Raw genomic sequence first — 57,671 nt, 5'->3', positions numbered from 1 at the left:
TAGCCCCGGAGACAAAATCGTTTCGCTCTCCAAAGGGATGAATGAAAGACTGCAATTGACGCTTACGCTGTCGCGGAACGCGAAGCTGTATTTGCTCGACGAGCCGATCGGAGGCGTCGATCCCGTCGCGCGCGAGAAAATTTTGGATGCGATCGTACAATATTATCATGAGGAAAGCTCCCTTATCATATCGACGCATCTCGTCCGCGACATCGAACGGATTTTCGACGAGGTCGTCTTCATCAAAGACGGGACTGTGGTCTTGCATGAGCAAGTCGATGACATTCGGATGAAACACGGGAAAGGCGTAGATGAAATGTTCAAAGAGGTGTACGCGGAATGATCAGGCTGCTCAAATACGATTGGAAACGCAACTCGAATACGTTGATCGCGGCTACGGTCATCCTCGTGCTGGCGCAGGCGGTCGTGACGATGATCGGGGAGCTTCAACATTGGAAGCCGTTAACGGCTTATATTTTATCCACTGTGATCTATGGGTTCGCGGGTTTCTTATCCTTTCTGATGGTGTGCCAGACGTATAACGCCAACCTGAAGGCGTACAGCCGCAGACTGCTGCCGCTCCCTTCCCTGTACGCCGTTGCTTCGCCAATCCTGTTGCTTCTTGCCTGCTCGGCATTCATATTTCTCCTGTTCCTTCTGCACGAGTACGTGTACGTCACGTGGTTCGGATTGGACGAAACGATCATGTCGGCGCTAAGGGAGCAGATTACGGCGCCAGCTGCCTTCGCTGTTAGTATCGGAGTTGCATGGATCACGATCGTATCCGCCGTATATGTGTTCTTCTGTATTACGTTTGCAAAGACGTTCGAGGGCAAGGCGGGTACTTGGCTCGGGATTGCTGCGTTTATCGTGCTGATGTTCGTTATTACTTGGCTGGATTCGTTAATCGTTCCGAGTTCGCTGAGTGGAGATATTCCGCTCGGAATAACCGGCGTCAGCATGACGGATGGGTCGGACGATAATCTGGCGTTAAGAATGACGGGATTCCAAGGAATCGGACTCGTCTCGTTCCTGATGGAGGTTGGCGTCGTCGTCGCGCAGTTGTATGGCATTCGGTATATGATCAATCGGAAGATCAAGCTGTGACGATCGAATCAATTAAAACCTGCTAAGGCCGCTAAGAAGTTTGCCATGCAAACGGATTAGGCGGCTTTTTTTCCGTCGTTGGCGAAGCGGATTCAAGAATGTTTTTCGTCGCATGATTATATATATTATACATAGACGATATGCACACGCATCGAATTTATTCTCCGCCCAACGTACCGATCGGTTACGGGAACAGGGGCCGAATGTTCCATTTATTATACGTTAGGAAGTACGATGTTGCGATTATTCGACAAACGGGGAGCCATTGCGAAATGGAGGGAGTCGTTATATTATATATAATAAATATCAAACAAAAGCATGGTGATTTGTGATGAATTCTACTTTCCGAACCCCGTTATACCAGAAAATTCAAGACTATGTCCGCGAGCTGATCGAGACGGACGGACTGAAGCCGGGCGACCGGATACCGACCGAGAAGGAATTGATGTCGCGATTTAACGTCAGCAAGATTACGGTCGTCAACGCCATGACGGGGCTTGCCAACGAGAACGTCATCACGCGCGTGCCCGGGAAGGGCAGCTTCGTCACCGGCAGCGAGCCGAATGAAGCCCCCGATCCGCAGCCGAAGGCGGTTCCGGCCCAGCCCGCGGCCGAGGAACGGCAGAACGCGGCTCCTTCCGTACGCACCGGAATCATCGGAATCGTCATGCCGTCCATCGACGATTATTTTGCGATTCGCATCATCGAAGGCATGCAGCAGGCGCTCGTCGCGAACGGTTACCGCAGCATGATTTTACTGTCCATGAGCCAGATCGAACGGGAGAAGGAAGCGATCAAGACGCTGATCGACATCGGCGCGGAGGGGCTGCTCGTGTTTCCCGTGGACGAGGAGAAGTATAACGAGGAGCTTCTGAGTATGAAGTTCTCGGGATTCCCGTTCGTACTCATCGACCGGTATTTGCCCGGCGTAGACACGCATTACATCGCCGCCGACGGAAAGCTCGGCATTAGTCTCGCCGTCGACCACCTATGGGAGCTGGGTCATCGCGAAATCGCCATTTGTTCCGATTCGCCGCTGCAGACCGTAACCGTGCAGGAGCGGATCGAAGGTTACATGAACAGCCTGATGAACAAAGGCGCGCTGATCAATCCGGCGCATATGATTACCGGCTTCCATGTGAAAAGCCTGAAGGATGCGGAGAGCCATCCGTTGTTCCGCTATATCCGCAATCGGATGGCGACGGCGTATATTACGCTAAACGGTAGGCTGGCCGTACAAATCTACCAGATGGCGCGCCAAGCGGGACTGCGCGTTCCCGAGGATCTGTCGATCATTAGCTTCGACGATCCGACTTCGATCGTGGAGGAATTCAGCATTTTCACGCATGTGAAGCAGTTCGAATACGAGATGGGTTACCGCGCCGCGGATTTGCTGCTGAACGTGATAAGCAAAGGGCACTCAGGTGACTATAACAAGACGAAGCTAAAGCCGGAGCTCGTCATCGGCCAGACGACAAGCGCGGTGCCCCTGCGGTAAACTGCCATCTTCACCATGAACGGACCAAAAAGATCTTCTCCATCAACGGGAGAAGATCTTTTTTTTATTTATATATTGAATATATTCAATGTATATACTATACTCATATTAACAAGAGTACCAAATGGAACCTATTCGTTTCGCGGTTCCGATCGCAGCTCGCAAAGGAGATGATGGTTTGCCCTACGAATCGTTGAAACCGGACCATGGAAGAAGATGGCTGGAGAAAATAAGCGAAAACATCTATGAAAAGGCAGCCGACCTGAGCGTGACCGCCTGGGTAACGCCGGAGCCTGTTCCGTACGAGGAGAGGACGAACGGACGCAAGCTTGAGCGACTGTCGGAGGGAGATCGCTGGGGACAGTTATGGGACTGCGCCTGGTTCCACTTTTCCGGCAAAGTGCCGGATAGCGCCAAGGGAAACAAGGTTGTGCTGTTGATCGACGTGAACGGCGAGTTATGTCTAGTCGACGAGGAAGGCACTCCCGTTCAGGGCCTGACCAACATTAATTCCGAATTCGATTATTCGCTTGGCAAGCCGGGCAAACGCGTCGTGCACATAACGGAAGTTTCGGAAGGAACCGAACTTATCGATCTGTGGGGCGATGCAGGCTGCAACGATCTGTTCGGCAGGTTCCGGAGCGGTACGTTGAAGGAAGCGACCATCGCCGTCTGCCGCGAGGAGATCAGGCAGCTGTATTACGACGCCGAGGTGCTGCTCGAAACCGCCGAGCAGCTGCCGGAAAGCTCGGCGCGCAGGGCGCAAATTTTGCAAGCGCTTTACGAGGCGTCGTTCCTGCTGAGGGAATTCACGGAAGAGGAAGCGGCGAAAGCGCGCGCCTTGCTCGAGGTTCAGTTGGCGAAGAAGGGGGGCGCACCCGCGCTTACGGTCAGCGCCGTCGGCCACGCGCATATCGACCTGGCCTGGTTATGGCCGATCAGGGAGACGATCCGCAAGGGAGCCCGGACATTTTCTACCGCGCTCCGAATGATGGAACGATATCCGGATTACGTGTTCGGCGCAAGCCAGCCGCAATTGTACGACTGGATGAAGACCCACTACCCGAAGCTGTACGAGAAAATCAAGAAAAGGGTGAAGGAAGGGCGCTGGGAGCCTCAAGGCGCAATGTGGGTCGAATCCGACACGAACGTGCCCGGAGGCGAATCGCTGGTACGACAGCTGCTGTACGGGAAACGGTATTTCCTTCAGGAATTCGGGCAGGAGATGAAGTCGCTTTGGATGCCCGACGTATTCGGTTATACGGCGAGCCTGCCGCAGCTGCTCAGAAAATCCGGCGTCGATTACATGATGACCCAGAAGCTTTCTTGGAGCGAGTATAACCAACATCCGCACCATACGTTCCACTGGGAAGGCATCGACGGATCCAAGGTATTGACGCATATGCCTCCTGAAGATACGTACAACAGCCCGGCCGCGCCGCGGTCCATCGCGAAGGCGGAACATAACTACCTGGACAAAAACGTGTCCGACAGATGCCTGATGTTGTTCGGAATCGGGGATGGCGGCGGCGGCCCGGGCGAAGAACATTTGGAGCGGCTTGCCAGAGAAACAAATTTGCTTGGCTTAAGCCCGGTCGAGCAAGAGTCGTCGCACCGCTTCTTCGAACGTTTGAACGAAGGGTCGGACAAGTACCGAACCTGGCAGGGCGAACTTTATTTGGAGAAACATCAAGGGACGCTTACGAGCCAAGCCCGCAACAAACGGTATAACCGGTTCATGGAGAAAGCGCTGCGGGAGCTGGAATTCGCTTCGTCGCTTGCGGGCATCATCGCGGGAGCTCCATACCCGGCGGAGGAGCTCGAGACGATTTGGAAAGAGACGCTGCTATATCAGTTCCATGACATCTTGCCGGGTTCGTCGATCAAACGGGTCTATGACGAATCGCTGGAACGTTATGCGATCATGCTGGCTCGCGTCGAAGACCTCATCGCCGGCGCTTACGGCGAGATTGCAGCAAGGTTGCCTGATGCGGACGGTAGCGGCAAGCGGCAAGCCGTCTTCAATTCGCTTCCGTGGGAACGCGAAGAGTGGATGAAGCTGAACGGATCATGGCGGAAGGTGCGTGTGCCGGCCATGGGTTACGTGGCCATTGCCGCCGATCGGCCCGAAGAAGAAGCGGAGAAACAATCGGCGGCCGCGCTGGCACAGCATGAGGACGCCGCGAATCGATTGATACCGATGCTCGGGGCCGCGGAGCGGATCGTCGAGAACGAGCTGCTCCGGGTGGCGTTCGGCGAGAACGGCGCGATCCGTTCGATCGTCGATAAGGCAGCCGGTCGCGAAGTCGTGGCTAGCGGCGAAGCTAATGCGCTGGCGGTCTACGAGGACGATGGCGACGCCTGGGATTTCCGCCATGATTACCGGGATGGCGGGGGCGCGCCGCCGACGCTGCTGGCGATGGAGCCTTTCGCGGACGGGCCTACGGCGGGGATGCTGCTTCGTTACGAGTTCGGGCAATCCGTAATTACCCAGAAGGTCATCCTGACCATGGGCAGCAGACGAATCGACTTCGAGACTGAAGCCGACTGGCGGGAATCCGGCCGCATGCTGCGGACATCGTTCCCGGTCGCCGTTCGCTCCGACGCGGCAAGCTGCGAGATCCAATTCGGTTACGTGAAACGGCCGACGCACCGGAATACGAGCTGGGATTTCGCCAAAGACGAGATCTGCGCGCATCATTGGATCGATCTCTCCGAGCCGGATTACGGCGTCGCACTGCTGAACGACAGCAAGTACGGCCATCGCGTGTGCGAGAACGTCCTGGATCTCAATTTATTGCGCGGAGCGACCTATCCCGATCCGGAGGCGGATATCGCGACGCACCGGTTTACGTATTCGCTTTATCCGCATGAAGGGGATCACGTACAGGCGCAAGTGTACAAACGCGGCTATGAGCTGAATGTGCCGCTGCGGACGGTCGCCGCCGAACCGGCCGAGCATGGCGGTTCGCTGCCTGCGTCGGCAAGCTTCCTCCGCGCGGACCATCCGAACGTCATGATCGAGGCGGTCAAGCGTGCCGAGGACGGCGAAGAGCTGATCGTAAGGCTGTACGAGACGTCGGGTACACGTGCGAGGACAACGCTGAACATCGGGGTTCCGGTTACCGACGCTTGGCTGACCGATCTGCTGGAGCAGCCGTCCGAGAAGCTCGCGCTGACGGACGGAGCGTTATCGCTCACGCTGCTGCCGTTCGAGGTAGTGACACTTAAGTTGGCGCTTCGGTCCTGATCCGGACCGAAGCCGCCATTGCCATTCACTTTTCAGGAGGTGCATCCATGTTCGATTCAGTTTTGTGGAGGCGGATTTGGCGCCATAAGCTGTTTTACCTGTTTATGCTTCCCGGTATCATTTGGTTTTTTCTGTTCTCCTACGTGCCGCTTTTCGGCATCCAGGTGGCCTTCCGCGACTTTATGTACACGGGAGGCTTCACCGGAAGCCCTTGGGCGGGGTTGAAGTATTTTAATCAATTTTTCGATTATTACCAATCGTTCGAGCTCATTCGCAATACGATCATCATTAGCCTGATGAAGCTGCTCATTGGCTTCGCGATGCCGATCGCCTTGGCGATCCTGCTCAACGAGGTTAGGAACGTTATGTTTAAGAAAGTCGTGCAAACGCTTTCGTATTTACCCTACTTCGTTTCCTGGATCGTCGTCGTCACGCTGATGCAACGGCTGCTCACGCCTTACGGCGGCCCGGTCAACGATCTGCTCGGAAGCATGGGCGTCGAGCCGATCCAATTCCTGAACAATACGACCTGGTTCTACCAAATGATCGTAGGCTCCGACATCTGGAAGAACATCGGCTGGAACTCGATTATTTATATGGCCGCGATCGCGGGCATCGACCAGCAGCTATACGAGGCCGCCAAGATCGACGGCGCGGGCCGGTTCCGCCAGATCTGGCATGTTACCCTTCCCGGCATCCGCAACATCGCGGTTATCCTGTTTATCCTGTCGGCGGGCAGCTTAATGAGCGCAGGCTACGAGCAGCTGCTTCTCTTGAACGGACCGGCCACGGCCGCCATCGGCAGCGTGCTCGACGTCCACGTCATCGGCGCGGGCCTCAGTGAAGGAAGACTCAGCTACGCGGCAGCCGTCGGGCTGTTCCAAAGCGTCATCGCGTTTATTCTAATCCTGACGGTTAACCGCATCGCCCGCAAAGTAAGCGATGTATCCCTGTTTTAATTAGAGTTCAAAAAGCCCGGTTTTCAGCACCGAGAAGGTTGGATGAAGCTAGGAAATGAGGAGCGGAGCGTAGTGGAAGCTACGTGAGCACCGGAAGTTCCGGCTGAATTCAAGATTCGATGTCGAGTTTGCTTCCTGGAATACTTCGTGATCAAAATCGGGGTTTTTGAACTACCTCTTTAAGGAGTGATCCGACTTGACGAAGAGCCGTTTGTCCGTATTTCCCGTCCTGAACTACGTTTTCTTGGCTTTGTTCGGTTTCGCGATGATTTATCCTTTCATCTATATACTCGTCTACTCCCTTAACGACGGCAAGGATTCCATGCTGGGCGCGCTGTATTTCCTGCCGCGCAAGTTCACGCTCGATAATTACGCGGAAGTATTCGAGAACGGCCGCATCTGGAATGCCTACAAAATAACCCTATTCCGCACGCTTCTGGGCACGTTCCTCCACGTGACGCTCTGCACGCTCATGGCGTACGCGTTATCGAAGAAATCGCTGCCGGGTCGTTCGTTCGTCACGTTCTACATCTTCCTGCCGACGATCTTCAGCGCGGGTTTTATCCCGTACTTCATCACGCTGCAAAAACTCCATCTCATTAATACGTTCTGGGTGTACGTCATCCCGATGCTCTTCAACTTCATGCATATCGTCATCATCCGTACCTTCCTGCAAGGCATACCTGAAGAGCTGGAGGAATCGGCGCGCATCGACGGTTACGGCGACTTTATGATTTTCCTGCGCATCATTCTGCCGCTGTCCGGTCCGGTGCTCGCCACCATCTCGCTGTTTATAGGCGTCGCGCACTGGAACGACTGGTTTACGGGCGCTTATTACGTATCCGACAAGGATTTGATACCGGTGCAGACGTTGCTCCAACAGCTGCTGACGGAAGCCGAGGCGCTGTCGTCGTCCATGCAGCGGGCCGCGCAGCAAGGCGGGCAAACGGTGGATATGGGTGCCGCCTCCGCCACACCTGAATCGATGCGCATGGCGCTGCTCGTCATCACTGTATTTCCGATTCTGTGCGTCTATCCGTTCCTGCAGCGTTATTTCGTCAAAGGCGTCATGATCGGCTCGGTCAAAGGGTAATCGTTCGCGAAAGCGGACTTTATCATACCAATTACGATTCATGGGAGGGTTCTTATGAGGAACAAACGAGTACAGAAAGCCTCACTGTTGCTGATCGTCGCGATGTTGGTAGGTTTGCTTGCGGCTTGCAGCAACAGCAACAACGGTGGGAACGGCGGGAATACGCCCGCGACCGACAAGCCGTCCGCCACGGAGGGCAATACGGACGATGGAAGCCAAATGGAGGAAGTTACCCTCAAAGTGCTTCACAACTGGAACGGCTCCACTGGCGCGGACGTGGACATGACGCCCGTGTCGAAGATCATCAAAGAAAAAACGGGCATTACCGTCGAATGGGAATACACGAAAGGCAGCGAGGTCGAGAAGGTCAATCAAATTTTCGCGACGCAGGATTTGCCGGATATTTATACCGGTCCGGCTTGGGGCGGCGAGCTCGACGCCATTATCAAGGCGGCCAAAGAGGATCAGCTCGTCGATCTGACGGATAAGCTTGGCCAATATCCGAACCTGGCTAAAGCGGTCGCGAAGGAGAACGTTCCGCCGGCTCTGTACGAGAAGGCGTTCGACGCTTACGGTGGCAAACAGTTCCTGATGTACCAGAATCATCCCGCGACGCCGGAAGACGCAAACGACTGGCTGTACGGCTTCTACGTCCGCAAGGACATCGCCGAGAAGGTCGGCGTCGATCCGCAATCGGTCAAAACGAAAGACGATTTGTACAATTTCCTCGCCAAAATTAAAGACGCGAAGCTCGAAGAGAACGGCCTGCCCGTCATTCCGCTCGGCGGCTTCCATAACGGCTGGGCCGTCGGCATCGGCAATACGATGTTCTACGGTTCCGACTATATCGACGACGGCTCCGGCAAGCTGGTCAACAGCTTTTTCACAAAACAATACGAGGATTACACGCTTTATTACCGCAAGCTGATCGCGGAAGGTCTGCTCGATCCGGAAGCGTTCACGCAGACCGACCCGATCGCGAACGAGAAGATCAAGCAAGGACGCATCGCCGTGCTCGCCGCTCACTATCCGGCGATTCTCGACGCTTCGAAGGACTACGTGAAATCGCATCCGGGCAGCGATTACATTCCGGTAGGCCCGCTGGAGCGCGCCGGAGCGGCGCCGGATCGTCCTGTTGATCTGGGTATCCAAGGCAATAACGTCACCGTCATTCCGAAAAAATCGAAGAACGTCGACGCCGCTCTGCGCCTGCTCGACTATCTGGCATCCGATGAAGGGTTCCTGCTCGTCCGTTACGGCGTGCAAGGTGTACATTGGGATATGGAAGGCGGCAAACCGGTCGCGAAGCAGGAATGGTTCGACAAGTTCTCTGCCGATACGACGGGCAAGATGAAGAAAAACGAAGGCATCAGTATCGGCTTCGAGTCGTTGTCGGGTCAGGACCGCATCAACTCCGTCGGCGGAGGCGATATTTGGGCGGATCAAACCAGGCTCGATGCCATGGCGAAAGCGCGCGAAATTCTTCGTCCGAACGGCGTCAGCGTCGTCTCGGCGTTTAATCCAGGGGACGTGATCATGAAGGCGCCGCAATGGGAAGGGATGAAGCCGGCGATGGATAAGAGGGGCGATGTATGGAAGCAGGCGGTCTTCGCCAAGTCGGACGAAGCGGCGCTCAAAATCATCAACGACCTGCGCGGCCAATTGAATAAAACGGGTTATGAGGAAGCGATCGCGTACATGAACGAGAACCTGCAGGGCAAAGAAGTCGTTACTTTGCAAATGCCTAACTAACTGCGGCGAGGGGCGCGACTGCCCCTGATTGGCGCGAGTGAGTGTGAAGGAGGCTAAGCGTACAAATGGGTACGAAGCGCAAAGGTCCGGAATGGACCGGGTTTCAGGAATCGCGTCCGTATGGGCCGACGTACGATCTTCGGACGGATTTCGTCATGATTTACGGACTGTCGAACGACTTGGGCAAACGAATAGAAGGTTGGAAACAAGCCGGCTATACGATCCATTTGATGACGGGCGTATCCTGGGGCGAATACCAGGACTACTTGTACGGCGAGTTCGACGGGCGGAAGCATTGGGACGAGGCGCAAATGGACCGTTTCGGCAATCATCTGCTCCATGGCAAGGATGTTCCTTACATGGATCCGACAATCGCGTACTCGGAATATCTGGCCAAACACATCAAGCTCGCCATCGATTACGGCGTGGAAGCGATCCATCTGGAAGAGCCGGAATACTGGGCGGCATCGGGTTATTCCGAGGCGTTCAAGCGGGAGTGGCTGACGTATTACGGGGAGGCCTGGACGGCTCCCCACTCCTCGCCGGACGCGCAATACCGCGCATCGAAGCTGAAAGCCCATCTGTATTACCGCGCGCTCGACAGGTTATGCAGCCAGATGAAGGAATACGCGCTCGTGACGTACGGCAGGGAGATTCGTTTCTACGTCCCGACTCACAGCCTGATCAATTACACCCAGTGGCGCATTATCAGCCCGGAGGCGCTGCTCGTCTCGATGCCGGCCTGCGACGGCTTCATCGCGCAAATATGGACGGGAACGGCCAGAACGCCGAACGTCTACCGCGGCGTCCGCCGAGAGCGCACGTTCGAGACGGCCTTCCTCGAATACGGCATCATGCAGGAGCTGACGCGCGGAACGGGCAGGGACATGTGGTTCCTGCACGATCCGATCGAAGACAATCCGCGATACAGCTGGAGCGACTACCGGTATAATTACCGATCGACTGTGGTCGCTTCGCTGCTTCATCCAGGCGTGTCTCAGTACGAGGTATGCCCATGGCCGTGGCGGGTGTTCGAAGGCAGCTACCCGAAGGAGGACGGCACGGGCAAAGAGAAGATTCCGGGAGACTATGCTACGGTGCTGCTAACGGTTATGCAAGTGCTGCGGGATATGCATAACCACGAAGAGGAGAAAAACGACGCCGGGTATACGACGGGGATCGGCCTGCTGTTATCCAATTCGTCCATGTATCAGCGGGGAGACGTCATCCCGGAGGAGACGGAGGCGGAACGATCGGCCGGCTTCAAATACGACGGCACGACAACGTCGGATCTGCTGGCGCCCGAGCAGCGCGAGCTGCTGGATTGGTCGGCGTTCTACGGACTTGCGCTGCCCCTTGTGAAACACGGCATTCCGCTGCGTCCTGTCCAGCTCGACAACGCGCTGGCTTTCCCCGGCTACCTGGACGACTATAGGGTACTGCTGCTCAGCTACGAGTTCATGAAGCCTGAGCATGCCGGGCTCCATCAGGTTATTGCCGGATGGGTCCGGGACGGCGGAGTGCTGATCTACGTCGGCGACGGATCCGATCCGTTCCACGGGGTGCGCGAGTGGTGGAACCGCGCTGGGGGCCGCCGCACGTACGATAGGCCCGATCAGCATCTGTTCGAGGCGCTTGGACTTTCCGCGGATCAGGCGGAAGGCGAGTTCGAGGTTGGCAAAGGAGCGGTCATCATCCATCGCGTTCATCCGGCGGCTTTATCGAGAACCGCCGAAGGCGCACAGATTGTCCTCGGCAGAGTGAAGAGGGCGCTTGAGCTGAGGGCCGAAGGGGACGATTACACCGAGAGCGGGCTTCTCCGCATCAAACGGGGTCCTTACGTCATCGCGCAAGCGCTGGACGAAACGGAAGACGCGTTCGCGGGAGGATCCGTGCTGAACGGGATGTATATCGACTTGTTCGAGGCCGATCTTCCGGTGCTGAAGGACGTCGCTCTTAAGCCCGGGGACAACTGTTTGTTGTATGATTTGAACGATGGGACCGCGTCGGACGGGGAAGGGAGGCAGGGCGCCCGCGTCCTCGTCAGTTCCTCTCGCGTATCGGATGAGCGCGCAGACGCCGAAGCGATATCCTTCCGGTCTGAAAGCCCGTCCGCAATGACGGTCAGCACGCGGATCCGCGTGCCGTCGGCGCCGAAGGACGCAACCGCGGACGGCGCCAAAGCGGAGCTTACGTACGACGCCTCATCCGGAACGGCGCTAGTCCGTTATCCCGGCAAGCCGGAGGGATCGACGATCAAGGTGTCGTGGGCATGACCGCGTAATAAACGGTCGGCAGCCCGGATGATTGTCGGCTGCAATATCGGCCGGCTATAAGACCTGTCACCTGCAGACCGGTCGGCTTCAAGCCGCCATTGGCGTCCAGTTTAAGGATGCCGATGGCGGTTTTTTGTACGCGGAACGTACCAATAGCTCGCGCAGACGGCGATCCTCCCTTTGTAGGTCCGCGAAACGTACCTGCAGCTCGCGCAGACGGCGATCCGCCCGATGTAGGTACGCGAAACGTACCTACAGCTCGCGCAGACGGCGATCCGCCCGCAGTAGGTACGCGAAACATACCTACAGCTCGCGGAGACGGCGATTTGCCTGCAGTAGGTACGCGAAACGTACCTACAGCTCGCGGAGACGGCGATCCGACCACTGTAGGTACGCGAAACGTACCTACAGCTCGCGGAGATGGCGATTCGCCTGCAGTAGGTACGCGAAACATACCTAAAGCTCGCGTAGACGGCGATGTGCCCGCTGTAGGTCCGCGAAACGTATCTACAACCCTCGGAGTATGTATCGGATGCATTTTTTTCTCGAAACAATCCTGCCCATCTCCCCACGACTCCGAAGGTAGTCTATAATACATGTATCTTTAAATGGGAGAGTGCGGGCATGGCGAACGAGAACAATTGGCGAGGCGCGTCGGAAGTATGGCGAGGGAACGAGCAATCGAATTATTACGCGCTCACCTTCGATGATGGGCCATACCGGCTGAAGGCGGCCCTTTGGATGGACGCGCTGGAAGCGGGCGGAGCGGTTGGGACGTTCTTCCACACCGGCGAGTGGATGGACAAACATCCCGATCAAGCGAGGGAGATCATCGAGCGGGGCCATGTGCTTGCACCGCACACGTACCACCATCGGCGCATGGCGCAAGTGGGTAAAGAAGTTTTCGTGTCCGAGTTGCAGGCGACCGAGCTTGCCTATCAAGAGGCGACCGGACTTCCTTGTCCGACATTCATGAGGTTCCCTTATTGCTCGTATAACGATGACGGTCTTCGCTGGCTTGCGGAATGGGGGTATACCGACCTAGAAGGCGAGGATTCCGGCGATTGGGCTGGTATTCCCGCGGCGGAAATCGCGTCGCGCATCGTTCCCGTCCTGCAGAACGGAACGATCGTCGTCCATCATTGCAACGATATCGCAACCGGCACGCCGGAAGCGCTCGGCACGATCATTGAACACGCCAGGTCGTTAGGATTGGTTCCAGTCACCGTTCCCGATCTATTGGAGAATCTAGGCATCCCGTTCCAGTATAGGAGATGGAAGCTGGTTATCGAAGTTCCGGCATCATGGGAGCATGCCGTTGCCGATTGGACCGAAGTCGAGGACGGCGAAGCGCTGCGTGAGTTGGCAAAACAAGTCGCTAGCTGGTCGCCTCGGAGCCGGATCGGCGGACCGGAAAGCGCGGATGAATGGCATGATGAGCTGGCCCGTCATTCGAACGGGACGTGGTCTGCTGCCGAGGGCAAGCCGGCATGGCTTGGCGCCAGAAGCTTCGAAGGCACGTACTGGGGTTTCGCCCAAGCGTACGCGAGCGGGGAGTCGCTTGTCATCCGGGAGCACGACGCCAAGGAGAGACAAGCCGATACGCTTGTGTACTTGCTGAGATGGGCCGCGGAGGTCGCTACGGGCGCGGGATTGAAGTATATTGAAGCAACGCGGGATATTCGAAGAATGGACGAAATGTGCAAGCAGCTGGGTTGGCCAGCGAAGCTCGTTCGGGAGTAGCTCATAGCGCGACTAGGCACGGCATGCTGGTAGGCGAGTAGGAAAGTAGGAAAGTAGGCAGGAAGGGACGGTCATCCAGAATGGCAGACAAGGACAAGGATGAGTTGGTTCGGTTCGGCGTGTCGTTCCCTGCCCCGCTAATCGGACAATTCGATCGTTTTATCGAAGAACAAGGATACCAGAACCGTTCGGAGGCGATTCGGGACTTGGCGAGGAAAGCCTTGCTGGAGCCGGCCAGACTGAGTGGCGACGAGTTCGTGGCTGGTACGATCGTAGTCGTGTACGACCATCACGTCAGGGAGCTGCCGGTCGTTCTTATGGACATCCAGCATGATTACCATCACGATATCGTCTCCAACATGCATGTTCATCTTAATCATGACCAGTGCCTCGAGGTGATCGTTGTACGCGGCCGAATGGAGCAATTGCGACAGCTGCACGAGCGGATCCAAATTCAGAAAGGCGTCTCGTATGCGGAGCTGTCAGTCACATTCGCCGACAAACACGGGGACGAAGGGGCTGCCGATCATCGCGACCACCATCATCACAGCCATCAACATGATAGCCGATAGTACCGCAAGCTATAGAGGAAGATGACGGAAGAAGATGCCGTCATCTTCTTCTTTTTTCTATGGCTGAACAATCAAATTTTACGGTATTCGGATAGCGGCCCAGATTCATCCAATTCTAACGTTGTAAAAAATAGATGTAAACATTCCTGCCGCGTGCTACAATATGAATGAATCGTAACACGAAATGGAGAGGGTTTACATGATGAAGGGGATAATCATGCCTAAGAAACCGATGTGCTCGATGTTGGCCATGCTGCTGCTGTCCGTCGCGCTGGCCGGCTGCGCCGCCCCGGCGACCGAAGGGAACGGGCAGGAGCTGCGTTCGGACAAACTGATCGTGGCCATCGGCAGCGAGCCGGAGGAAGGTTTCGATCCGACGTTAGGCTGGGGACGCTACGGATCGCCTTTGTTCCAAAGCACGCTGCTGAAGCGCGACGACAACTTAAATGTAGTGAACGATCTGGCCGAGAGCTACGAGGTTAGCGAAGACGGACTCGAGTGGACGGTCAACATCCGAGGCGATGTGACGTTCACCGACGGGCAGCCACTTACGGCGGAGGATGTTAAATACACGTTCGAAACGGCGGCGAGCAGCGGGGCGGCTATCGATCTGACGAACGTGAAGGGGATCCTGGCTTCGGGCAACACCATCGTCTTCAAGCTGGGCCGGCCGCAATCAACATTCCTGAACGAGCTCGCGACGCTCGGCATTGTACCCAAGCATGCCCACGGATCGGACTATGCGAGCAAGCCGATCGGATCCGGTCCGTTCAACCTCGTTCAATGGGATCGCGGCCAGCAGCTCATCGTGGAGAGCAACCCCGATTATTACGGGGACAAGCCATCGTTCCGGCAGATTACGTTCCTGTTCCTAAGCGAGGACGCAGCGCTTGCCGCGGCGAAGGCGGGAACGGTTGATATGGCCTATATTCCTTCCGCTTTCAGCAATCAGCAGGTCGAAGGCATGCGGTTGGAATCGCTGAGAACGGTCGATAATCGAGGCATCGTCTTCCCGTATGTCGAGCCGGGCGCATTGACGGTAGAGGGATATCCCATCGGCAACGCGGTAACGTCCGATGCGGCAATCCGCAAGGCGATCAATATGGCCATCGACCGCAAGGGGCTGGTAGATGGCATCCTGCACGGCTACGGAACGCCAGCTTATACAGCTGCGGACGGACTGCCTTGGTGGAACGAAGAAACGACGATCGCGGACGGCGATATCGACGGCGCGAAGGCGTTGCTCGCGGAAGCGGGCTGGGCGGACGCCGACGGCGACGGCATCGTCGAGAAGAACGGCGTCAAGGCGGAGTTCCCGCTCATCTATCCATCGGGCGATACGACCAGGCAGTCGCTCGCGCTTGCCGCGTCGGAGATGGCGAAGGAGATCGGCATCAAGATGACGGCGGAAGGCAAGAGCTGGGAAGACATCGATCGGGAGATGCACGCGAGCGCGGTTCTTTTCGGTTGGGGAAGTCACGACCCATCGGAGATCTACGTCCTTCACGCCTCGAAGTACGCAGGCGTCGACTATTACAATACCGGCTACTATCAGAATGACACAGTAGATAACTATATGGATCAAGCGCTCGCGGCCCGCACCGAGGAAGAAGCGATGGCGTTCTGGAAGAAGTCGCAATGGGACGGCAAGACGGGAGCGAGCGCTCTGGGCGATGCCCCATGGGCCTGGCTCGTCAATATCAATCATTTGTATTTGGTCGACGAAGCGCTAGATATCGGAACGCCGCGCATACAGCCGCATGGGCATGGATGGCCGGTGACCGACAATATCGCCAGCTGGAAGTGGAAGGAGCAATAACGGTGGGCAAAGGGCATGATTCCGCCGCACTCCGGGTATTCGAAGAGCCGGCGTCGTCCGAGAGCGGAGCATGGCGGAGCTTGATCGGCTTCGCGGCAAAAAAAACGTTAAGGCTTGCGCTGCTGCTTGCTTCCGTCACTTTCCTCACGTTCCTGCTCGTGCACCTCTCGCCGATCGATCCCGTGCAAGCCTACATCGGCGCCGACCTGCTACGGGTAGGGCCGGAGCAGCGCGCGGAGATCGCGGCGTACTGGGGGCTAGATCAGCCTTTCGCGGAGCGATTCCTGCGCTGGGCGGGCAGCTTGCTGCAGGGGGACATGGGCACCTCGATGATTTACCGGGAACCCGTAGCATCGATCATTGCCGGACGATTCGCGAGTTCGGCCGCGCTCATGGCGGCAGCTTGGCTGCTCTCGGGCGCAATCGGCTTCGCAGCCGGCGCGTTTGCGGCGATTCAACGAGACCGGCTGATCGACAGGATGATTCAAACGGTTTGTTATACGATCGCATCCACGCCGGCATTTTGGATCGCTCTGCTCGCGATGACGGTATTCGCGGTATGGCTCGGTTGGTTTCCGGTTGGGCTTGGCGTTCCGGCCGGTCTGCTGGCCGGGGATGTTACGCTCCTCGACCGGCTGCATCACATGGCGCTGCCCGCGCTTACGCTTAGCGTCGCAGGCATTGCGCCGATCGCGCTTCATACGAGAGCGAAGCTGATCGAAGTGTACGACAGCGACTATGTCTTGTTCGCTCGGGCCAGAGGGGAGCGAGGCATTCGCTTGTTTTTGCGCCATGGGCTGCGCAATGCGGCAATGCCCGCGCTTGTGCTGCAATTCGCGTCATTCGGCGAATTGTTCGGAGGAGCGGTGCTGGCGGAGCAGGTTTTCGCATATCCCGGGCTCGGCCAAGCGACGGTCGAAGCGGGCTTGCGCGGCGATGTTCCTTTGTTGATGGGTCTTGTCATCTGCAGCACGCTGTTCGTGTTCGCCGGCAACCTGATCGCGGACATCATTCACCGCGGGATTGATCCTCGGCTCCGATTCGTCCAGGAGGTGAAGGCATGAGGGGGACATCGATATTCTCGTTGCCATCGCTCAAAAAACGGTTGGTTTTGAACGGAAGAACGCGGCTCATGATATCCGCGGTCGCGGCAGGCCTATTACTGCTTGGCATCGTGCTCGGCGCAACGTTCCTAAGCGGCCAAGGCTTGAGAGTCAGTCTGGAGTCTCGCGACTTGCCGCCGTCTTCCGATCATCTCTTCGGGACGGACTGGCTTGGCCGCGATATGTTCGCGCGAACGATACAGGGGCTCGCCCTAAGCGTCGGAATAGGGCTTGCGGGCGCCGCTTGCAGCGCCATGATCGCGATGGCGATGGGGCTTGCGGCCGCCTTCCTCGGAAGGACGGCGGATCGGATCATCACTTGGCTGATCGACGTGGCGCTTAGCGTTCCCCATTTGGTCATGTTGATCTTGATTGCTTTCGTCAGCGGCGGGGGAATCAAGGGCATCCTAATCGGCATCATGCTCACGCATTGGCCAAGCCTCGCGCGGGTCATCCGCGCCGAGGCGCTGGGAGTTATATCAGCCGATTATGTCGCGGTGAGCCGCGGCTTCGGCAAGTCGCGTTACTGGGTTATGACGCGGCATCTTGTTCCGCATTTGCTGCCTCAGCTGTTCATCGGGTTCCTGCTGCTATTCCCTCATGCCGTTCTGCACGAGGCGGCCATTACGTTTCTGGGGCTCGGATTTTCGCCGCATCAGCCGGCGATCGGCATTATTTTGTCGGAGTCGATGCGGTATCTGTCCTCCGGGATGTGGTGGCTTGCGGTATTCCCGGGTCTTGGGCTGCTCGTGACGGTGCGGGCGTTCGATAGGCTCGGCCATGCGCTGCAGCGGCTTATCGATCCGAAACATTCGCGGTTATAACGGGAGGGAGCAGGGCGAGATGAACGTATTGGAGATAAAAGGGCTGTCGGTCTCGTTCCTTGACTACGGGCGAGGCAGCGGCCAGCAGGCGGCGAACGCGATCAAGCAGCTGGATCTGTCCGTCGGGCGGGGCGAGATCGTTGCCATAGTCGGGGCTAGCGGTTCCGGTAAAAGCCTGCTGGCGCATGCCGTTATGGGCATTCTGCCGCGCAATGCGGCAAGCGCGGGGACGATACGCTTGAATGGCAAGACGCTGGATGGGAAAGAACTCCTGCGGACGCGGGGCAAGACGCTGACGCTGCTGCCGCAATCGGTGGGCTATTTGAATCCGCTGCTTACGGTAGGCCGGCAGCTAAGAGGGCCATCCGATGATCCGGCAGCGCTGGACGCGAGGCGTGGATTGCTAGAGCGGCTCGGTCTGGGACTTGGCGTGGAACGGTTATTTCCGTTCCAGTTGTCCGGGGGCATGGCGCGCAAGGTGCTGCTCGCGATGTCGACCCGGAAGGAAGCAAACTTGATCATTGCCGACGAGCCGACCCCGGGAATGGGATCGGATGATGTGGCGCAGACGATCCGGTACTTCCGGGAGCTGTCTTCAGCCGGCTCGGCCGTGCTAATCATCACGCATGATCTCGAGGCCGCCGCAAGCATCGCGAGCAGAGTCGTCGTGATGAAGGAAGGCGAGGTCTTGGAGATCGCTCCGGCGAGCAGCTTTCGCGGAGACGGCGCCTTGCTGCGACATCCTTACAGCCGGTCGTTGTGGCAGGCACTGCCACGGAACGGCTTCCGGCGACCGATAATGGAGGGGAATGAGGCCGATGGAATCGGGTAAATGGCAAGGCAAAAACCTCGGCTGGCGATATGGGAAGGGTGCGTGGTTGTTCCGACATTATTCGATCGAAGTTAGCCCCGGTGAGATCGTTGGCTTGATGGGGCCGAGCGGCACGGGCAAGTCGACGCTCGGCAAGCTGCTTGCCGGCTATATGACGCCAACTGAAGGAGAAGTGACGGCCTCCGGCGTTCACCTTCGAGGCGATGGATACCGCCCCGTCCAGCTGATCCATCAGCATCCCGAGCTTGCGGTGAATCCGCGCTGGACGCTCGGCAAGACGATAGCCGAAGGCTGGCAGCCGGATGCCGGGCTGCTAGTCGCGTTCGGTATCGAGGAAGCTTGGCTCCGGCGGTATCCGAACGAGCTGTCCGGCGGGCAGCTGCAGCGTTGCTGCATCGTCAGATCGCTGGGTGCGGGGACGAAGTTTATCGTAGCCGACGAAATGTCGGCAATGCTGGATGCGATCACACAGGCGGAAATATGGCATGCGCTATTGACCGTCGCGAAGTCCCGCGACATCGGGATCATTGCAATCAGCCACGACAAGCCGCTGTTGGACGCAATCTGCGATCGTATCGTCAGGCTCGAAAGCGTCTCGCATTCTGAGAGATAGAAGCAACGTACAAGCTCCGCATTTGTCACGACCTGCATAGGATGGAATACCACAGGTGATGAAGATGCGGAAGGGGTGCGGAGAGATGAACAGGCGCACGATCAGAATTATTTCGCTTGTATTGTATGTGTTATTCGTTGTCGTGCTGACACTCAGCTCCATCCATCATTGGAGGGGCTGACGGAACGCCGGGCACAAGCGAAAGGGTTATCTCCGCATTCAAGAAACGGGACTGGGGAGATAACCCTTATTTGCGTTTGCGATATTCCTTGGGAACGATGCCCTTGCTCTCGCGGAACACGCGCGAGAACGTGTTGTAGGAGCCGTAGCCGACCTCGAGCGCGATTTCGGATACGCTCATTTCGGTCGAGACGAGCAGGCTGCAAGCGTGCCGAATGCGCAGGTCATGGAGGAAATGCAAGAAGTTCTGCCCGGTCGTCTCTTTGATCACTTCGCTGATGCGGGAGACACTCAGGCTGAACCTCTCCGCAAGCTCCGACAAGGTTAAGTCGTCTTGATAATGCTGATGGATATAATGGATGATCGGCCAGACGGACGAATGTTTGCCTAAGCTGGACCGGTGCGGCTGTACCGTCTCTCTGCCGTTTCGGGCGGTTTGCTCCTGCGTGCGGCGATGCCGGTCGAATCGGACGAGAATTTCTTTTAGCCGGAGCTGGAGCATCGTGTGGCGCCAAGGCTCGCCGCCTCGGTATTCGCCGTACATGTCATGCAAGAGCTGGAGCATCCGCTCATGTTCTTCGCCGGCGAGCTGAATGAAGGAAGGCGCGCCACCCGCGTCGATGAGTCCCAGCATCCTTTCCTGCAAGGAAGCTTCCATCAAAAGATCCATGCCGAACATGCAGTTATAGAGGACGAGCTTGCTTCCGGGATCGGTATAGATCTGATGAACCTGATAGGGAAGCACGAACGTGAACGTACCCGGTTTCATCGGATGCAGCGCTTCGTTGATCGTTTCGGAACCGGTGCCTTCCACGACGTACGAGAATTCCAGAAAATCGTGGCGATGCGCGCGGAAGCCTGATTGAAGCGTATTGAGGCTAATATGGAGCGGGCTCGCGGTATCCATGTTCGGGTACGTTTTGAGGTAATCGGGAAAGTAGGTCATGGCAATATCTCAGCCTCCGAAAAAATGAGATGTTTATCGAAAAAGAGGGACGAATTTCGTCTCTCGCTATTTTATCATAAAGGGCAAACGGGTAGGTAAGCGATCTCATTGCGAGAGTATATGATTTGCATTAACTAGGAGGATGGATCATGACCACAGGCAAAATCAGAATCGGCATCATCGGCGCCGGCAACATCGGGGGCGTGCACGCGAAGGAATTCTCCGCGCTGTCTGAGCAATGCGAAATTACGGCGATCACGGACGCGTATTTGCCGCTGGCGAAGGAGAAGGCCGCGACATACGGCATCGCGAACGTCGTCGAGACGCCGGAGGCGCTCATCGACCGGGAGGATGTGGACGCGGTCATTATCGGCGTGCCGAACCAGCATCACGCGCCGCTTGCCATACGGGCGATCGAGGCAGGCAAGCATGTGCTGCTGGAGAAGCCGATGGGTATCAATAGTGATGCGGCCCGCCGCATTTACGATGCAAGCCGCAAGTCGGACAGCATCGTCATGATCGGCCATCAGATGCGATTCGAATCCGTGCCGATGCAGATCAAGGAACAGGTTGAGCGCGGCGAGCTCGGCCGGATCTATACGGCGAAGACGGGTTGGTTCAGACGCAAGGGCATACCGGGCTGGGGTACGTGGTTCACGCGGATGGATCAATCCGGCGGCGGTCCGCTTATCGATATCGGCGTGCACATGCTGGATCTCGCGCTTTACTTGATGGGCAATCCGAAGCCGGTGTCGGTCTACGGCGCGACGTACGCGGAGTTCGGGCCGAAGCGCAAGGGTATCGGCACTTGGGGCAAACCGAATTGGGACGGCGTCTATGACGTCGAAGACTTGGCTACTGCGCTGATCAAAATGGAGGATGGCAGCACCTTGTCGCTCGAAGTGAGCTGGGCGGTCCATATGGATACGGACAACGCGCCGTTCGTCCACCTCATGGGCTCCGAAGGCGGCGCCAGCTACAAGGGCGCATCCGGCAAGCTGCTGACGGAGAAGTTCGACCGCGCGATCGAAACGTCGCTCTCGAAGCCGGAGTCGGATGAGGGTGAACGCAATCGCCTAAGCCGCCACTTCCTTGCTTGTATCCGCGAAGGCAAACAGCCGATCACGTCGGCGCTCACGGGTTACACCAACAATCTTATTCTGGACGCGATATACGAATCTTCCAGAACCGGCAATGAAGTGAAGCTGAACTGGGATCTGTAACCGATCGAATATTCGTAAAAAAATTTCACAGACGGAGGAATCGCCATGTTGAGAGGTTTAACCGGCGCCGGTCTCGGCGCATTGGAGAATCAGCGCCAGCTTATCGAGCTGGCGGGTCGTTACGGCTTTCAAGCCGTGGATACGGATGCGTTATCGCTCGTGAAGGAGTACGGCGTCGAAGGCGCCAAGGATTTGCTCGCCGTTAACGGCGTCGTGATCGGCTCCATCGGTCTGCCGGTCGAGTGGAGAGGCACGGATGAGAATTTCCTGCAAGGCTTGGAAGGGCTTGCCGCGTCCGCGGCCGCGGCGAAAGCGCTCGGCTGCACGCGCTGCTGCACCTACATTCTGCCGTCCACCGACGAGAAATCCGCGCCGTTCATGGCCGCGGCGACGCGCAGGCTGCGCCTATGCGCGCAAGTGCTTGGCGCTTACGGCATTTCGCTCGGGCTGGAGTTCGTCGGTCCGCACCACTTGCGCACGCGCTGGGCGAATCCGTTCATCTGGACGCTGCAGGAAACGCTGGATTGGATCGACGCGATCGGCGAGCCGAACGTAGGCCTGCTGTTCGACGCGTACCACTGGTATACGAACGGCCTCGCGGTCTCCGACATCGAAAGGCTTCGTCCGGAACAGATCGTGCACGTGCACATTAACGACGCGAAGGATGTCCCGGTCGAGGAAGCGCTCGACAACGGCCGCGTCTATCCGGGCGAAGGCGTCATCGACCTGAAAGGATTTCTGCAAGGACTCCGGAACATCGGCTACCGTGGACCGGTTTCGCAGGAAATTTTGGCGGCCGAAGCGCCTGCCGGCACGCCCGAAGAACTGGCGGCCAGGTCCAAAGCGGCGTTCGACCTCGTGTTCTCGGCAGCTGGGCTTTAAACGCGTAACCAATCGGATAACAAATCAAAACGGTCTCCCCGGCATCGTAGCCGGGGAGGTTTTTTATCGTGCTGGAGAATCGCGCAAGGTAATATTGACCCCGTAAAGGATAAGACTGCCTCATTGGAACTCTATTGCAACACTCGTATGATAAGAGGGAAATGATTGTTATCGCTCTTTGAATCCTGTTATTTTTTTGAGCTCGTGAAAACGCTAACATCGAATCGATTGTGGACGGATGAGCTTTTACAAGACTAGACATATGGAAGAGTAGAGGTGATGCGGGGAGCATAAAAGCGGGAAAGTGTTGTCAGGCCGCATATGAGGGGTTCATCACTATGTTTTAAAGAGTTATGGGATCTCTTCAAAACCTAATTACATTATTTATGGAGGAAATTTAAGAATGATAAAAAGACGGTTATTAGCATCTTTACTTGTGACAGCGATGCTACTTACTTTGTTTTCTCCGCTTATGACAGTCAGCGCGGCATGGGGAGATGACGTAAATCTTTTGACCGTAAATGCAGGTGCAGATGGAAATACGGCGACAGCGACAAATGCGCCGGACGGACAGACAGCGTGGAAGTTGAACACTGGAACCTCAAAGAACGGGGGTCCTTGGGATAACCTCTTCACGCCGAGTGTGTCGCCTCAAAGGGATTTATCCGCTTACAGGGACGGCTACTTCGCCTTCGAGATGTACATTCCAAATGAGAGTTTTAAAAATATGCAAGGAAATAACTGGCTCGTCATCGTAAGCAACAGTAATCCCGCTGGCGACAAGTTTAACAGCGATTCTCGTCTCCAACTTAATGTAAGCGGGGTCATAAATGCAGCGGTGGGCACATGGGCGACGGTCTATACGAATTTATCGTCGACAAGTACCGTAGCCGGGAATTTCAATGACGCCTGGCTAGACCAAGTTACCAGACTGGCCATGCATCTGCAATGGGGTACGAGTGTCCCTAGCACCGACGTTTTCATCAAAAACCCGCGTTTCCAGAAAAGTACGTTAGGCGTTCCGATTTCACCGTCAACGGTTCCTGCGCTTGACGTAGCATCAAAAACAGTAACCGCGAATGCACCTGCTAGCGGGCAAGCTGTGGAATTCGCAATAAGCGAGGATGGGATCGCTCCCGCATCCGGTTGGGTAGATGGCATTCATAACGATAATGTTTATACGCATCAATTTGCCGCATTACCTTCAGCAGACACCTACTACGTATTCGCGCGCGCGAAAGCAGACAGCAGTTACAACTTCGTCGGCGCATCTTCAAGAATAACTGTCACGTCTATTGGCGAACAAACATTGGTAGACGAGGCGGCGGCGTCTCTGACATGGGATACGATTAAAGGCAGCAATCTTTCGAATAACGATGTGAAATCACAGCTTAGTCTTCCGACGGCAATTGGAACAACGAACGTAGCATGGTCTTCGGACAATGCGGCAATAAGCGCCACCGGAAGCGTAAATCGTTTATTGAATAGAGAAGTAGACAAAACCGTCATACTCACGGCGACAATAACGAAGGGTACTGCAAGTGCTACGCAAACTTTTACGGTGACGGTGAAAGCCGTGCCGGCGGCGGTCAACGCCCGTGCTGCGACGTATTTCCCTAATATAGAAGAGGGAACGATCAACACGGTTGCGCCGGATGGGAATCAAGCGGTTAAATTGGGTGCTGGAAAAATAGGTGCCGGCGCCGAACGGATTTGGAATGCCGCTAGCGGCAGTCAGGATTTATTAGGTTACGCGAATCAATATTTTGTTTTTGATATGTATGTGACTCATGCGGACCTTCTAAATTTAAATGGCAATAACTGGATAGCCGTGGCGGCTGGCGGCAACAATCTTGACACCAACTCGCGACTTAACCTGAATGCTAACGAAATCAGAAATGGCCATGTCAATGAATGGATGACGGTATATGCGCAATTATCGACAGCCAATTCTCCGAATGGTTTCAATCCCGTTCATTTGGACACGGTACAGGATATGAGATTACAAATGCAATGGGCTTCGGTGCCCCAAGGCGATATCTATATCAAGAACCCGCGTTTCCAGAATACCGTGGATTCGCCGAAACCTATTCCCGCAGCTGTTGAAACAACCGACAACGTTACGCTATCGTCAGCGGCGCCGGCGAACGGTCAGGCTGTGCAGTTCGCGATCAACACGACCGGCAGCGCTCCCGCAGCCGGCGATTGGACGACGGGTACGCTGGGTACAGGCGTGTATGCTGCGACATTTACAAAACCGGCCGGCAACACCTATTATACATTCGCACGAACGGCTCAAAATACGCAGTATCCTTTCGCAGGAACGCATACAAGAGTTAAAGTAGAGCATATTGACGACAGTCAAGCCATAGCGGACGCGGCAGCTCATCTGACATGGGACACGATCAGGAATGCGAATGCGAATCAATCCGGCGTAAGAACGGCGTTGACTCTTCCGACAACAGGCGCGAACGATACGGCTATCGAATGGTCGGCTGTACCTGCAGGTATCATAGATACCGCAACTGGCAATGCAACTCGTGACCATAGTGAAGACAAAGCCGTTACCCTTACGGCGACAATAACCAAAGGTAATGCAACACCTGTTACTAAAACTTTTAATTTGACAGTAGCCAGTACGGCTAACGAGCTTGCCGAAGTGTTCATTGACTTCAACGATGCGAACACGTTTGCTCCATCCGGCGACAATGGAAAGCTTCTGGGCAATGGCATAGACATCAGCCTGAACGGAGACAACAGCCCGGTAGCGCGCGTTACGCAAAGCGGCGTGGACGCCGTGCAGGTTGGCGACTTTATGTACGTCATTGTAGACGACCCTCTACTCGAGCAAGTGAACAAGGTCGAATTAGAAGTGAAATACTGGAGACCGAGCGCAACCGGCGGCATTTCGTTGCACTATAACACCATCTATCCCGGTAATTTCTCTGGGTATGAGGCGTATAGACAAGCGAACATTCCGGCGGCGGGAAGCGGCAACTCTTGGGTAACTTCAAAGGTTGTGCTTAACGGAGTTAATTTCGCGATAGGCGCGCAAAATCAAGGCGCGCACTTCCGTTTGGCTACAGCCGGATCAATCATTCAGAGCATACGAATAACCGAAATTCCTCCAACGGATGCAGAAGCGATACAGCTTGCTTCGGACGCTTTGACTTGGGACGCGATCAAGGGCACGAATACAAGACAAGATCTGGTTGAAACCGATTTGACTCTTGCTGAGGCTGGTTCGGCGAGTACGAACATTGTGTGGACATCTACCAATAACACGGTTATAAACAGCGACACCGGCGCAGTAGCTCGTCAACAAGCCAATGAAGCCGTAACCCTCACGGCGACAATAAGCAAAGGTACGGCTACATCGGTCGTTAAAACATTCCATATCGTCGTTCGCGGTACAGGTACCGGAACCGACGAGGATGCGGTAAATTATATGTTGAACAAACTGACATGGGATTTAATCAAAGGCGTGAATGCTTCTGAGGCTGACGGCGGTATGGATAATGTGACGACGAACCTGGTTCTTCCATCGATGGGTGAGAACATGACGGATATTACATGGACGACATCCGCCGCTACCCTCATAACCGCTGCAGGCGTTATACCGACAAACCGTCCGGACGGCGGCGGTGAAGTAACGCTTACGGCCACGGTAAAAAGAGGTCCGGTTGCCGCTCCTGTAACCGAGACTAAAACGTTTGTGCTGACAGTTCCGGACAGATATGATTACACAAACCACATGAGAACGGCAATCGCTCAGGAACACGACGCAAAAGATTGGGCGATATCCGACTTTAACGTACTCGCTTTCGGTGCGAAAACAGAAGAGATGGCAGAAGACGAAGGCTTAGTAAATTTCGATAACAGAGAGGCCTTCCAAGCGGCGATTGACGCGGCTTATCATGACGGCGGCGGCGTAGTCTATATTCCGGCGGGAACCTATGCGTTCCGTACGGAAACGACCGGCACAATCAACGTTCGAAGCACGACGGGCAGTACAACCTACGAATATAAACAAGTGTTGAATTTGCGGGCAGGCGTACAGCTCCGCGGCGAATGGGATAACCCGGATGCGGAGGATTACGACGACAAAATCGACGGAACCATACTCGCAGTATATGCCGGAAAAGGTACCGACAATTATGACACGTATGTCGACTCCGACGAGCGTGAAAATCAGACAGGCGGGAAAAAGGTAGCTAACGTGTCCGATCGATTTATCGATATGGAACAAGGCACGGGTGTATCTAACCTTTCGGTATGGTATCCCGAGCAGGATCTTACGGCCGAGACCGTTGTTGAAGTGAGGGGCGCGGATGGTCAGAAGACAGGACAATTTGAGACGATTAATGGAATTCCGTATCCGTGGACGTTCTATCAACGAACCGGAAACAGCGCAACGCTTGATAGCGTTACTCTTGTTAACGCTTGGGGAGGATTCATCTCCCTGCCGAGCGAAATGCATTATGTTGTGAACAGCAATATGACGGCTCTCTACAAGGGCATCGTGGTTCACACATGTACAGACATCGGACGGATCGAGGACGTCAACATGGACCCGAAATACTGGGCGAATTCAGGACTTGACGGCGCGCCGACTCTTTCGGAAGCGAGAGCGTACACAAGAGCGAACGCTACCGGATTTATGATGCATCGTTCCGACTGGGAGTATGTTTCGGGTTTATACGTTTCCGGATATAAGACGGGGATGTGGATCGGAAGAGAACCCGGCGGCGACGAAGCTCCGAATGCGCAGTTCTACGGAATAAAGATAGAAGACAGTCAAACGGGTGTATATATTGACAACGTCAACGGTTTCGGTCTGCTGATCTCGAATTCGGAATTCGGCGGCGACACTGCCGTATATTTCAACGAACGTTTCAATACTTCTGTTCAATTCAATGGAGTTGCATTCAAAGGTCCGATTGTAAGCAACGCCAGAGGCGGAGTGATCTCCTTCGAGGATAGCACGTTCGACGAGTATGACGATTTCGCGCTGAACTTCCTGGGTAGGGGCAACGCATTAGTCAGTCAGAGCAACTTCAAACAGGCAAACAAACATGCCAATCTCGGAGCCAACTTCGGGACGTTCAAATCGGTAAATTCCGGTTATAACCTTAACATCGAGAGCGCTGATCTTGCCGCGCATATCGATAACCTTAACCTTGACGTTGATGGTGGCGGTAATAACACCACGGTGCAGATCGTTAATGACGTTGAATATTTGTTTGAACCTATTCCGAAAGACGTAAAAACAGATATTGACGTACATCCGAGACCGACATCAAACGCAGTGCTTAGACTTGACTTCCCGCGCTCGTTAACAAGCAACGCGCCGACCGTGGATATATCCGCCAAATTGCAGGAAGCTCTTGACTATATGAAACAGAATCACGGCGGCGGCACGATCTATTTACCTGGTGGAAGATATAAACTGGATAATCCTGTAATCATTCCCGAAGGTGTTGAACTCAGAGGAACATGGGACGTACAGCACCATACGCAAGGCGGCGGCACGGCGATATTCACGACTTACACCGGCGGCGCTCAGGGAGAAAACGGAGCTTCTCTTATTCAGCTTAAGGCAAACGCGGGGCTCAGAGGACTTACCATTACGCAAGCGAATCTAACCAGCGTCAACCTTAACAATCCCGACCAGACGCTAAAAACTCCGTTCTTGGTACAAGGACAAGGTGCAGGCGTATATGCAATCAACTTAACGATCCCGATCGGGGATAAAGGCATAGACCTTGCTTCCTATCCAACCGACGGTCACTATGTCGATTATTTAGGCGGCACGCTCCTGAGAGCAGGCATCTGGGTCGGAGGAGGCGCGGAAGGCGGATTTATCAGAAATATGCAATTCAATCCGCATTACGCTTTGAGACTTCCGGGAGGTCAAGGATATTCGGCACCTTCAGGCGATTTGTATGGATTCGTACAAAGATACAGCAGTGCGCTCAAATTCTCCGATGTGGAAGACCAGACGATTTTCAACAATTTCGTGTTCGGTTCGGTATACGGCATACACTTCCTGAAAAGAGACTTGGGGAACGGCGAATTCGCATACCCCGGAAAAATGACGATGATCGGTCACGGTTCGGACGGAACCACGTACGCTCTCTATGTGGAAGATGCGGACGAACACACCGAAATCATCGCGATCAACTCGGAATTGGTTAATACGAACATCGCGACGGAGCCGAATAGAGCGTATGTCAAAATGGGCGAAGTTGCTAATACCGAAAAAATCCATCCCGACGCTGAACTTGTCCTGTACAACAGCGCGTTCTGGGGAAGCCCGACCACAGCAGGAGCGGTAGTATATAACGGTAACGTTCGTTTCCAGCAAGCAAACTTCACTCAGCTGCCCGGCAACAATCCTGGTATAGATGTCTACGGCGGTAAAGCGCATGTATACTCCTCTTACTTCCAGCCGTCAAAGGACGGTCAGAATAATAATGTGTATGCCATGTTGCGCGAGGGCGGCACATCGATCGAACTTAGCAACAATTATTTCGCAGCCGGTATGAGAAACAGCACCCCAGTGGGCAACCCGTACGGAATTTACGGTGCGGATTTACTGGCGGAACCGTTTGTATTCAATCTAACCGAAAACGGAGATCAGCGACAAATCAATTTTAAGTATAATGTTGGAGGAAGAGTCTCTGCACCCGGGACATTAACAATTGCTTCCCCGGCGGCTTATGCCGAAGATTTCACTCCCGTTAAATTTGACGCGCTTGCGGCAGGCGAATCCGTCTCCGTAGATTTACCGTATTATGTTGCAGGTCTGATCACATTCGAGCTTCATCTCGAAGACGGAAATGCATACGCCTATACGGCAAAATTTGATGCGGCTTACGCTGAAAAGGTAAGCTCTGCCGGCTCGGAAAATCCGGCAAAGAGTGCCGCAACTCCGGCATATGTAATGGATACGGAAGATTATGTAACTGCGGGAACGTGGGATAGTCCGCAAGACCTCGGCGTAAAATCGCGTTTCGCATGGGACGACAACAATCTATATGCTTACATTGTCGTGACAGACGACGTGCACTTCAATAGCCAAACCGGGGGAAATATATGGAGAGAGGACAATTTGCAGTTAGGCATCGATTTGCGCAATCCTGTAGCCGACAGCACGACGCGGAATGAATTGGGATTCACGCTCACCAATGATTACGAAGTTATCGTATGGGCTTGGGCTCGTCCTACAGGCGCCAATGCGCCGACTGCACCGATCGCGGATATAGAGGCCATGATTACGAGAGATGAAGATACAAAAACGACGATTTACGATTTGAAGATTCCGTTTAATACCGTTCTTCATAATCCGGCATCGGCGCTTGCGAACGGAAGAATCGGAATATCAACAATGCTCAATGAAAATGACGGCTCGCATGAATCTGACGGCGCTAGAGCCACATTTGAAGTTGTAGGCGGACACTTAAAGAGTTCAAATCTATTTACAGACTTATATCTGTTAAGCGCAGGCGAATACAATGAAAGGCTTGAAGCATCGGCAAGCGCTGCCGTTGATCATGCTCTCGCGTCTGAATCGGCTGCCGATATCGCTATGGCTCGCAACTTTGTCGCTATTATGGCAGACGGTGCAGTCAAGACGGATCTTCAGAACCGAATTGATGCGATCGCCGCGCCGGGAAATCCGAGCAATCCAGGGACCGTTTGGGTACCGCCAACTACAGTTATTAATGTAGATAGCAGCGGAAACGTAACGGTTAGCTCGACGCCAAAGATAAATGACTCATCCAATATTGCACAAACCACCTTGTCCCAAAACGAGATTGAACATGCATTCGGACGCGCAACCGGCGAGTCTAAACGGATTAATATGAAACTATCCAGCATTGATAATGCGAAAGGTTACGCATTAGGACTTCCGACCTCCTGGTTCAAGGGAGAATCCGACAGATCGGTCGCTATCGAAACGTCGTTAGGCACGGTTGTCATGTCGAACGACATGTTGAACGCAGCTCAATTGAAGGGAGCTGGAAATACTGTAACCATCGTTGTTCGCCAAGCGGATAAGAGCGGATGGAGTGGGCAGCTAATCGATGAAATCGGCGATCGTCCGGTATTGGATCTGCTGGTCATGTTTGACAACAAAGTAGTAGCGTGGAGCAATAGCGAAGCGCCAGTTACAATCATGGTGCCGTATACACCGACGGCATCGGAGAAACAAAATGCCGATCAGCTTGTTGTCTGGTACGTAGACGCTGAAGGCAACGTAACGCCTGTTCCTAACGGCAGATACGACAGCGCAACTGGTCAAATTGTGTTCCAAACTTCGCACTTCAGTCATTATGCAGTCGCATATGCGGCGCCTAAGTTCAGCGACTTGGGACGTGTAGCTTGGGCAGCCAATGCAATCGAAGCGTTGGCGGCTAGAGGCGTAGTTGAAGGTACGTCGGCAACGACCTTCGATCCAGGGACTGCAATCAGCAGAGGGGAATTCCTCGCCCAATTGATCAGACTCCTTGAGCTTGACGCTGAATTTACTGAGAACTTTGCCGATGTGAAAGCAAGCTCGCCTTATTACAAAGAGCTTGGAATCGGCCGCGCGCTTGGCATTGTTAAAGGCGTTGGTGGAAACAAGTTCTTGCCTGATGCGGAAATCAGCAGAGAAGATGTTGCCGCAATCATTAAGCGTGCGCTTGATCAATGGCAGAACAAGCTGCCGGAAGTATCGTCCAAGTCAATCGACGATTTCAAGGACGGCGCGAAGGCAGCGTCCTATGCAAGAGAAGGCTTGGCCTATCTGCTTAGCGTCGGTTTACTCCAAGGAAATAGTAACAACACCTTAAATCCGAAGGGCAACCTGACTCGCGCAGAAGCAGCGGTTATCTTGTATCGAATCTATACGCAATCACACTAAGAAATTTAGAGAAGAAGCCAGGGAGCGCTCCCTGGCTTCTTCTTTACTTCTGATTCTAAGATTCTGAGATGAGGTGCAACGGTTACTAGACGCTCGAATAGCTGCATAGTTGCATTTCGATCAGGTTTGCAGGAAATGATGTTAATAATTTACAACTTTTATAAACGTCGTTTTGTGGGATAAGGTGGGGCGATTGAACAAATAATGAACGGGAAGGAAGGATAGGGATCGGTGTCTGGCGACGATGAAGCCGGCGTCCGTCCTTGAAGGAGGAAACAGCATTGGCGTCCAACGGATCAAAAACTCCAAAACCAAGTTCTGGCTCGAACAAAAATGCAAACGCTAGCCGCTATCAGAAAATGTCCATGTCGCCAAAAGAGTACCAAACCTACGCCAAGGGGAAAGAACCGCCGCGTTCCGTGTTTGGCAATTGCGTGAAGGCTTTCCTCGTCGGCGGCTTCATCTGCGTCGTCGGACAAGTGATCATGGAGCTGTTCATGCATCTGATGGACATGTCGCCCGAGCAGGCAGGCAACCCGACCGTTGCCGTGCTTATTTTGATTTCCGTTATTTTGACAAGCTTGGGCGTATACGACAAGCTGGCCCAGTTCGCGGGAGCGGGCTCGGCGGTCCCGGTGACGGGATTCGCCAATTCGATGTGCTCGGCGGCGCTCGAGCATCGAAGCGAAGGACTCGTTCTCGGCGTCGGCGGTAACATGTTCAAGCTGGCGGGAGCCGTCATCGTGTACGGTACCGTCGCTGCTTTCTTCGTCGGCATCGCGCATCTCATCCTGGGTACCGGAGGCCAGTAACATGCTAAAAGGCAAACAGACCTGGTGGTTCGAGAACAAACCGGTCATCATCGGGGCGGCGACGGTCGTAGGTCCCGACGAAGGAGACGGTCCGCTTGCCGCCGACTTCGACCTGGTCCATCCGGAGCTCGACATGCAGCAAAAGAGCTGGGAGAAAGCCGAGCGGCTGCTGCTCGAGCAAGCCTCCGAATTCGCGATCCAGAAGGCGGGGCTCGAGCGGGGCGACGTGCAGTTCTACATCGGCGGAGATTTGATGAACCAAATCATAAGCAACAGCTTCGCCGCAAGAACGATTGGAGCGCCGTACATCGGCGTGTTCGGCGCTTGCTCGACGTCCATGGAGACGCTGGCGCTGGCGTCACAGCTCGTGGACAGCGGCGCCGCGACCCATGTGCTCGCGGGCACCTGCAGCCATAACTGCACGGCGGAGAAGCAATTCCGCTACCCGACCGAATACGGCTCACAGAAGCCTCCGACCGCGCAATATACGGTCACGGGGGCAGGGGCCGCGCTAGTGGCGGCAAGCGGGACCGGGCCGGTCGTCGAATGCGCGACGATCGGCAAGGTCGTCGACCTTGGCATCACCGACCCGTTCAACATGGGCGCGGCGATGGCGCCCGCGGCGGTCGATACGATTCAGGCGCATTTCGACGACACGGGCCGCTCGCCGGGAGACTACGACCTGATCGTGACGGGCGACCTGGCGGGCGTCGGCCATCCGATCGCCAAGGACCTGCTCCTGCAGGACGGCGTGCCGATGGACAACACTGTATTCGGCGACTGCGGTTTAATGGTGTACGACGTGCAGAAACAGAAGGTGCAGGCCGGCGGCAGCGGCTGCGGCTGCTCCGCGGTCGTCACGTACGGCCATTTGCTGAAACGGCTGGCCAAAGGCGAGCTAAAGCGCATCCTTGTCGTTGCGACCGGCGCGCTGCTTTCCCCGCTGTCGTTCCAGCAAGGGGAAAGCATCCCTTGCATCGCCCATGCGGTAGCGATCGCTGCCGGAAAGGAGGCGCAGCCATGATATTCCTCTGGGCATTCCTCGTCGGGGGCGCCATATGCGTGCTTGGGCAGTTGATGTTCGACGTGCTCAAGCTGACTCCCGCGCATACGATGGCGACGCTTGTCGTCATCGGAGCCATCTTCGACGGGTTCAATCTTTATGAGCCGCTTGTCAAGTTCGCGGGCGCGGGGGCAACGGTCCCGATTACGAGCTTCGGCAACGCGCTCGTGCACGGCGCGCTTACGGAGCTGCACTCCCAAGGCTGGATCGGCGTCATATCGGGCATTTTCAAAGTGACGAGCGCAGGCGTTTCGGCCGCGATCATTTTCTCGTTCCTCGCGGCGCTGATCATCCGGCCGAAGGGGTAATCGAAACGATTGGAGAATCCTGTAGGATTCTCCAATTTTTTTTGGATGCCTTCCGATTTGTGCGAGGGAATGGAGTGCTGTAAAATAGTACTATTAGCGACTATTTTCATACTTCATTTTCCGGGAGGTCATTCATCATGGAAATTCGTTCCGACGATATGCAATTATGCTCTTCGATTCTAGCTAATCTGAACTCTTGTATCCTGGGGAAAAACGAGGAAATCGAAAGATTGCTAGTCGCGGTGCTGGCCGGCGGTCACGTCCTGCTGGAAGATGTGCCCGGCACGGGCAAGACGCAGCTCGTGAAAGCGCTCGCGAGATCCATCGGCGGCCAGTTCCGACGCATCCAGTGCAATCCTGATTTGCTCCCTACCGATATCACGGGCGTTTCTATCTATCATCCGAAGCAAGAGACTTTCATGTTCCGTCCGGGTCCCGTGATGACGAATATATTGCTCGCCGACGAGATTAACCGCGCCACGACCAAGACGCAATCCGCGCTCCTCGAGGCGATGGAGGAAGGCCACGTGACGGTGGACGGCGATACGTACGAGCTGCCCCAGCCGTTCATCCTGCTCGCGACACAGAACCCGATCGAGTTCGAAGGCACGTACACGCTGCCCGAAGCCCAGCTCGATCGGTTTATGATGAAGCTGTCGCTTGGCTACCCTAGCGAAGCGGACGAGCAGCAGATGATTGCCGGCAACCGCGGCATCCAGCCTTCGGAAGGCATTCAGCCCGTCCTGGAGGCCGGGGACATCGCGTTTATCCAGCAGCAGGTGCTGCAGGTGCATATCGACGAGGCGGTCGGCAAATATTTGGTCAGCCTGATCCGGAGCACGCGCTCTCATCCGCAGGTGCTGCTCGGTGCCAGCCCGCGCGCGACCATCGCGCTGACGCGAGCGGCCAAGGCGAGCGCCTACCTGAATCAACGCAAGTACGTGACCCCGGACGACATCAAGTCGCTGGCGCCGTACGTGCTTTCGCACCGGTTATTGCTTCGTACGGAAGCCCGCATGAACGGCCTGAGGGCGGACAACGTGATCGAGCAGGTGCTCCAATCGACCAAAGTGCCGGTACGGCTCGAGCGATAACCGATGAAAGAGAGGAAGCAGCAGCGTTTCCGAAAGCCGTTCATCGTTGCCGTCTATGCTTGCAGCTTATTCTACTTTTTGTTCCAGGGGGGCAAGACGTCCCTCATGCTCTTTATTATTCTTAATTTATTGCTGGTGTATTTGCTTCTAGGCCGCTATAGCGGCATAACGAGCGTGAAAGGCGGCAGGACCCATGGCCTTCACGGCTCGCCGTCCCAACCCGATACGCTCACGGCCGGCAGCGCGCTGGACGTGAACGTCGACGTCCGCATTCCCGGCTATTATCCGCTGCCGTACGTGATCGTCCGCGATAGCTTCGTCCGCCATGACGGCAGGCGCTTCCAATTCGAGACGTCCTTCGTACCGAACTGGAAGCGAAGCGGTTCGATTAGCTACCGCACGCCTCCGCTCGCGAGGGGCGAATACCGATTCGCGCAGACGGAATGTTTGGCGTACGACGTTTTCGGATTGTTCGAGCATTCCGGCAGCTTCGCGTCGGAATCGGTCTTCAGCGTGCTGCCGCAGACGATTCCGCTTCGGCAATGGAGCGGCTTCCAGCGAGGAATTCGCGGTCCCTATTCCCATGCGTCCGCTTCGCGCTCGGCCAAAGAGACGACACAGATCAACGGCGTTCGCGAATACCATTACGGCGACCGGCTGTCGCGCGTACACTGGAACGCCACCGCCAAGACGGGCGAATGGAAGTCCAAAGCGTTCGAGCGGGAATCGCTTCCCCGGACGCTGCTCATTCTGGATCGCCATTTGCCGGCTTACGGGGATTCGCCGGAACGCTTCGAGCTGGCCGTATCCGTCGCCGCTTCGTTCATGGAGCATGGCCTCAAGGAAGATACCGCGATGGGCTTGCTGTCGGCAGGCGATAAAGTGACGATGCTTCCGCCGCGCTCGGGCATGGAGCAGCGCAGCACGGCGATGAAACATCTCACTTTCGTAAACGCAGACGCCCCAAATCGCGTTTACGATTCGATGACGAGGTCCGAATCGATGATCGAACCGGGCGCATTCGCGCTACTCGTGACCGCGGAGACCGGAAGCCAGCTGATCCGCAGCATGGAATGGCTCTCGCGCAAGGGCGTCACGCCTTGCCTGATCCATATCGGCGCCTCCGATGCGGCGATAAGCGGCAATGTCGCCTGGAAGGGCCTCATTCGCGGCAGAGGCTGGCAGCTGTACGAAGTGAAGCAACTGCAGGATCTGCCTGCCGCCCTCGAAGGGAGCGTGACCGCATGAAGAAGCTCGCATCCGCCGTCGGCTCCTACTTGGGCAACGCCTGGTACGAGCGGTTCGTCTCCTTATTCGTCGGCGTCATTCTTATGGCATGCTTGACCGTTTTCGATTCGTATTGGTGGCCCGAAAGCTTCACGGTCGCCTATTCTACCTTGATCGCGGCGATCATGATCGACATTATCCTCCCGCATCGGCTGAGAATGTTTCGTTGGTCGCTGCAGCTGATCGCCGCCGTCTGGCTCACTTTCCGCTTCGCGCGGAAGGAATGGGAGATCGCCGCCCCGATCGGCCGGGAGGAATGGGGCTGGTGGCTGGAGCAGCAGCTTGCTCAGCTGCATCCGTTCATCTGGATCAGCCTGGCGCTGCTCGGGCTGCATCTATTATTCAGTACGTGGGCGACGACGCGCCCAAGGCTGTTCGGCATCGTCGGCGCGGCGCTGCTCGTCTTGACGGTAGCGGATTCTTTTACGCCGATCTGGTTATGGGACGATGTGGCCGTCGTGGTGTTCACCGGTCTGTTCTGGCTCGTGGTGAACCATCTGAGGAAGCTGCAGCTCGCCCATCCGGACAGCTGGAAGGCGTTGTTCGAATATCCGATCGGACTCATCACGCCGACGATCATCGTGCTGGCGATTCTAGTCCTGATCGGCACGAACGTTCCGTCCATCGCTCCGATTCTGCAGGATCCGTATACGATCTGGAAAAATGCGCAAGGCGAAGAAGTGAAGGTGTTCCTGGGCGAAAAAGCGATACAGTCGAACGACACGCCGCTGAGCAACGGCAACGCCAGCTCCGGCTACAGCCGCGAAGACGGCCAGCTCGGCGGCGGCTTCGATTACGACTTCTCGCCGATGATGACGGTATCCACCTCCCAACGCAGCTACTGGCGCGGGGAATCGAAGGCAAGCTACACCGGTCTGGGCTGGGAAGATTCGGATGACGGGAATGCCTCTTCGCTTCAGCGCGTGACCAAAGGCAACTCTTTGGACGAAACAATCGACAGATCGAAGGCCGAGACGGTAGAAGTCAGCCAGATCGTGTCGCTCATCCGCCAGGACGTATATCCGGTTCTGTTCGGGGCCGCTCCGGTATCCAAAGTAAACTGGATCAACGAAGAGGAAAGCGAATTCTCGCCAAGGCTGGTGAGTTGGTTTCCGGATGAGTGGGAGCTTCTCTGGAGGGACTCGGAAAGTTACCCGGCTTCCTATTCGATCACGTCGACGGTCACCGTCCTGAACGAAGAAGGGTTGAAGGGCGCGGAAGCTTCCTTCGACGATCAACAATTGCAGCGAATGTACACGGAGCTGCCGGACACGCTGCCGAACCGGGTCCGAGAGCTCGCGGAGGAGGTCTCGTCGGGCGGAGCCAGCGATTACGAGAAAGCCCGGTTGATCGAGGAATATTTGCGAACCAACTTCGTTTACAATAACAAACCGGATCTTTCCAAGCTAACCGGAGAGAGCAACGACTTCGTCGACCAGTTTCTGTTCGAACTGAAGGAAGGGTATTGTGATTACTTCTCCTCGGCTATGGCCGTTCTGGCCCGAAGCCTCGACATGCCCGCACGCTGGGTGAAGGGTTTCGCGCCGGGCGTATTGCCCGCCGACCGCTACGGTCCGGGCGAGATGCTGGAAGGGGAGGATTTTAATCCTTCCGGCGCGGGCATGTATACCGTCCGCAACTCGGACGCCCACTCGTGGGTGGAAATTTATTTCGAGGGTTATGGCTGGATTTCGTTCGAGGCGACTGCCGGCTTCTCCTTCCCTTACATGATGCCGCAGGAAGAAGACGCGCCGCTTCCGTCGACCTCTCCGACTGAGCAAGAGCCTATGACCGGCACGGAGAAAACCGGTAGCACGGATAGCAGCATCTGGCAGATCGTTGCCCTTTCGGTGATCGTCGCCGGAGCGGCGTTGTGGCTGATTGTTCGCCGTCGCGACATTCCGGTCATGTGGAACAAGCTGAGAGGCCGTTCGTATTCGGCGAACGAGCAGATCGTCGTTGAGACGAACAAGCTGCTTCGCCAGTGCCAGAAGCGCGGCCTGCGCCGCGAGGAGCACGAGACGCTGCGCGAAGCGATCATGAGATGGTCGAAGTATCAGTCGCGATTGGGCGATGACTTCCGCTACGTTCTCGATAGCTTCGAGCACGCAAAGTACAGCCAAGTCGCCGTCACGCGCGAAGAAGCGGAGCGTTTCGCCGGGAAGGTGCGTTACCTAATCGGCGAATTGAAGTAATTTCGCACTTTTTTCTTCCTAATAATAGACCGCTCGCCAGTTCCGCTGGAGAGCGGTATTTTTTTGCAACAAATTCGGATTGTATGGTATAGTTTCGTAAGATAGCAGGGAGAAAGAAGAGGGATAACAGGATGTTCGAAAGGCTTCTTCCGAATATGAGGGTCAATTCGGTATACGAAATCGACTTGGAGGTGCTCGCCGCCCAAGGGATGCGGGGCATCATTACGGACCTTGACAATACGCTCGTCGGCGCCAAAGAGCCGCTCGCCACGCCGGAGCTCGTGCTCTGGCTGGACAAAGTTCGGAGCGCGGGCTTCAGCGTCGTCATCGTGTCCAATAATAACGAAACAAGGGTAGGCAACTTCGCCGCTCCGCTCGACATTCCGTTCGTTCACGCCGCACGCAAGCCAACCCAAGGCGCGTTCCGCAAGGCGCTTGCGATACTTGGCCTCGAAGCCAAGCAGACGGTCATGATTGGCGATCAGATGATGACGGATGTCCTTGGAGGCAACCGAATGGGGCTTTATACGATTCTGGTAGCTCCGATCTCGCCCGCGGACGAAGGCGTCATGACACTGTTCAACCGCCGGCTCGAGCGAATCGCGCTCGCCAGGCTGCGCAAACGCGGATTGTGGTACGAGGAGGAGACGAAGTGAAAGACCTACAGCTTAGAGAACAAGCGTCGTCTTGCGCCGGCTGCGGCGTAACGCTGCAGACGGACAACCCGGAGAAGCCGGGATACTTGCCCGAGACGTCGCTCCAGCGCGATCCGGTCATCTGCCAACGCTGTTTCCGGATCAAACATTATAATGAAGCATCTTCCGTGGCGCTCGATCAGGACGACTTCCTGCGGCTGCTCGGAAGCATCGGCTCGACGGACAGTTTGGTCGTCCATATCGTCGACCTGTACGATTTTGAAGGAAGCTTGATCTCGGGGCTTCAGCGGTTCGTCGGCAATAATCCCGTGCTGCTGGTCGTCAACAAGATCGACCTGCTTCCGAAGGGCATGAACGTAAACCGGATCCGCAACTGGGTGCAGCGCGCGGCCAAAGCGCAAGGCTTGCGCACGGTCGACGTTATCCTGTGCAGCGCGAAACGCAACATGGGCTTCGAGCATGTCATCGACGCGCTCGAGCAATACCGCGGCAACCGCGACGTTTATGTCGTAGGCGCGACGAATGTCGGCAAGTCCACGCTCATTAACCGTCTTATTCGCGATTACAGCGATATGGAACGCGAGCTGACGACTTCCCGTTACCCGGGGACGACGCTTGATGCGGTATACATCCCGCTTGAAGACGGCAAATCGATTATCGACACGCCCGGCATCGTCTATTCCAGCCGCATGACCGAGGTCGTGCCGCGCAGCTTCCTCGGGTCGCTGCTTCCAGACAAGCCGATCAAGCCGCTCGTGTATCAATTAAACGAGAAGCAGACGCTGTTTATCGGCAGTCTGGCTCGTTTCGACTTCGTGGAAGGCGAACGACAATCGTTTACGCTGTACATCTCCAATGCGCTGCACGTGCACCGCACGAAGCTGGAACGCGCGGACGAGCTGTACGACGAGCATAAGGGAGAGCTGCTTGGCGCCCCTACGCGGGAAGAGCTGGCTTCCATTCCGGAGTGGACGAGGCATTCGCTTCGCGTAAGACAGGGAGAGAAGCAGGACGTGTTCATTGCGGGGCTCGGCTGGATTCAAGCGAACGGTATGCGCGGAGCGCTCATCGACGTGTATGCGCCGAAGGGCGTTAAAGTTATGCTTCGCGATTCGATGATTTAAGTCCCGTTCAGTGGAAATGCTGATGAAAGTAGGGGAAACGCTGTGGCAGAGCATGGGGGAAATCAGGTTGTGGACAGCCATACGGTATTGTATGGCGTAATCGGGGATCCGATCCGGCATTCCAAGTCGCCGATCATGATGAATCGGGCGTTCCGGGAAACGGGCATTAACGGGGTATACGCGGCGTTCCACATTACTTCGGAGACGCTGCCGGCATTCGTCGAAGGGGTTCGCGCGATGGGCATTCGAGGCGTGAACGTCACGATTCCGCATAAGCTTCAAATTATGGAGCTTGTCGACGAGATCGACGCAGGCGCGCTCGCTATCGGCGCCGTCAACACGATCGTCAACGATAACGGAAAACTCGTCGGCTACAATACCGACGGCATAGGCTATGTGCGATCCTTGAAGGAAGAAGCGGAGCCGGACCTCGCGGGCAAGCGGATCGTAGTAATCGGAGCAGGCGGCGCATCTAGAGGGATCGTTTACGCGTTGCTTCGGGAGAAGCCGGATTCCGTCGCGATCGCGAACCGGACGGTGGAGCGGGCGGAGGAGCTGGCTGAATCGCTTGGAGGCGCAACCGCCGGATTAACGGCAATACCGAACGAGAAGCTACGGGATTGGTGCGGCGATGCGGATATCGTCATTAATACGACATCGGTAGGCATGTACCCGAACGTCGGGCTGTCGCCGATCGAAGCGGGCTGGATGAAGCCGGGCGCGGTCGCGAGCGATTTGATTTACAATCCGCTGAGGACGGAGTTCCTGCTTCAGGCCGAAGCGAGCGGCTGCAGGACGCACGGCGGGCTTGGCATGTTCATTTACCAAGGGGCGTACGCGTTCGAATATTGGACGGGACAAGCCGCCCCGGTCGAGGCGATGAGGGAGACCGTTTTGGCCTCGCTGCAAGTTTAACAAAACGTTAGGAACAATAGACGAATGACGTAGCATCGTGCGTCGATTACGCGTATTCGTATACGAAAGAAGGAAGTTTACACATGTTGACTGGAAAACAAAAAAGACATTTGCGCGCCATGGCGCATCATCTGCAGCCGATCTTCCAGGTTGGCAAAGGCGGCACGAACGACCACCTCGTTCGACATATTTCCGAGGCGCTGGAGACGCGCGAGCTTATCAAAGTATCCGTGCTGAACAATTGCCTGGATGATCCGAGGGAAATCGGCGCGGAAGTATCCGAGGGCGCCGGCGCCGAGCTTGTGCAGGTTATCGGCAAAACTATCGTGCTGTACAAGGAATCAAAGGATCACAAGACGATCGTATTGCCTTAAATGACGAGTTCAAAAGGTATAGGGAGTGGATGGCGTGATTAGGGTAGGCATCATGGGCGGAACGTTCGATCCGATCCACATCGGCCATCTTATCGCAGCCGAGACGGCGCTCGAGGCTTGCGGGCTAGACGAAGTATGGTTCATTCCGACCGCTACTCCGCCGCTCAAGGAGCATGCGCCCGGCGAGCGGGCAGACGATCGCCTCGAGATGGTCTCTGCGGCCATTGCCGGGCACGACCGGTTCCGGGTGCTCGACATCGAGCTGCGCCGCGGCGGAGTCAGCTATTCGATCGATACGGTCAAGTCGCTCAGAGAACTTTACCCGGATCATTCGTTCGCGTATATTATCGGTTCCGACCGGATCAACGATCTGCCGGAATGGCATTCGATTGGGGAGCTCGCGGAGCTCGTGACGTTCATCGGCCTCGCACGGCCGGGAACGGAGGCGCGTCCGGGGCTGCTGCCGGATGAGCTGCGCTGCCGCCTGACGTTCGCGGACATGCCGGCGATCGGCATTTCGTCTACGGATCTTCGCGAACGGCTCTCGCAAGGCGGCTCGATCCGATATCTGGTACCGGACGCCGTCTACGCAATGATAAGGAGGCATGGCTGGTATGGATCGACAACGGATGATCGATAAGGTGCGATCGGAAATGCCGGAGCGGCGATGGCTGCATACGGAAGGCGTCATGGCGACGTCCATCGTTCTCGCGAACCGATACGACGAAGATCCCGCGCGAGCGGAGCTGGCCGCCATTCTTCACGATGTTGCCAAGTTTTGGGCGGTTGACCGCCAAGCGGCGATCATTCGCGACAACGGGCTGCCAATCGATGTGCTCGGCTACGACAAGGAGCTATGGCATGCGCCCGTCGGCGCGTGGGTGGCCGAGCATGAATACGGCGTCACGGATAAAGGCGTGTTGGATGCCATCCGTTACCATACTTCGGGCCGCCATGCGATGACGAAGCTGGACAAAATCGTCTGGCTCGCGGATTATATCGAGCCGGGCAGGGATTTCCCTGGTGTGGATGCCATCCGGGCGCTCAGCGAGCAAAGCCTGGAACACGCGATACTGGCCGGTCTTGACGGGACGATCGGATTCCTGATCGCCAAGGGCAAGCGGATCTATCCGCTGACCGTCGACGCCCGCAATGGGTTAATCGAGGAGCTATCGGGGAAGTAATGAGAATACAGAGCTTACGAAGATGCGTTTGCTCCGCAAACGCTAAGTTTACGCTTACGAAGATGCGTTTGCTCCGCAAACGCTAAGTTTACGCTTACGATGATGCGTTTGCTCCGCAAACGCTAAGTTTACACTTACGAAGATGCGTTTGCTCCGCAAACGCTTAGGGAGGTTAATGGATGGCAGTACAGTCCGATGCATTGGTAAAAATCGCGGTAGATGCCGCTGATGATAAAAAAGCCGTGGACGTGATCGCGCTTAACTTGAAGGAAGTATCGCTCGTTGCGGATTATTTCGTGATCTGCAGCGGCAATTCGGATACGCAAGTGCAGGCGATCGCGACGGAAGTGCGCAAGCAAGCCGAGAAACTCGGCGCCAGGGTACGTGGTCTGGAAGGCATGGATACGGCGAGATGGGTGCTGATCGACCTTGGCGACGTCATCGTGCACGTATTCCATCGCGATGAGCGCGAGTATTACAGCCTTGAACGGCTCTGGTCGGACGCGAAGGTCGTGGAATTCGCATGACGTTGACCGCTGGCACGAGGCAGACGCTGCGAATCGCGCGGGAAGTGTCGCCTTATGGCTACTTCCTGAGCGACGGAGAATCGGAGGTTCTGCTCCATTATACCGAGCTGATCGGCTCCAAGCCGCATGTCGGCGATGAAGTCGACGTATTCATCTATTACGATTCCGAGGATCGCATCGCGGCAACGATGAAAAAGCCGTTGCTGCAGCTGGGCGAGCTTGCTCGGCTTCGCGTCGTGGACGTGCATCCGAAGCTGGGTTGCTTCTTGGAGATGGGACTCGGCCGGCATCTGCTGCTGCCGCTCTCGGAGCTGCCGGAGAGCATACCGTACCGGCCGCTTCCCGGGGACGAAGTGTTCGTCACGATGCGACACGACAAGATCGGCAGGCTTGTCGCCAAGATCGCCTTCGAGGAGGAGCTGTCCCCGCTTGTATTCCAGGCTCCGGAGACGTGGAAGAACAGCTGGGTGGAAGGCTGGGTTACGAAATCGCTTCAAATGGGTTCTTTCGTCATTGTGGACGGCGGGGTCGTCGGCTTCGGCGTATACGGTCTCATTCCGAGCTCGGAGCGCACGAAACCACTCCGGCTCGGCGAAAGGGTACGCGCGCGCGTCACGTTCATCCGCGAGGACGGAAGAGTCAATCTATCGATGACCGAACGGAAGGAAGTCGGCCGGGTCGAGGACGCGGATCGCATCCTGGCGTTCTTGAAGGAACGTCCTGGCGGCGCGATGCCATATTCCGACGAGACGGAAGCGGATTTGATCAAAAAAAGGTTCGGCATCAGCAAGTCCGCCTTCAAGCGCGCGATCGGCAAGCTCATGCGCGACGGGATCGTGACGCAGAAGGGAAGCTGGACGTATTTGGCTGCCGCGCAGGAAGGCGCGAGCGCCGAAGCTGCTGAAGCCGACGACAAAGGGGCTGAGAGCAAGTGAGCGTAAGCCAATCCTACGGACAATTCGCGCTCGTCTACGATCAATTGATGGAGGACATGCCTTACGCGGACTGGCTAGGCTTCGCGAGGGAAAGCTGGTCCCGCTACGGCATGCCTTCGACCGTCGTGGATCTGGGCTGCGGAACGGGAAGCCTGTCCATCCCGCTTGCCAAGTCCGGGTTCCATGTGTACGGCATCGATTTGTCGTCCGATATGTTGTCCGTTGCGCGAAGCAAGTGGGACGAGACGCCTCAACAAGCGATAAGGCCCCGCTCGGGCACGATACGCTGGCTTCAACAGGATATGAGGGATTGGGAGCTCGCGGAGCCAGTGGATACCGTCTTGTCGTTCTGCGACTGCCTGAACTACTTGACCGAGGAAGCCGACATCGAAGCGGCGTTTCGTGCTACCCATAGAGCGCTCAAGGAAGGCGGATCCTTTTTGTTCGACATGCACCCGCCATCCCAGCTGATCCGTTACGCGGCGGAACAGCCGTTCGTGCTGGACGAGCGGGATATCGCCTACATTTGGACATGCGACTTCGAGGAGGCTCGCTGCCAAATCGAGCATAACCTGACGATCTTCGCCAAGGAACGCGATTCCCGGTTCTACCGGTTCGAAGAGACGCACCGTCAGCGGGCCTACGATCCGGATTGGATCGTATCGGCGCTGCGCCGCGCGGGCTTCCGGACGGTGGACCGCTACGCGGATTTCGAGCTGAAGCCGGCTCGCGAGGATTCCGAACGTTTGTTTTTCGCTGCTATCAAGTAACTCATATCCAATCCTAAACACTCAAATAAGCCTATCCCAGCCATCGCCATAGCAGGCAGGGAAGGCTTTTTCGCGTCTATTCGCCATATTGCGCAGTTGATGACGCCGAGCAAGAGGTGTAACCGACTATTTCCAGTTGTGGCTGTCTAATGGACCGAGCCCGTTACGCCGAACGATCAAGCGCCCCGAGACGCCAGCCGACTTTTTTGTGTCGGCCTCTTCAAAGTCGCCGGACGAATGTCGATAGATGTATGGTGGTGTTGAAACAAATCGAACCGCGCGAAGGCTGACGGGCGAATAAAGCTCCTCATTCGACAAGGCTCGCTTCCCGCTTTGCGGCCGACCTTCGCTCTTGTCATCCCGTTCCCGACGACTTGGTCTACTCCCTGAGCGCGTCCTTCAGCCTGCTGTTCATGGACGAGGCGGGCGATGATTTGCGGGCGGCGGACAGCCTCAGCTTCCGAACCTCGTCCTCCAGCTTGGCGGCTTTGGATTCCAAATCCTCTATATAGGCGAGCACGCCCGAGACGTCCATTCCGGACGCTTCCTGCATGTCCCTGAGAGCCGAACGAGCTTCGTCCGGCGTAAGTTTTGCCACGTTTTCTCCCCCCAATATAGCTATAAAATGTCACTATCCCATCATAGTCTTATCTGTTAAAATAGTCGAGCATGCCAAAAAAATAGATTAATAAGATCTCTATAATTTTCATTGACGAGACCTATATCTTGATGTAAAATCAAAAACATCAACTACATATTGATGGTTTGAGGGCTTTTGGAGATCTACCAGTGGTATATTGCAACGAAGCGCAGCTGCCCGCGAGATGGGGGCAGAAGCGCTTTTTCATTGCTAAAAATCAGTAGGGGAGCGGCGTGCGATGTTAGTCGTTTACGATTCGAAGACAGGGAATGTGAAGCGGTTCATCAACAAGTTGAATATGCGGGCGATGCCGATCGACGAGCAAGTCGAGGTGGAGGAGCCATTCGTGCTCGTCACGTATACGACGGGGTTCGGCCAGGTGCCGGACAAGGTGAACACGTTCCTGAAGACGAATCACGGCCTGCTTCGCGGCGTCTCCGCCAGCGGCAACCGGAATTGGGGCAACGGCTTCGCGAAAAGCGCGGACACGATCTCCTCGATGTACGACGTGCCGGTCATACTGAAGTTTGAATTGTCGGGAACGAGTCGGGATACGGAATATTTTGTCGAAAGGGTGCGTGCCATTGAAGCTTTTTGAGGAACTGAGCACTGATGTGAAACCAAGCGAGGCGGCAGTCGGAACGAAGCAGGCTGAAGCCAAATCCGGCGAATCGAAACAAAACGATGTTAAACATATCGAGCTGAACAATCAGTTGATGCAGCGCGGAGACGACGGTTTCTACCAGTTGGAGAAAGACAAGGAAGCGGTAAAGGCCTTCATGGCTGAAGTAGATCAAAAAAGCGTGAAATTCGGTTCGCTTCGGGAGAAGCTGGACTACCTCATAACTAACGACTATTACGATGACGTATTCGTTAAATATACATACGAGCAGGTGGAAGCCGTCTTCAACTTGACGACGAACAGCGACTTCCAATTCCAATCGTACATGGCAGCCTCCAAGTTCTATAAGGACTACGCGCTGAAAACAAACAACAAGGCGCAGTACCTCGAGCAATATCCGGATCGCGTGGCGATCGTCGCCCTGCATCTGGGCGAGGGAGACGCGGCTCGCGCGCTTCGCATCGCGGAAGCGATGATCGAGCAGCGCCTGCAGCCGGCGACGCCGACGTTCCTGAACGCGGGCAAGAGCCGCCGCGGCGAGATGGTCTCCTGCTTCCTGCTGGAGATGGACGACTCGCTTAATTCCATCAACTACGTGCTCGGCACGTGCATGCAGCTGTCGAAGATCGGCGGCGGCGTGGCGGTGAACCTGTCCAAGCTTCGCGGACGCGGCGAGCCGATCAAAGGCGTGGAAGGCGCGGCCAAGGGCATCATGCCGGTGCTCAAGCTGATGGAGGACGCATTCTCCTACGCGGATCAGATGGGTCAGCGCAAAGGTTCCGGCGCGGGGTATTACAACATTTTCGGCTGGGACATTATCGAGTTCCTGGATTGCAAGAAGATTAACGCGGACGAGAAATCCCGTATCAAAACGTTGTCGATCGGCCTTATCATCCCGAACAAGTTCTACGAACTGGCCGCCCAGAACAAGCCGCTTGTCGTATTCGGACCGCATTCCGTACAGAAGGCTTACGGCCAGCATCTGGACGACATGGACATGGACGCCATGTACGAAGAGCTTCTTGCGAATGACAAAGTGACCAAAAAAACCGTGATGAACGCGCGCGACATGCTGACGAAGATCGCATCGATCCAGCTGGAATCCGGTTACCCATACATTATGAACAAGTCGAACGCCAACAGCGTTCACGCGCTGAAAGATATCGGCAGCGTCAAGATGTCCAACCTGTGCACGGAAATTTTCCAATTGCAGGAGACTTCCGAAATCAACGATTACGGCTTCGACGACGTGATTCGCCGCGACATCAGCTGCAACCTGGCATCGCTCAACATCGTGAATGTCATGGAACGCGGCAAAATCAAAGATTCCGTCCACGTCGGCATCGAAGCGCTCACGACGGTCAGCGACCTGTCGAAGATCGATAACGCGCCGGGCGTGCGTAAGGCGAACGACGAGCTTCATTCCGTCGGTCTCGGCGCGATGAACCTGAACGGCTACCTGGCGAAGAACAAAATCGCGTACGAAAGCGACGAAGCGAAAGAGTTCGCGAGCGCGTTCTTCATGATGATGAACTTCTACTCCTTGGAGAAAAGCATGGAAATCGCGAAGGAACGCGGCGTTACGTTCAAGGACTTCGACCGCTCCGAATACGCGAAGGGCACGTACTTCACCCGTTACATCGAGACGGACTACCGTCCGCAATCGGATCGTGTGAAGGAACTGTTCGAAGGCATGGACATCCCGTCCCCGCAAGATTGGGCGGCCCTGAAGGAGAAAGTGCAGCAGCACGGCTTGTACCACGCGTACCGTCTGGCGATCGCACCGACGCAAAGCATCTCCTACATCCAGAATGCGACTTCGAGCGTTATGCCGATCGTCGAGCATATCGAGACGCGCACATACGCGAACTCGACGACATATTATCCAATGCCATATCTGTCGCAGGATAATTTCTTCTATTACAAATCGGCCTACAACATCAACCAATTCAAGCTGATCGACCTGATCGCGGAGATTGGCCAGCACGTCGACCAAGGCATCTCGACCGTCCTGCACGTGAACAGCAACGTGACGACCCGCGAACTGGCCCGCTTCTATGTCTATGCCGCTCAGAAGGGCCTTAAGTCGCTTTATTACACAAGAACGAAACGTCTGTCCGTTGAAGAATGCACAAGCTGCGCCGTTTAAAAGGTAGTTCAAAAAGTCCGCTTCCCATTACGAAGTAACCCAAGTAGCTTAATCGACATCGAATATTGAATGCAGCCGAACCTTCCGGTGCTCACGTAGCTCTGCTACGCTCCGCTCCTCAGTTTCTAGCTTCATTCAATCTTCTCGGTACTGAAAACCGAACTTTTTGAACTTTCATCCTATAACCGAAACGGCTGTCGCAGCCTCAAGATGACGACAGCCGTTTCACCATGCGGGTCCCTGTATCCGCGATTACGATATGTAGCGAAGAAGGAGCATGCCTACCTATGAAAGCCGTTAACTGGAACCGCCCGGACGATGATTTCACTCTGACGTTCTGGCAGCAGAACGTGATGCAATTTTGGACGGATGAAGAAATTCCGTTATCCGACGATAAGATGGACTGGATGGAGATGACCGACGACGAGCGCACCCTCTACAAGAACGTGCTTGGCGGACTGACTCTTCTTGATACGATACAAGGCGGCGTTGGTATGCCTAAGATTTTAGAACATGTGGACGGCCTGCAGCGCAAGGCAGTATTGTCCTTCATGTCGATGATGGAGCAAATCCACGCCAAGTCGTACAGCAGCATCTTCACGACGCTTGCTTCCGGCGAAGAGATCGACGCGATCTTCCGCTGGGTGGAAGAAAATCCGCAGCTGCAGAAAAAAGCGAAGCTGGTCGCTTCGTGGTACTCCAACATTACCGGGCCACAAGAGCTGTACAAAGCGATGGCGGCATCCGTATTCTTGGAAAGCTACCTGTTCTACAGCGGTTTCTTCTATCCGCTTTACCTTGCGGGTCAAGGCAAAATGACGAGCAGCGGCGAAATTATCGACCTCATTCTTCGCGACGAAAGCATTCACGGCTTGTACGTGGGCGTACTTGCGCAAGAGTTGTTCGCCACGTTCAGCCCGGACGAGCAAGCTTCCCTGCAAGCCGAGGTGCTGGCACTTCTTCATGAGCTGTACGAGAACGAAGTCGAATACACGGACGGCTTGTACGGCCCGCTCGGTCTCGAAGAAGAAGTGAAAACGTATGTCCGCTACAACGCGAACAAAGCGCTGATGAATCTGGGCATGGAGCCGTATTTCCCGGAAGAGCCGGTCAACCCGATCGTCTTCAACGGCATCAGCACGCATACGAAGCAGCATGACTTCTTCTCCAAGAAGGGCAACGGCTACGTGCGCACGATCCACGTCGAACCGCTGAACGATGACGATTTTGTTTTTAACTTTTAATGAAAGTTCAACCCACCGCTTCTAAATCATAAAGCTTGGCTCATATACTCATTCATGTGATCGCTCTCGACTATGCCTTGCGGCAAGGCGGGAGCGATTGCTGTAAGGAGGGAGCCTATACGATGAAGTTCATTCCCTTGCAACGAATGGCAAGCGACACACTGCCGGGCGGCGACGGAATGGAAATCGACTACCATTCGGATAGGAAGTCATGTTACACTTGTAGAGACAGCCCATCTCGAAGCGCATAAGTTCTGCCGTATCAGAAGCGAAAAAGATTGCTTACTGATGCAAGTTTTGTTCGACAAAACGTTAGGGAGGAAGAAAAGCGTGGAAAACTGCTCAATCGTGACCAAGCCTGCTCTGAACGTCGTTGGCATCAGTTATAGCGGTCCGTACTCATCCTTCCCGGATGATGCGATTAGGCTGCAGACGGAGATACTGGCCCGCAAGCATGAACTAAACGAAGCAGTCAAATCAACCGTTCTCTACTGTCCTTATCACGGCAACGAAGCATTCGCGACCTATTGGGCTTGTTTCGAGGTCCAGCACCTCGAGGAGCTGCCTCCAGGCATGGTTCAGCTAACCATTCCCGCCCATCGATACGCAATGGTTGCGTGTTCCAACAAGCGGATCGGCGAAGGGTATGAGCAATTGAAGACATGGATGGGCGAGCAGAGACTTCAGAAACATGACAGCGCGGTATCGCTGGAGCTGTTCTATATCGATGAACAGCATTGGGAAGAGGAGCCGGTCGAGCTGCTTATTCCGCTGCAAGATTAATGATTCGAAGAGCTTGCGGGAGCAGGTTCTTTTTTTTTCTGGCCAATGAGAGGAGGCGTTGCTTGATGAGCAAGCCCATGTATATTGTAGATGCATTCACGTTAAAAAGATTCGGAGGGAATCCCGCGGCGGTATGTCTCGTCGACGAGCCGCTTGAGGATTCGCTTATGGCAGCGATCGCGGCAGAGATGAATTTGTCCGAAACGGCTTTTGTCATGAAGCGAGAGGAAGGTTTCGGGCTCCGATGGTTTACGCCGAAAGCGGAGGTCGATCTATGCGGGCATGCCACGCTTGCGGCGGCTCATATTTTATGGGAGACGGGTCGGCTGGATGCGACGAAAGCAGCTGTCTTCGCCACGAGGAGCGGCCAGCTGACCGCATCCAAGGACGGCGGGGACAGGAAAATCGTGATGGACTTCCCATCCGAGAAGCCCGAACCGACAAAGGCGCCGCAGGAGCTGCTGGAGGGACTGGGACTTATTCCGCGTTACGTCGGCCGGAACCGCATGGATTATGTCGTTGAGGTGGACCATGAAGATACGGTCCGTTCGCTGCAGCCGGATTTCGGCCTGCTGCGGAAGCTGGACGCGAGGGGCGTCATCGTGACGAGCCGATCCGGCGATTCGGACGAAGCGAGGGCGAGGCGGTACGACTTTGTTTCGAGAGCGTTCTACCCGGGCGTAGGCGTCGACGAGGATCCCGTTACGGGTTCCGCGCATTGCGCACTTGCTCCGTATTGGGGCAAGCGGCTTCGGCGCACTGAACTGATCGGTTATCAGGCATCGGACCGCGGCGGAGAGGTAGGCATGCGGCTGCAGGATGATCGCGTGTTATTGTCCGGCAGCGCGGTTACTGTGCTGCGAGGCGCGATCGACATTTGAAAGGGTGCCATCCAGTTAGCAGCGAGCGTAATTAAAAAAGAAGCCTCCAAATCCGCTTGAAATGCGGCGGTGGAGGCTTCTTTGCTGCGCGAACGCAATCGTACTGGAGATATGAAGTCGAGAAAAACGGATAGAAAGCGGCAGCGGGCTAATAAACGCGTTAACCCAAGTTTTTGGCCGACGCGGGCATGCCCTTGAAAGAAGAGATGCGATTCTTCCCGTTCGTTTTGGAATAATACATCGCTTCGTCCGCTTGTTTGACCATCTCCTGAACGGTGCGGCTCTCCTTGGTCGTGCTGAAGCCCACGCTGACGGTGACGATCGTTTCTTCCTCCACGCGCTTCCGGATCGATTCCGCCACGACATCCGGCTTCACGCGTTCCGTATTGATGCATGCAAGCAGCTCCTCGCCTCCGTATCGCCCGGCGGAGCCGATTCCGCTCGCCTCCTCCTTAATAATCTCGGCCACGCGCTTTAGCACGATGTCGGCTTTCAGATGGCCTTGCGTATCGTTCAGCCGCTTGAAGTTGTCGATGTCGCAGAATATGATGGCCATCGACTTGCTTCCATTCAGAAGCGCTTCGGCCTTCGCGCTGAAGTGCCGGCGGTTGTACAGTCCGGTAAGTCCGTCAACGATCGACGATTGGTAAGTCGACATCAGCCGGTCGATGACCCATTCGAACAGCAGCATGAACATGAGAGAGAAATAGAGGATCGGAAGCAGCAGGCCGAGCAGCGGGAACCACGGCTGGGCGCCGTGAAATACATAGGCATCCGCCATCCGGGCAAGCTCGCACACGAAGTAAATGATGAGGCCTGCGTAATATTTGGTGTTCATGTCGGCAATTCGCGTCGCCAGCAATATAATGAGAGTAACGACGATCATGTAGATGTCGAGCAGTGGGAACGTAACGAGATCGCCGCCGCGTCCGTCGCCCGCCCCGAAAGGCGCGATTCCGTATTGGGCGGCCGCAAGGGCGAACGCGAAGCCCGACATCAAGAGGAACGGCATGCTTCGCAGCTGGGCGGTTCGATAAGTATATAATTTCATGAATACAAAGTTTATAATGATAAAGGAGACGATCTGCAGCAGGCTGGAGACCAGATAGATCCAAGGCGACAGCCGCCAGCCGGGAAACGCGAGCGCAATGAGCACGCTCTGTCTCGCCATGATGAGCGCGATCGCGGTAATAAGCAGCTTGTACGTTTGTTTGCTTCTGTAGCTCACGTAAAGCTTGATCGACATGAAGAGCATCAGAATGAGAATGACGATGACGGACGTGGAAGAAAACAGCTGTCCGTTCGGTCCCGTAAGCCATTGCATTATTGTCATAAGTCAACCACCAATATGTAGAATGTAAGTAAGATAGCAGCTTTACAGAAACATATGTTCTAATATATCATATTCCAGTAGTTTCGTAACCATTGATCTTGTTTTTTTCGAAGCGGACGAACGCTTTAGACCTTTTTTTCAGGAGTTGGGCGCATGAATATTTTACAGGCTTTATTTTTCCCGCCGGAGCAGCCGGGCGGCGTATCTTCGATGGTGCCCTATATACAGGAACGTTTTACGAAAATGGGTTGGGGAATGGAGCTGTTCTCGCTTCCGAAACGCGTGAGGGGCAAAGGACAGGAAGAGGTTTTCTTCGAGACGTTCGACCATCGCGAGTTCGCAGGCAACCCGCTAGTCGATAAATATATTCAGACTTACAAGGACTACGTATGGTGGACGAAGCTAAGGCTGCAGAAGCCTTACGACATTATCCACGCCCACCATCCGATCGCGGCATTGGTCATGAAACAGCTTTATCCGGATACGCCGCTGATCATGACGATCCATTCCAGCTACGAACGCGAGCTAATGCTGAACGGCAAGATTCGGGAAGGCGGAGCGGAGCACCGATTCCTGACCTCGATCTACCGGGAGCTGGAGGCCAAGGCGGATCTCGTGACGACCGTGTCGGAGTCGTTCCGATCTTATATCGGGTCTTATATCAATGATCCGGAGCGGATCAAGGTCATCCCTAACGGCTTCGACGAAAAGAGGTTTAAGCCGATTGCGCACGAAAATGCCGTCACGCAGCTCATTACCGTCTGCCGGCTCGTTCCCGCCAAAGGGCTCGACATTCTGCTTCGGGCTTGCGCCGAGCTGAAGGCACGCGGTTGTCCGTTCGTCCTCCATATTATCGGCGACGGACCGATGCGCAAGGAGCTCGAGACGCTCGCGCAGGACCTGGATTTGTACGACGACATTATTTTCTACGGCTACATGCTGCACCCGGAAGAATTTATGCCGTTCTTCGACGTGTTTGTGCTGCCCTCCCGCGCGGAAGCCTTCGGCTCGGTGTTCGCTGAAGCGGCCCTTTGCTGGCTGGCGCTCGTCGGCACGAACGTAGGCGGCATCGCGGAGCAGATCGAGGACGGGGTGAACGGCTTGCTCGTCGAGCCGGAAGACCACATGGCGTTGGCGGAAGCATTGGAGAAGGTCGTGTCGGATCCGATCTACCGTCATAACCTCGCGAGGACGGGTTGGAACAAGGCGAAAAAAGCCTATTCCTTGCAGCGGGTCATCTCGCAGCTCAAAAAAGTGTACATCGGCCTGAAGCCGGAAGAGCAACAATCGTAATTGAAATAACACTTAAATAAAGGTTCAAAAAGTTCGGTTTTCAGCACATGGGATTATGCTTACGAAGCTGCGTTTTTTTCAAAAACGCTGTAGAAGATTGAAAGAAGCTAGGAAATGAGGAGCGGAACGTAGCAGAGCTACGTGAGCACCTGCAATGTTTCCGGAGGAAACATACTTCGAAAGCATACGCTTGTTCCGGCTGAATTCAAGATTCGATGTCGAGTAAGCTTCCTGGCATACTTCGTGATCAAAAGCGGACATTTTGAACTACCTATAAAGGATGGGTGATGGGATGGGCGTTCCCTTTCGGTTTATCCATGCGGCGGACTTGCATCTCGACAGTCCGTTCCGCGGGCTGGCCAAGGCGCCGGAAGCGGTCAGGACGGCCTTGTCGTCGTCGACGTTTTACGCGCTGCGGCGGCTGACGGATGCCGCGATCGAGAACGAAGTCGATTTCGTCGTCGTAGCCGGCGATTTGTTCGACGAAGCCGACCGCTCCTTGCGTGCGCAGTTCGCGCTCGTCAAGGAATGGGAGAGGCTGGCGGAGCACGGCATCGCCGTGTACGCGATTCACGGCAATCACGACCATCTTGGCGGGAGGCGAGCGAAGCTTCGGCTGCCTTCCGCCGTACATATTTTCGGCTCGAAACAAATGGACTGGGCGCCAGCGTTCACGCGCGGCGGGGAGTTGGCGGCCCATGTATACGGCATGTCCTACGGCGAACGTTCCGTTACGGCGAACTTGGCAGGTACTTACGCCTTACAAGACGGCGCACCTTACCATATCGCCTTGCTTCATGGCAATGTAGGGGGCGACCCTTCCCACGACAGCTACGCGCCCTGCGCGCTGGAAGAGCTGGCGGGAAGCCGATTTGACTACTGGGCGCTCGGACATATCCATAAGCGCGAAGTGTTGAATGTTTATCCGCATGTCGTATATGCGGGCAACACGCAAGGACGCAATCCGAAGGAGCTTGGAGCCAAAGGATGTTATATCGTCGACGTGTCCGCCGCAGGCGCCGCGAAGCTCCGGTTCGTCGCGCTAGACGCCGTTAGATGGCTGGAAGAAAACGTCTCGATCGAAGGCGTCGATACCGAGCAGGAGCTGCTTACGAAGCTGAATGCCGCCGTAGCCGCCGCAGGCGCTGCGGGAGAAGACCGGAGCGTCATGCTACGGCTCAAGCTTACGGGCAGCGGGCCGCTGCATCTCCGCCTAAAGGACGGCGCGCTCGCGGCGACGCTGCTGGAGCAGCTGCAAGAGGACGCGGTACCCGCAGCCGGTTCCCCTTGGATGTATGTTCACGGCATTGAAGCGGCCACTACCGCATCGGTCGATTGGGCCATGCTGGGGGAGGACGAGGGATTCTCGGGCGAGCTGTACCGGCTAGGGGAGCGGCTAGCCGAGGACGAGGCTGCGTGGCGGACATTCGCGAAGAACGCGCTGGCGGAGATGAGCGGGCATCCGAAGCTAGGCAAGCTGGAGCGGAGGAAGTGGGACGAGCTGCCCCAGCGCTGGCTGAAGGAAGGACGCGAGCTTGCGATCGGCTGGATCGCGGAGGAAGGGGATCTCGGATGAAGCTGATACATGCCCGGATCGACGGATACGGCGAGCTGAATGACTGGAGCATCGGGTTGGATGCGCCGGTCATTGTCGTTTATGGTCCGAATGAAGCCGGCAAAAGCACGTTTTTCGGATTTCTGCGGACGATGTTATACGGCTTTGCGAGACGCTCGTCGCCGGCGGACCGCCATGAGCCTTCGAGAGGAGGCAGGCATGGCGGCCGACTCGTCTTCGAAGGCGCGGACGGCAGGAGGCACATCGTCGAGCGATTCGCAGACTCGGCAGGCGGCAAACCAAAGGTTAGGCTTTGGGAGGAGGCCAGCGTGACCGGGGGGGATCCCTCGGGCGCCGAGCATACCTACGAACAAACGTCCTGGGAACAGCGGTTCTTGGGCGGCGTTCAAGAACGGCTGTTCAGGCAGATCTACGCAATCACGTTAACGGAACTGATAGAAGTGAACGCACTGTCCGGCGGAGAGCTGAGCCGATATCTGTATCAAGCAGGCTGGGAGGAAGGACATGCGGTCGCGGCAGCGGAGAAGCGCATCCAGGCAGAGCTCGACGAGTTGTTCAAGCCAAAGGGGGCGAATCAGCGCGCGACGGGCCATGCGAAACGGATCGAACAAGCGGAAGCGGAGCTTCGCTCCCTCGAGGACGGCATCGATCGGTTCAACGACTTGACCCGCGAAGGGGAAAGGGCGGGACAGGAGCTGGCAGTGCTCGCGATCGCCTTACCCGAAGCGGAGGAGCGTTGCCGCCTCCTTCGTAAGGCATTGTCATCGCGGCCGTTATGGCTTCGCAAGATGGGTCTCTTGGCCGAGCTGGAGCGGCTGCGCCACGCGGCGAAGCTGCATCCCGAGGCGGACATCGCTTGGAACGGCATGACGGGCAAGCGGAGGGAGCTGCAGGCGGAAGCGGAACGGCTTCGCAAGGAGCTGGAGCAGCTGGAAGGCCGGAAGGAGGCGCTTCGTTTCGACGAAACGCGGATCGCGAAGGGGGATGAAACGGACGCGATGCTGCAATCCGAAGAGCGCATGAGGAGCTTGGCGTCCCAGCGCGGGGAGTGGCAAACGGAACTAGACGCTCTCGACGGGCATATCGCGAAGCTCGTCGCGGGCATCTCGCCGGAGTGGACGGAGCGGCAGCTGCGCGAGCTCTGCGTGACCGTAGCCGACCGCGATTACGTGCGCGACACGAGGGAGAAGTTCGCGGAGGCCCAGCGGCGGGAGGAGAAGCTGCTTGCCGAACGCGAGACGTTCCGCGGGGAAGAGCGGGAAGCGGCAGCCATGCGGGAAGAAGCCGCCGGCGCGCTCCGCCGACACGAGCAATCGCTGGCTGGCGACGGGCGCGCGAGCAGGCTGTTGCCGCTTGCTATGCCCGAGCTGGCGAATGTTTGGATGGCCGTCGACGATGCGCTGCGCTTCTGGGAGCTGGAACGGGCGCGCTCGATCGCTGGCGCGAGCGACGATCGTATGGAGCGGCGGCCGCATGGCGACAGACGAGCGGCGTTGACGTTATGGGGATCGATCGGCATGAGCGCGGCTGCCGCGCTCTGCGTCGTCGCGGCTGCCGGCTGGCTCGGGCAATTGTCCGAATGGGCTCTTGCCGGAGCTGCGGTCGTTGGCGGAGTATCAGCGGCTTTGCTGGCCGCGGCGACCTTCGTGGGCGGTCGCAGTCGGCCGGGCGGCGGAACGTCGAACGGGCGCGAGTCCGGCCGGCGCGGAAGAAGTTATGCACCGGCCGAAAAGAGACTCGGCGCCGACCAAGCGGAGGCGCATCTCGCAACAGCGCTCGCGCTGCTCGTCCGACAGCCGGAGGCCGCTTTATCCGCCCTGCTGGACCGTGCAGCAGGCGAAGCCGACCCGCGGGAACGGGCCGAGCTGCAGGCCTCGGTACAGGCGCGGCAGGAACAATTCGTCGTCCGCGATCGTTTGTCGGCCCGGCTTGCCGAGCAGGATCAACGGCTAAGCCGGCTTCGCGCCTCCCTGGCGGAGCGGGACGAAGCGCTCCTCGCCGCCGCCGCGGATAAACAGACCGGCGCGTCGGGATGGGGCGATTGGCTGACCGTGCGCTCTTTGCCCCGAACCTTGTCGCCATCGGGGGCGCTGGAGTCGTTCGAGCTCGCCGAAGGCGCGATCGAGCGGCTGCGCCAGTACGACCGGCTGTCGGCAAGGCTCGCCGCGGCCGAGAAGGAAGCGTCCGATTACACGGCCCATGCGGTCAAGTTATGCGAAGGTTTCGAGGACGGGTTCAGGCAATCGAAGAGCGACCCTACGCTCGCGCTGAAGCTGCTTCAAGCGGATATTCGGCGCCATGCGGCAGTCAAGGCGGAAGCCGA

General features: G+C 56.1%; 45 protein-coding genes (2 of these 45 running past the window's edge). 41 read left to right on the top strand and 4 right to left on the bottom strand.

Annotated features, from left to right (window positions below; translation table 11 throughout):
- The 8 genes from RB620_RS06480 to RB620_RS06445 form a co-directional block, all read left to right on the top strand.
- Positions 1-343: the 3' portion of an ABC transporter ATP-binding protein gene (locus RB620_RS06480; protein ID WP_308092845.1), read on the top strand. The gene continues 356 nt to the left of window position 1, outside the view; only the last 343 of its 699 coding nucleotides appear in the window; the start codon falls outside the window, past its left edge; the stop codon is at positions 341-343.
- Positions 340-1,107 (top strand): hypothetical protein, encoded by a 768-nt coding sequence (locus RB620_RS06475; protein ID WP_308092844.1) that lies wholly within the window; start codon positions 340-342, stop codon positions 1,105-1,107. Before RB620_RS06480 ends, RB620_RS06475 begins: the two co-directional genes overlap by 4 nt.
- 331 nt (positions 1,108-1,438) lie before the next feature.
- Positions 1,439-2,605 (top strand): GntR family transcriptional regulator, encoded by a 1,167-nt coding sequence (locus tag RB620_RS06470; RefSeq protein WP_308092843.1) that lies wholly within the window; start codon positions 1,439-1,441, stop codon positions 2,603-2,605.
- Positions 2,606-2,729: 124 nt separating this feature from the next.
- Complete coding sequence (locus RB620_RS06465) at positions 2,730-5,855, top strand: alpha-mannosidase (protein ID WP_308092841.1); 3,126 nt, start codon at positions 2,730-2,732, stop codon at positions 5,853-5,855.
- A gap of 47 nt (positions 5,856-5,902) precedes the next feature.
- Positions 5,903-6,814: an ABC transporter permease gene (locus tag RB620_RS06460; protein ID WP_308092840.1), complete on the top strand. Its 912-nt coding sequence runs from the start codon at positions 5,903-5,905 to the stop codon at positions 6,812-6,814.
- Between the two features lie 196 nt (positions 6,815-7,010).
- Positions 7,011-7,907, top strand: coding sequence for a carbohydrate ABC transporter permease (locus RB620_RS06455; protein WP_308092839.1), 897 nt, complete (start codon positions 7,011-7,013; stop codon positions 7,905-7,907).
- A 54-nt stretch (positions 7,908-7,961) separates the two neighbouring features.
- Complete coding sequence (locus tag RB620_RS06450) at positions 7,962-9,659, top strand: extracellular solute-binding protein (protein WP_308092838.1); 1,698 nt, start codon at positions 7,962-7,964, stop codon at positions 9,657-9,659.
- A gap of 65 nt (positions 9,660-9,724) precedes the next feature.
- A complete protein-coding gene (locus RB620_RS06445; protein WP_308092837.1) occupies positions 9,725-11,935 on the top strand; it encodes a hypothetical protein in 2,211 nt (736 codons plus the stop codon).
- On the opposite strand, the gene RB620_RS06440 is transcribed toward RB620_RS06445, so the two are convergent.
- Positions 11,916-12,236: a hypothetical protein gene (locus tag RB620_RS06440; RefSeq protein ID WP_308092835.1), complete on the bottom strand. Its 321-nt coding sequence runs from the start codon at positions 12,234-12,236 to the stop codon at positions 11,916-11,918. The genes RB620_RS06445 and RB620_RS06440 overlap by 20 nt on opposite strands.
- A gap of 323 nt (positions 12,237-12,559) precedes the next feature.
- On the opposite strand from RB620_RS06440, the gene RB620_RS06435 reads away from it, so the two are divergent.
- The 7 genes from RB620_RS06435 (at position 12,560) to RB620_RS06405 (ending at position 19,441) form a co-directional block, all read left to right on the top strand.
- On the top strand, positions 12,560-13,678 hold the full coding sequence (locus tag RB620_RS06435) for a polysaccharide deacetylase family protein (protein WP_308092833.1): 1,119 nt from the start codon (positions 12,560-12,562) through the stop codon (positions 13,676-13,678).
- A gap of 80 nt (positions 13,679-13,758) precedes the next feature.
- Positions 13,759-14,250: a nickel-responsive transcriptional regulator NikR gene (gene nikR / locus RB620_RS06430; RefSeq protein WP_308092831.1), complete on the top strand. Its 492-nt coding sequence runs from the start codon at positions 13,759-13,761 to the stop codon at positions 14,248-14,250.
- 217 nt (positions 14,251-14,467) lie between these two features.
- Positions 14,468-16,069: an ABC transporter substrate-binding protein gene (locus RB620_RS06425; RefSeq protein WP_308092923.1), complete on the top strand. Its 1,602-nt coding sequence runs from the start codon at positions 14,468-14,470 to the stop codon at positions 16,067-16,069.
- Between the two features lie 80 nt (positions 16,070-16,149).
- Positions 16,150-17,133: an ABC transporter permease gene (locus RB620_RS06420; RefSeq protein WP_308092921.1), complete on the top strand. Its 984-nt coding sequence runs from the start codon at positions 16,150-16,152 to the stop codon at positions 17,131-17,133.
- Positions 17,130-17,996, top strand: a complete 867-nt coding sequence (locus tag RB620_RS06415; RefSeq protein WP_308092830.1) for an ABC transporter permease — start codon at positions 17,130-17,132, stop codon at positions 17,994-17,996. Before RB620_RS06420 ends, RB620_RS06415 begins: the two co-directional genes overlap by 4 nt.
- Before the next feature lie 19 nt (positions 17,997-18,015).
- Positions 18,016-18,828 carry an ATP-binding cassette domain-containing protein gene (locus tag RB620_RS06410; protein ID WP_308092829.1) on the top strand — a complete coding sequence of 271 codons (813 nt, stop codon included), beginning with the start codon at positions 18,016-18,018 and terminating at the stop codon, positions 18,826-18,828.
- Positions 18,815-19,441: an ABC transporter ATP-binding protein gene (locus tag RB620_RS06405; protein ID WP_308092828.1), complete on the top strand. Its 627-nt coding sequence runs from the start codon at positions 18,815-18,817 to the stop codon at positions 19,439-19,441. The genes RB620_RS06410 and RB620_RS06405 overlap by 14 nt, the downstream gene beginning before the upstream one ends.
- Positions 19,442-19,688: 247 nt before the next feature.
- On the opposite strand, the gene RB620_RS06400 is transcribed toward RB620_RS06405, so the two are convergent.
- Positions 19,689-20,567, bottom strand: coding sequence for an AraC family transcriptional regulator (locus RB620_RS06400; RefSeq protein ID WP_308092827.1), 879 nt, complete (start codon positions 20,565-20,567; stop codon positions 19,689-19,691).
- Between the two features lie 149 nt (positions 20,568-20,716).
- Here RB620_RS06400 and RB620_RS06395 point away from each other — a divergent pair, with 149 nt between their 5' ends.
- The 18 genes from RB620_RS06395 (at position 20,717) to RB620_RS06310 (ending at position 44,827) form a co-directional block, all read left to right on the top strand.
- Complete coding sequence (locus RB620_RS06395; RefSeq protein ID WP_308092826.1) at positions 20,717-21,790, top strand: Gfo/Idh/MocA family protein; 1,074 nt, start codon at positions 20,717-20,719, stop codon at positions 21,788-21,790.
- Positions 21,791-21,835: 45 nt separating this feature from the next.
- Positions 21,836-22,672: a sugar phosphate isomerase/epimerase family protein gene (locus RB620_RS06390; protein WP_308092824.1), complete on the top strand. Its 837-nt coding sequence runs from the start codon at positions 21,836-21,838 to the stop codon at positions 22,670-22,672.
- Between the two features lie 727 nt (positions 22,673-23,399).
- Positions 23,400-31,583, top strand: a complete 8,184-nt coding sequence (locus RB620_RS06385; RefSeq protein ID WP_308092823.1) for an immunoglobulin-like domain-containing protein — start codon at positions 23,400-23,402, stop codon at positions 31,581-31,583.
- A gap of 365 nt (positions 31,584-31,948) precedes the next feature.
- A complete protein-coding gene (gene spoVAC / locus RB620_RS06380) occupies positions 31,949-32,395 on the top strand; it encodes a stage V sporulation protein AC (protein ID WP_374121372.1) in 447 nt (148 codons plus the stop codon).
- Between the two features lies 1 nt (position 32,396).
- Entirely contained in the window at positions 32,397-33,419 is a 1,023-nt protein-coding gene (gene spoVAD, locus RB620_RS06375; protein ID WP_308092821.1) for a stage V sporulation protein AD, read from the top strand.
- Entirely contained in the window at positions 33,416-33,766 is a 351-nt protein-coding gene (spoVAE, locus tag RB620_RS06370; RefSeq protein ID WP_308092819.1) for a stage V sporulation protein AE, read from the top strand. The genes spoVAD and spoVAE overlap by 4 nt, the downstream gene beginning before the upstream one ends.
- A gap of 137 nt (positions 33,767-33,903) precedes the next feature.
- Complete coding sequence (locus RB620_RS06365; RefSeq protein WP_308092817.1) at positions 33,904-34,860, top strand: AAA family ATPase; 957 nt, start codon at positions 33,904-33,906, stop codon at positions 34,858-34,860.
- Between the two features lie 3 nt (positions 34,861-34,863).
- A complete protein-coding gene (locus RB620_RS06360) occupies positions 34,864-36,108 on the top strand; it encodes a DUF58 domain-containing protein (RefSeq protein ID WP_308092815.1) in 1,245 nt (414 codons plus the stop codon).
- Positions 36,105-38,342 carry a DUF4129 domain-containing transglutaminase family protein gene (locus tag RB620_RS06355; RefSeq protein ID WP_308092813.1) on the top strand — a complete coding sequence of 746 codons (2,238 nt, stop codon included), beginning with the start codon at positions 36,105-36,107 and terminating at the stop codon, positions 38,340-38,342. Before RB620_RS06360 ends, RB620_RS06355 begins: the two co-directional genes overlap by 4 nt.
- A 131-nt stretch (positions 38,343-38,473) precedes the next feature.
- The gene (locus RB620_RS06350; RefSeq protein ID WP_308092811.1) at positions 38,474-38,998 is read left to right on the top strand and encodes a YqeG family HAD IIIA-type phosphatase; all 525 of its coding nucleotides are present in this window, start codon (positions 38,474-38,476) and stop codon (positions 38,996-38,998) included.
- The gene (yqeH, locus tag RB620_RS06345; RefSeq protein ID WP_308092809.1) at positions 38,995-40,122 is read left to right on the top strand and encodes a ribosome biogenesis GTPase YqeH; all 1,128 of its coding nucleotides are present in this window, start codon (positions 38,995-38,997) and stop codon (positions 40,120-40,122) included. Before RB620_RS06350 ends, yqeH begins: the two co-directional genes overlap by 4 nt.
- Positions 40,123-40,164: 42 nt before the next feature.
- A complete protein-coding gene (gene aroE, locus RB620_RS06340; protein WP_308092807.1) occupies positions 40,165-41,037 on the top strand; it encodes a shikimate dehydrogenase in 873 nt (290 codons plus the stop codon).
- An 83-nt stretch (positions 41,038-41,120) separates the two neighbouring features.
- Entirely contained in the window at positions 41,121-41,411 is a 291-nt protein-coding gene (yhbY, locus tag RB620_RS06335) for a ribosome assembly RNA-binding protein YhbY (protein ID WP_308092805.1), read from the top strand.
- A 37-nt stretch (positions 41,412-41,448) separates the two neighbouring features.
- A complete protein-coding gene (nadD, locus tag RB620_RS06330) occupies positions 41,449-42,051 on the top strand; it encodes a nicotinate-nucleotide adenylyltransferase (protein WP_308092918.1) in 603 nt (200 codons plus the stop codon).
- On the top strand, positions 42,026-42,595 hold the full coding sequence (gene yqeK / locus RB620_RS06325) for a bis(5'-nucleosyl)-tetraphosphatase (symmetrical) YqeK (RefSeq protein ID WP_308092803.1): 570 nt from the start codon (positions 42,026-42,028) through the stop codon (positions 42,593-42,595). The genes nadD and yqeK overlap by 26 nt, the downstream gene beginning before the upstream one ends.
- Positions 42,596-42,774: 179 nt before the next feature.
- Positions 42,775-43,122: a ribosome silencing factor gene (rsfS, locus tag RB620_RS06320; protein ID WP_308092801.1), complete on the top strand. Its 348-nt coding sequence runs from the start codon at positions 42,775-42,777 to the stop codon at positions 43,120-43,122.
- Positions 43,119-44,057 (top strand): CvfB family protein, encoded by a 939-nt coding sequence (locus RB620_RS06315; RefSeq protein WP_308092799.1) that lies wholly within the window; start codon positions 43,119-43,121, stop codon positions 44,055-44,057. The genes rsfS and RB620_RS06315 overlap by 4 nt, the downstream gene beginning before the upstream one ends.
- A gap of 47 nt (positions 44,058-44,104) precedes the next feature.
- Positions 44,105-44,827: a class I SAM-dependent DNA methyltransferase gene (locus RB620_RS06310; protein WP_308092916.1), complete on the top strand. Its 723-nt coding sequence runs from the start codon at positions 44,105-44,107 to the stop codon at positions 44,825-44,827.
- Positions 44,828-45,206: 379 nt separating this feature from the next.
- Here the strand turns inward: RB620_RS06310 and RB620_RS06305 are convergent, their stop codons facing one another.
- Positions 45,207-45,425 (bottom strand): hypothetical protein, encoded by a 219-nt coding sequence (locus RB620_RS06305; protein ID WP_308092797.1) that lies wholly within the window; start codon positions 45,423-45,425, stop codon positions 45,207-45,209.
- Positions 45,426-45,705: 280 nt separating this feature from the next.
- Between RB620_RS06305 and nrdI the strand changes: the two genes are divergently transcribed.
- The 5 genes from nrdI (at position 45,706) to RB620_RS06280 (ending at position 51,146) form a co-directional block, all read left to right on the top strand.
- Positions 45,706-46,065, top strand: coding sequence for a class Ib ribonucleoside-diphosphate reductase assembly flavoprotein NrdI (gene nrdI, locus RB620_RS06300; protein ID WP_308092795.1), 360 nt, complete (start codon positions 45,706-45,708; stop codon positions 46,063-46,065).
- A 97-nt stretch (positions 46,066-46,162) separates the two neighbouring features.
- A complete protein-coding gene (nrdE, locus tag RB620_RS06295) occupies positions 46,163-48,238 on the top strand; it encodes a class 1b ribonucleoside-diphosphate reductase subunit alpha (RefSeq protein ID WP_308092915.1) in 2,076 nt (691 codons plus the stop codon).
- 287 nt (positions 48,239-48,525) lie between these two features.
- Positions 48,526-49,482: a class 1b ribonucleoside-diphosphate reductase subunit beta gene (gene nrdF, locus RB620_RS06290; protein ID WP_308092793.1), complete on the top strand. Its 957-nt coding sequence runs from the start codon at positions 48,526-48,528 to the stop codon at positions 49,480-49,482.
- A gap of 330 nt (positions 49,483-49,812) precedes the next feature.
- Positions 49,813-50,265: a GyrI-like domain-containing protein gene (locus tag RB620_RS06285; protein ID WP_308092792.1), complete on the top strand. Its 453-nt coding sequence runs from the start codon at positions 49,813-49,815 to the stop codon at positions 50,263-50,265.
- 65 nt (positions 50,266-50,330) lie between these two features.
- Positions 50,331-51,146 carry a PhzF family phenazine biosynthesis protein gene (locus RB620_RS06280; protein ID WP_308092790.1) on the top strand — a complete coding sequence of 272 codons (816 nt, stop codon included), beginning with the start codon at positions 50,331-50,333 and terminating at the stop codon, positions 51,144-51,146.
- A 160-nt stretch (positions 51,147-51,306) separates the two neighbouring features.
- Here the strand turns inward: RB620_RS06280 and RB620_RS06275 are convergent, their stop codons facing one another.
- Positions 51,307-52,479 carry a GGDEF domain-containing protein gene (locus RB620_RS06275; RefSeq protein WP_308092789.1) on the bottom strand — a complete coding sequence of 391 codons (1,173 nt, stop codon included), beginning with the start codon at positions 52,477-52,479 and terminating at the stop codon, positions 51,307-51,309.
- A 153-nt stretch (positions 52,480-52,632) separates the two neighbouring features.
- Between RB620_RS06275 and RB620_RS06270 the strand changes: the two genes are divergently transcribed.
- From RB620_RS06270 to RB620_RS06260, 3 genes are all read left to right on the top strand, one after another.
- Positions 52,633-53,772: a glycosyltransferase family 4 protein gene (locus RB620_RS06270; RefSeq protein ID WP_308092788.1), complete on the top strand. Its 1,140-nt coding sequence runs from the start codon at positions 52,633-52,635 to the stop codon at positions 53,770-53,772.
- Between the two features lie 292 nt (positions 53,773-54,064).
- Positions 54,065-55,348, top strand: coding sequence for a metallophosphoesterase family protein (locus RB620_RS06265; protein WP_308092787.1), 1,284 nt, complete (start codon positions 54,065-54,067; stop codon positions 55,346-55,348).
- On the top strand, positions 55,345-57,671 hold the 5' portion of the coding sequence (locus tag RB620_RS06260) for an AAA family ATPase (protein ID WP_308092785.1). The gene runs 928 nt beyond the window's last position; only the first 2,327 of its 3,255 coding nucleotides appear in the window; the start codon lies at positions 55,345-55,347; its stop codon lies off the right edge, out of view. Before RB620_RS06265 ends, RB620_RS06260 begins: the two co-directional genes overlap by 4 nt.

This window comes from Paenibacillus sp. LHD-117 (assembly GCF_030929555.1).
Taxonomy (GTDB): Bacteria; Bacillota; Bacilli; order Paenibacillales; family Paenibacillaceae; genus Pristimantibacillus.
The sequence above is the reverse complement of the archived record's forward strand: the minus strand, read 5'-3'. Positions and strand labels throughout refer to the sequence as shown.

Excerpts from the sequence above, each read along its gene's own strand:
- yhbY (WP_308092805.1), top strand. The coding sequence starts at position 41,121 with ATGTTGACTGGAAAACAAAAAAGACATTTGCGCGCCATGGCGCATCAT.
- RB620_RS06390 (WP_308092824.1), top strand. The coding sequence starts at position 21,836 with ATGTTGAGAGGTTTAACCGGCGCCGGTCTCGGCGCATTGGAGAATCAG.
- yqeK (WP_308092803.1), top strand. The coding sequence starts at position 42,026 with ATGGATCGACAACGGATGATCGATAAGGTGCGATCGGAAATGCCGGAG.
- RB620_RS06440 (WP_308092835.1), bottom strand. The coding sequence starts at position 12,236 with ATGTTTCGCGTACCTACTGCGGGCGGATCGCCGTCTGCGCGAGCTGTA.
- RB620_RS06475 (WP_308092844.1), top strand. The coding sequence starts at position 340 with ATGATCAGGCTGCTCAAATACGATTGGAAACGCAACTCGAATACGTTG.
- RB620_RS06400 (WP_308092827.1), bottom strand. The coding sequence starts at position 20,567 with ATGACCTACTTTCCCGATTACCTCAAAACGTACCCGAACATGGATACC.
- RB620_RS06270 (WP_308092788.1), top strand. The coding sequence starts at position 52,633 with ATGAATATTTTACAGGCTTTATTTTTCCCGCCGGAGCAGCCGGGCGGC.
- nikR (WP_308092831.1), top strand. The coding sequence starts at position 13,759 with ATGGCAGACAAGGACAAGGATGAGTTGGTTCGGTTCGGCGTGTCGTTC.
- RB620_RS06450 (WP_308092838.1), top strand. The coding sequence starts at position 7,962 with ATGAGGAACAAACGAGTACAGAAAGCCTCACTGTTGCTGATCGTCGCG.
- RB620_RS06315 (WP_308092799.1), top strand. The coding sequence starts at position 43,119 with ATGACGTTGACCGCTGGCACGAGGCAGACGCTGCGAATCGCGCGGGAA.
- RB620_RS06465 (WP_308092841.1), top strand. The coding sequence starts at position 2,730 with ATGGAACCTATTCGTTTCGCGGTTCCGATCGCAGCTCGCAAAGGAGAT.
- RB620_RS06470 (WP_308092843.1), top strand. The coding sequence starts at position 1,439 with ATGAATTCTACTTTCCGAACCCCGTTATACCAGAAAATTCAAGACTAT.
- RB620_RS06265 (WP_308092787.1), top strand. The coding sequence starts at position 54,065 with ATGGGCGTTCCCTTTCGGTTTATCCATGCGGCGGACTTGCATCTCGAC.
- RB620_RS06460 (WP_308092840.1), top strand. The coding sequence starts at position 5,903 with ATGTTCGATTCAGTTTTGTGGAGGCGGATTTGGCGCCATAAGCTGTTT.
- RB620_RS06385 (WP_308092823.1), top strand. The coding sequence starts at position 23,400 with ATGCAAGGAAATAACTGGCTCGTCATCGTAAGCAACAGTAATCCCGCT.
- RB620_RS06435 (WP_308092833.1), top strand. The coding sequence starts at position 12,560 with ATGGCGAACGAGAACAATTGGCGAGGCGCGTCGGAAGTATGGCGAGGG.
- RB620_RS06410 (WP_308092829.1), top strand. The coding sequence starts at position 18,016 with ATGAACGTATTGGAGATAAAAGGGCTGTCGGTCTCGTTCCTTGACTAC.
- RB620_RS06395 (WP_308092826.1), top strand. The coding sequence starts at position 20,717 with ATGACCACAGGCAAAATCAGAATCGGCATCATCGGCGCCGGCAACATC.
- RB620_RS06360 (WP_308092815.1), top strand. The coding sequence starts at position 34,864 with ATGAAAGAGAGGAAGCAGCAGCGTTTCCGAAAGCCGTTCATCGTTGCC.
- RB620_RS06415 (WP_308092830.1), top strand. The coding sequence starts at position 17,130 with ATGAGGGGGACATCGATATTCTCGTTGCCATCGCTCAAAAAACGGTTG.
- RB620_RS06275 (WP_308092789.1), bottom strand. The coding sequence starts at position 52,479 with ATGACAATAATGCAATGGCTTACGGGACCGAACGGACAGCTGTTTTCT.
- RB620_RS06355 (WP_308092813.1), top strand. The coding sequence starts at position 36,105 with ATGAAGAAGCTCGCATCCGCCGTCGGCTCCTACTTGGGCAACGCCTGG.
- nrdF (WP_308092793.1), top strand. The coding sequence starts at position 48,526 with ATGAAAGCCGTTAACTGGAACCGCCCGGACGATGATTTCACTCTGACG.
- nrdI (WP_308092795.1), top strand. The coding sequence starts at position 45,706 with ATGTTAGTCGTTTACGATTCGAAGACAGGGAATGTGAAGCGGTTCATC.
- RB620_RS06310 (WP_308092916.1), top strand. The coding sequence starts at position 44,105 with ATGGAGGACATGCCTTACGCGGACTGGCTAGGCTTCGCGAGGGAAAGC.
- RB620_RS06365 (WP_308092817.1), top strand. The coding sequence starts at position 33,904 with ATGGAAATTCGTTCCGACGATATGCAATTATGCTCTTCGATTCTAGCT.
- spoVAE (WP_308092819.1), top strand. The coding sequence starts at position 33,416 with ATGATATTCCTCTGGGCATTCCTCGTCGGGGGCGCCATATGCGTGCTT.
- RB620_RS06280 (WP_308092790.1), top strand. The coding sequence starts at position 50,331 with ATGAGCAAGCCCATGTATATTGTAGATGCATTCACGTTAAAAAGATTC.
- rsfS (WP_308092801.1), top strand. The coding sequence starts at position 42,775 with ATGGCAGTACAGTCCGATGCATTGGTAAAAATCGCGGTAGATGCCGCT.
- RB620_RS06425 (WP_308092923.1), top strand. The coding sequence starts at position 14,468 with ATGCCTAAGAAACCGATGTGCTCGATGTTGGCCATGCTGCTGCTGTCC.
- RB620_RS06445 (WP_308092837.1), top strand. The coding sequence starts at position 9,725 with ATGGGTACGAAGCGCAAAGGTCCGGAATGGACCGGGTTTCAGGAATCG.
- spoVAC (WP_374121372.1), top strand. The coding sequence starts at position 31,949 with ATGTCGCCAAAAGAGTACCAAACCTACGCCAAGGGGAAAGAACCGCCG.
- RB620_RS06405 (WP_308092828.1), top strand. The coding sequence starts at position 18,815 with ATGGAATCGGGTAAATGGCAAGGCAAAAACCTCGGCTGGCGATATGGG.
- spoVAD (WP_308092821.1), top strand. The coding sequence starts at position 32,397 with ATGCTAAAAGGCAAACAGACCTGGTGGTTCGAGAACAAACCGGTCATC.
- RB620_RS06350 (WP_308092811.1), top strand. The coding sequence starts at position 38,474 with ATGTTCGAAAGGCTTCTTCCGAATATGAGGGTCAATTCGGTATACGAA.